54 protein-coding genes (2 of these 54 only partly in view) are annotated in these 55,416 nt (G+C 69.8%); 35 read left to right on the top strand and 19 right to left on the bottom strand.

Features of this window, described 5'->3' with window-relative positions:
* Positions 1 to 184 carry the beginning of an FAD-binding and (Fe-S)-binding domain-containing protein gene (locus tag B378_RS0113375; protein ID WP_017344278.1) on the bottom strand. 3,011 nt of this gene lie to the left of the window's left edge, so 184 of the gene's 3,195 nt are visible here — the first part of the coding sequence; its start codon is at positions 182 to 184; its stop codon lies off the left edge, out of view.
* A 120-nt stretch (positions 185 to 304) separates the two neighbouring features.
* On the opposite strand from B378_RS0113375, the gene B378_RS0113370 reads away from it, so the two are divergent.
* Together B378_RS0113370 and B378_RS0113365 are read left to right on the top strand one after the other, a co-directional pair.
* A complete protein-coding gene (locus B378_RS0113370) occupies positions 305 to 1,951 on the top strand; it encodes a lipopolysaccharide biosynthesis protein (RefSeq protein WP_017344277.1) in 1,647 nt (548 codons plus the stop codon).
* A 79-nt stretch (positions 1,952 to 2,030) separates the two neighbouring features.
* Complete coding sequence (locus B378_RS0113365; RefSeq protein ID WP_017344276.1) at positions 2,031 to 2,972, top strand: succinylglutamate desuccinylase/aspartoacylase family protein; 942 nt, start codon at positions 2,031 to 2,033, stop codon at positions 2,970 to 2,972.
* Here the strand turns inward: B378_RS0113365 and B378_RS0113360 are convergent, their stop codons facing one another.
* From B378_RS0113360 to B378_RS0113350, 3 genes are all read right to left on the bottom strand, one after another.
* Complete coding sequence (locus tag B378_RS0113360; protein ID WP_008441998.1) at positions 2,973 to 3,350, bottom strand: DUF5811 family protein; 378 nt, start codon at positions 3,348 to 3,350, stop codon at positions 2,973 to 2,975.
* 91 nt (positions 3,351 to 3,441) lie between these two features.
* Positions 3,442 to 3,987: a pyruvoyl-dependent arginine decarboxylase gene (locus B378_RS0113355; RefSeq protein ID WP_017344275.1), complete on the bottom strand. Its 546-nt coding sequence runs from the start codon at positions 3,985 to 3,987 to the stop codon at positions 3,442 to 3,444.
* A gap of 89 nt (positions 3,988 to 4,076) precedes the next feature.
* Positions 4,077 to 5,051, bottom strand: coding sequence for a DUF6293 family protein (locus B378_RS0113350; protein WP_017344274.1), 975 nt, complete (start codon positions 5,049 to 5,051; stop codon positions 4,077 to 4,079).
* Between the two features lie 453 nt (positions 5,052 to 5,504).
* Between B378_RS0113350 and B378_RS0113345 the strand changes: the two genes are divergently transcribed.
* Positions 5,505 to 9,032: a pentapeptide repeat-containing protein gene (locus B378_RS0113345; protein ID WP_017344273.1), complete on the top strand. Its 3,528-nt coding sequence runs from the start codon at positions 5,505 to 5,507 to the stop codon at positions 9,030 to 9,032.
* Positions 9,033 to 9,193: 161 nt separating this feature from the next.
* Entirely contained in the window at positions 9,194 to 10,501 is a 1,308-nt protein-coding gene (locus B378_RS0113340; RefSeq protein WP_017344272.1) for an acetamidase/formamidase family protein, read from the top strand.
* A gap of 547 nt (positions 10,502 to 11,048) precedes the next feature.
* Here the strand turns inward: B378_RS0113340 and B378_RS0113335 are convergent.
* Positions 11,049 to 12,035, bottom strand: a complete 987-nt coding sequence (locus B378_RS0113335; RefSeq protein ID WP_017344271.1) for a M48 family metallopeptidase — start codon at positions 12,033 to 12,035, stop codon at positions 11,049 to 11,051.
* 151 nt (positions 12,036 to 12,186) lie between these two features.
* Here B378_RS0113335 and B378_RS0113330 point away from each other — a divergent pair, with 151 nt between their 5' ends.
* The gene (locus tag B378_RS0113330) at positions 12,187 to 13,266 is read left to right on the top strand and encodes an aminopeptidase (RefSeq protein ID WP_017344270.1); all 1,080 of its coding nucleotides are present in this window, start codon (positions 12,187 to 12,189) and stop codon (positions 13,264 to 13,266) included.
* A gap of 31 nt (positions 13,267 to 13,297) precedes the next feature.
* Here the strand turns inward: B378_RS0113330 and B378_RS0113325 are convergent, their stop codons facing one another.
* Complete coding sequence (locus tag B378_RS0113325; RefSeq protein ID WP_017344269.1) at positions 13,298 to 13,693, bottom strand: hypothetical protein; 396 nt, start codon at positions 13,691 to 13,693, stop codon at positions 13,298 to 13,300.
* A gap of 94 nt (positions 13,694 to 13,787) precedes the next feature.
* On the opposite strand from B378_RS0113325, the gene B378_RS0113320 reads away from it, so the two are divergent.
* A complete protein-coding gene (locus tag B378_RS0113320) occupies positions 13,788 to 14,072 on the top strand; it encodes an amphi-Trp domain-containing protein (RefSeq protein ID WP_017344268.1) in 285 nt (94 codons plus the stop codon).
* A 23-nt stretch (positions 14,073 to 14,095) separates the two neighbouring features.
* Here B378_RS0113320 and B378_RS0113315 read toward each other — a convergent pair whose 3' ends face one another.
* Entirely contained in the window at positions 14,096 to 14,653 is a 558-nt protein-coding gene (locus B378_RS0113315; protein WP_017344267.1) for a response regulator, read from the bottom strand.
* Positions 14,654 to 14,917: 264 nt separating this feature from the next.
* Between B378_RS0113315 and B378_RS0113305 the strand changes: the two genes are divergently transcribed.
* Positions 14,918 to 16,141 (top strand): proteasome-activating nucleotidase, encoded by a 1,224-nt coding sequence (locus B378_RS0113305; protein ID WP_017344265.1) that lies wholly within the window; start codon positions 14,918 to 14,920, stop codon positions 16,139 to 16,141.
* Between the two features lie 251 nt (positions 16,142 to 16,392).
* On the opposite strand, the gene B378_RS16855 is transcribed toward B378_RS0113305, so the two are convergent.
* Positions 16,393 to 16,773: a hypothetical protein gene (locus B378_RS16855; RefSeq protein WP_155118220.1), complete on the bottom strand. Its 381-nt coding sequence runs from the start codon at positions 16,771 to 16,773 to the stop codon at positions 16,393 to 16,395.
* Between the two features lie 538 nt (positions 16,774 to 17,311).
* Between B378_RS16855 and cofH the strand changes: the two genes are divergently transcribed.
* A complete protein-coding gene (gene cofH, locus B378_RS0113300) occupies positions 17,312 to 18,769 on the top strand; it encodes a 7,8-didemethyl-8-hydroxy-5-deazariboflavin synthase subunit CofH (RefSeq protein WP_017344264.1) in 1,458 nt (485 codons plus the stop codon).
* Between the two features lie 125 nt (positions 18,770 to 18,894).
* The gene (locus B378_RS0113295) at positions 18,895 to 19,212 is read left to right on the top strand and encodes a DUF2250 domain-containing protein (RefSeq protein ID WP_017344263.1); all 318 of its coding nucleotides are present in this window, start codon (positions 18,895 to 18,897) and stop codon (positions 19,210 to 19,212) included.
* 35 nt (positions 19,213 to 19,247) lie between these two features.
* On the opposite strand, the gene hmgA is transcribed toward B378_RS0113295, so the two are convergent.
* On the bottom strand, positions 19,248 to 20,471 hold the full coding sequence (gene hmgA / locus B378_RS0113290; RefSeq protein WP_017344262.1) for a hydroxymethylglutaryl-CoA reductase (NADPH): 1,224 nt from the start codon (positions 20,469 to 20,471) through the stop codon (positions 19,248 to 19,250).
* A gap of 83 nt (positions 20,472 to 20,554) precedes the next feature.
* Positions 20,555 to 21,028, bottom strand: coding sequence for an N-acetyltransferase (locus tag B378_RS0113285; protein ID WP_017344261.1), 474 nt, complete (start codon positions 21,026 to 21,028; stop codon positions 20,555 to 20,557).
* 197 nt (positions 21,029 to 21,225) lie between these two features.
* Here B378_RS0113285 and B378_RS0113280 point away from each other — a divergent pair, with 197 nt between their 5' ends.
* The 5 genes from B378_RS0113280 (at position 21,226) to B378_RS0113260 (ending at position 25,453) form a co-directional block, all read left to right on the top strand.
* A complete protein-coding gene (locus tag B378_RS0113280; protein WP_017344260.1) occupies positions 21,226 to 22,038 on the top strand; it encodes a DUF502 domain-containing protein in 813 nt (270 codons plus the stop codon).
* On the top strand, positions 22,035 to 22,481 hold the full coding sequence (locus B378_RS0113275; RefSeq protein WP_017344259.1) for an archease: 447 nt from the start codon (positions 22,035 to 22,037) through the stop codon (positions 22,479 to 22,481). The genes B378_RS0113280 and B378_RS0113275 overlap by 4 nt, the downstream gene beginning before the upstream one ends.
* A gap of 67 nt (positions 22,482 to 22,548) precedes the next feature.
* Positions 22,549 to 23,091, top strand: coding sequence for a hypothetical protein (locus tag B378_RS0113270; protein WP_017344258.1), 543 nt, complete (start codon positions 22,549 to 22,551; stop codon positions 23,089 to 23,091).
* Positions 23,092 to 23,175: 84 nt separating this feature from the next.
* On the top strand, positions 23,176 to 24,684 hold the full coding sequence (locus B378_RS0113265) for an RtcB family protein (RefSeq protein WP_017344257.1): 1,509 nt from the start codon (positions 23,176 to 23,178) through the stop codon (positions 24,682 to 24,684).
* 67 nt (positions 24,685 to 24,751) lie between these two features.
* Positions 24,752 to 25,453 carry a hypothetical protein gene (locus B378_RS0113260; RefSeq protein WP_017344256.1) on the top strand — a complete coding sequence of 234 codons (702 nt, stop codon included), beginning with the start codon at positions 24,752 to 24,754 and terminating at the stop codon, positions 25,451 to 25,453.
* A gap of 77 nt (positions 25,454 to 25,530) precedes the next feature.
* Here the strand turns inward: B378_RS0113260 and B378_RS0113255 are convergent, their stop codons facing one another.
* The 3 genes from B378_RS0113255 to B378_RS0113245 all read right to left on the bottom strand — a co-directional run bounded on the left by B378_RS0113255 (position 25,531) and on the right by B378_RS0113245 (position 27,259).
* Positions 25,531 to 25,842 carry an MTH1187 family thiamine-binding protein gene (locus B378_RS0113255; protein ID WP_017344255.1) on the bottom strand — a complete coding sequence of 104 codons (312 nt, stop codon included), beginning with the start codon at positions 25,840 to 25,842 and terminating at the stop codon, positions 25,531 to 25,533.
* Between the two features lie 80 nt (positions 25,843 to 25,922).
* The gene (locus tag B378_RS0113250) at positions 25,923 to 26,858 is read right to left on the bottom strand and encodes an alpha/beta hydrolase (protein ID WP_017344254.1); all 936 of its coding nucleotides are present in this window, start codon (positions 26,856 to 26,858) and stop codon (positions 25,923 to 25,925) included.
* Complete coding sequence (locus tag B378_RS0113245; protein WP_017344253.1) at positions 26,855 to 27,259, bottom strand: hypothetical protein; 405 nt, start codon at positions 27,257 to 27,259, stop codon at positions 26,855 to 26,857. The genes B378_RS0113250 and B378_RS0113245 overlap by 4 nt, the downstream gene beginning before the upstream one ends.
* Positions 27,260 to 27,493: 234 nt before the next feature.
* On the opposite strand from B378_RS0113245, the gene B378_RS0113240 reads away from it, so the two are divergent.
* From B378_RS0113240 to B378_RS16850, 4 genes are all read left to right on the top strand, one after another.
* On the top strand, positions 27,494 to 28,663 hold the full coding sequence (locus tag B378_RS0113240) for a DUF4013 domain-containing protein (protein WP_017344252.1): 1,170 nt from the start codon (positions 27,494 to 27,496) through the stop codon (positions 28,661 to 28,663).
* Positions 28,664 to 28,688: 25 nt separating this feature from the next.
* Complete coding sequence (locus B378_RS0113235; RefSeq protein WP_017344251.1) at positions 28,689 to 29,756, top strand: mRNA surveillance protein pelota; 1,068 nt, start codon at positions 28,689 to 28,691, stop codon at positions 29,754 to 29,756.
* A 507-nt stretch (positions 29,757 to 30,263) separates the two neighbouring features.
* Positions 30,264 to 30,839 (top strand): hypothetical protein, encoded by a 576-nt coding sequence (locus tag B378_RS0113230; RefSeq protein WP_017344250.1) that lies wholly within the window; start codon positions 30,264 to 30,266, stop codon positions 30,837 to 30,839.
* 49 nt (positions 30,840 to 30,888) lie between these two features.
* Positions 30,889 to 31,032, top strand: a complete 144-nt coding sequence (locus B378_RS16850) for a hypothetical protein (protein ID WP_017344249.1) — start codon at positions 30,889 to 30,891, stop codon at positions 31,030 to 31,032.
* A gap of 36 nt (positions 31,033 to 31,068) precedes the next feature.
* Here B378_RS16850 and infB read toward each other — a convergent pair whose 3' ends face one another.
* On the bottom strand, positions 31,069 to 32,862 hold the full coding sequence (gene infB, locus B378_RS0113220) for a translation initiation factor IF-2 (protein WP_017344248.1): 1,794 nt from the start codon (positions 32,860 to 32,862) through the stop codon (positions 31,069 to 31,071).
* A 229-nt stretch (positions 32,863 to 33,091) separates the two neighbouring features.
* Between infB and B378_RS0113210 the strand changes: the two genes are divergently transcribed.
* The 3 genes from B378_RS0113210 to B378_RS0113200 all read left to right on the top strand — a co-directional run bounded on the left by B378_RS0113210 (position 33,092) and on the right by B378_RS0113200 (position 34,991).
* Positions 33,092 to 33,337: a PRC-barrel domain-containing protein gene (locus B378_RS0113210; protein ID WP_017344246.1), complete on the top strand. Its 246-nt coding sequence runs from the start codon at positions 33,092 to 33,094 to the stop codon at positions 33,335 to 33,337.
* Entirely contained in the window at positions 33,337 to 33,795 is a 459-nt protein-coding gene (locus tag B378_RS0113205) for an NOB1 family endonuclease (protein WP_017344245.1), read from the top strand. Before B378_RS0113210 ends, B378_RS0113205 begins: the two co-directional genes overlap by 1 nt.
* Positions 33,796 to 33,890: 95 nt before the next feature.
* Positions 33,891 to 34,991 (top strand): DUF2891 domain-containing protein, encoded by a 1,101-nt coding sequence (locus B378_RS0113200; protein ID WP_017344244.1) that lies wholly within the window; start codon positions 33,891 to 33,893, stop codon positions 34,989 to 34,991.
* A 22-nt stretch (positions 34,992 to 35,013) separates the two neighbouring features.
* Here B378_RS0113200 and uppS read toward each other — a convergent pair whose 3' ends face one another.
* The gene (gene uppS / locus B378_RS0113195; RefSeq protein WP_017344243.1) at positions 35,014 to 36,009 is read right to left on the bottom strand and encodes a polyprenyl diphosphate synthase; all 996 of its coding nucleotides are present in this window, start codon (positions 36,007 to 36,009) and stop codon (positions 35,014 to 35,016) included.
* A gap of 65 nt (positions 36,010 to 36,074) precedes the next feature.
* On the opposite strand from uppS, the gene lwrS reads away from it, so the two are divergent.
* From lwrS to B378_RS0113170, 5 genes are all read left to right on the top strand, one after another.
* Entirely contained in the window at positions 36,075 to 36,461 is a 387-nt protein-coding gene (gene lwrS / locus B378_RS0113190) for an LWR-salt protein (RefSeq protein ID WP_017344242.1), read from the top strand.
* A 135-nt stretch (positions 36,462 to 36,596) separates the two neighbouring features.
* Positions 36,597 to 37,319, top strand: coding sequence for a hypothetical protein (locus tag B378_RS0113185; RefSeq protein WP_017344241.1), 723 nt, complete (start codon positions 36,597 to 36,599; stop codon positions 37,317 to 37,319).
* Positions 37,320 to 37,492: 173 nt separating this feature from the next.
* Positions 37,493 to 38,209, top strand: coding sequence for an HAD family hydrolase (locus B378_RS0113180; protein WP_017344240.1), 717 nt, complete (start codon positions 37,493 to 37,495; stop codon positions 38,207 to 38,209).
* A 34-nt stretch (positions 38,210 to 38,243) separates the two neighbouring features.
* The gene (locus B378_RS0113175; protein ID WP_017344239.1) at positions 38,244 to 38,612 is read left to right on the top strand and encodes a PadR family transcriptional regulator; all 369 of its coding nucleotides are present in this window, start codon (positions 38,244 to 38,246) and stop codon (positions 38,610 to 38,612) included.
* A gap of 25 nt (positions 38,613 to 38,637) precedes the next feature.
* Positions 38,638 to 39,159: a CopG family ribbon-helix-helix protein gene (locus B378_RS0113170; protein WP_017344238.1), complete on the top strand. Its 522-nt coding sequence runs from the start codon at positions 38,638 to 38,640 to the stop codon at positions 39,157 to 39,159.
* Positions 39,160 to 39,202: 43 nt separating this feature from the next.
* On the opposite strand, the gene B378_RS0113165 is transcribed toward B378_RS0113170, so the two are convergent.
* On the bottom strand, positions 39,203 to 41,470 hold the full coding sequence (locus tag B378_RS0113165; RefSeq protein ID WP_017344237.1) for an AAA family ATPase: 2,268 nt from the start codon (positions 41,468 to 41,470) through the stop codon (positions 39,203 to 39,205).
* 654 nt (positions 41,471 to 42,124) lie between these two features.
* Between B378_RS0113165 and B378_RS0113160 the strand changes: the two genes are divergently transcribed.
* Complete coding sequence (locus B378_RS0113160) at positions 42,125 to 43,309, top strand: tRNA-intron lyase (protein ID WP_017344236.1); 1,185 nt, start codon at positions 42,125 to 42,127, stop codon at positions 43,307 to 43,309.
* Positions 43,310 to 43,336: 27 nt separating this feature from the next.
* On the opposite strand, the gene B378_RS0113155 is transcribed toward B378_RS0113160, so the two are convergent.
* Positions 43,337 to 45,178: a bacterio-opsin activator domain-containing protein gene (locus B378_RS0113155; protein WP_026046292.1), complete on the bottom strand. Its 1,842-nt coding sequence runs from the start codon at positions 45,176 to 45,178 to the stop codon at positions 43,337 to 43,339.
* A gap of 346 nt (positions 45,179 to 45,524) precedes the next feature.
* On the opposite strand from B378_RS0113155, the gene B378_RS0113150 reads away from it, so the two are divergent.
* Genes B378_RS0113150 through B378_RS0113130 form a run of 5 tightly spaced genes read left to right on the top strand, consistent with a single transcriptional unit; the run spans position 45,525 to position 52,925 of the window.
* Complete coding sequence (locus tag B378_RS0113150) at positions 45,525 to 46,568, top strand: 4Fe-4S dicluster domain-containing protein (protein WP_017344235.1); 1,044 nt, start codon at positions 45,525 to 45,527, stop codon at positions 46,566 to 46,568.
* Between the two features lie 4 nt (positions 46,569 to 46,572).
* Positions 46,573 to 47,844, top strand: coding sequence for an NrfD/PsrC family molybdoenzyme membrane anchor subunit (nrfD, locus tag B378_RS0113145; RefSeq protein ID WP_017344234.1), 1,272 nt, complete (start codon positions 46,573 to 46,575; stop codon positions 47,842 to 47,844).
* On the top strand, positions 47,841 to 51,098 hold the full coding sequence (locus B378_RS0113140; protein ID WP_017344233.1) for a molybdopterin-dependent oxidoreductase: 3,258 nt from the start codon (positions 47,841 to 47,843) through the stop codon (positions 51,096 to 51,098). The genes nrfD and B378_RS0113140 overlap by 4 nt, the downstream gene beginning before the upstream one ends.
* Positions 51,099 to 51,103: 5 nt before the next feature.
* Entirely contained in the window at positions 51,104 to 51,820 is a 717-nt protein-coding gene (locus B378_RS0113135; protein WP_017344232.1) for a molecular chaperone, read from the top strand.
* 25 nt (positions 51,821 to 51,845) lie between these two features.
* Entirely contained in the window at positions 51,846 to 52,925 is a 1,080-nt protein-coding gene (locus tag B378_RS0113130) for an Mrp/NBP35 family ATP-binding protein (RefSeq protein ID WP_017344231.1), read from the top strand.
* A 126-nt stretch (positions 52,926 to 53,051) separates the two neighbouring features.
* On the opposite strand, the gene B378_RS0113125 is transcribed toward B378_RS0113130, so the two are convergent.
* On the bottom strand, positions 53,052 to 53,552 hold the full coding sequence (locus tag B378_RS0113125; RefSeq protein WP_017344230.1) for a hypothetical protein: 501 nt from the start codon (positions 53,550 to 53,552) through the stop codon (positions 53,052 to 53,054).
* A gap of 129 nt (positions 53,553 to 53,681) precedes the next feature.
* Between B378_RS0113125 and B378_RS0113120 the strand changes: the two genes are divergently transcribed.
* From B378_RS0113120 to B378_RS0113110, 3 genes are all read left to right on the top strand, one after another.
* Positions 53,682 to 54,284 carry a hypothetical protein gene (locus B378_RS0113120; RefSeq protein WP_017344229.1) on the top strand — a complete coding sequence of 201 codons (603 nt, stop codon included), beginning with the start codon at positions 53,682 to 53,684 and terminating at the stop codon, positions 54,282 to 54,284.
* A 66-nt stretch (positions 54,285 to 54,350) separates the two neighbouring features.
* Positions 54,351 to 54,653, top strand: coding sequence for a ribbon-helix-helix protein, CopG family (locus B378_RS0113115; protein ID WP_017344228.1), 303 nt, complete (start codon positions 54,351 to 54,353; stop codon positions 54,651 to 54,653).
* Positions 54,654 to 55,148 carry a hypothetical protein gene (locus tag B378_RS0113110; protein WP_017344227.1) on the top strand — a complete coding sequence of 165 codons (495 nt, stop codon included), beginning with the start codon at positions 54,654 to 54,656 and terminating at the stop codon, positions 55,146 to 55,148.
* 49 nt (positions 55,149 to 55,197) lie between these two features.
* On the opposite strand, the gene B378_RS0113105 is transcribed toward B378_RS0113110, so the two are convergent.
* A protein-coding gene (locus B378_RS0113105) for an NmrA family NAD(P)-binding protein (RefSeq protein WP_017344226.1) crosses the window boundary here: on the bottom strand, positions 55,198 to 55,416 show its 3' end. It continues 678 nt past the right edge of the window; only the last 219 of its 897 coding nucleotides appear in the window; its start codon lies beyond the right edge, outside the window; it ends in the stop codon at positions 55,198 to 55,200.

The raw sequence follows: 55,416 nt of genomic DNA, 5'->3' as shown, positions 1-55,416 counted from the left end.
TCTCCGGGTCAGGCTCGGAAGCCCCGTTCGCCGTCGACCCGCCGCGCGCGGATCCCTCCGGCGCGGTCCGCGTCCCCTCCGCGGCGACCCCGCCGTCCGACGCTACCCGCCGCGTTCGGTCGCCGGAGCCGCTTTCGCGCGATTCGTCCGGGCCGCCGTCGCCGGCGAGTCCTCCTCCGTCCATGGGGAGAGTGGGCGGGATGAGGGTGATAAATCCATCGTGAACGATAATTATATTCATTTAGGGCGGCCGCGAAGCGGGTCGCTTTTTCCGCGGGACCCCGACCGACCGACGGAGACGACCGTGGAGCACGAACGCGACGAGGAGGCGGGCGACTCGGACGCCGAGAGCCGCGAGGGCGGCGAGCGCTGCGACGGCGAGGGCGGCGAGCGTCCCGAAGACGAGCGCGACGCGCGCTCCGGCGGAGAGGGCGACGCGATCCCGGACGACGAGCGCGAGGCGCTGGAGACGATCGCGCACGGCGCGGTGCTCACCTCGGGCGGGGTCGCCGGCCAGCGCGCGCTCATCGCGGCGACCGAGTTCGCGCTGACCCGCGGGCTCGGCCCGACCGCCTACGGCGTGTACGCGCTGGCGTGGCGGATCGCCCAGCTGCTGTCCAGACTCGTGACGTTCGGCAGCGTCCCAGCGATCCAGCGGTACCTCCCGGAGTACGGGGCGGACCCGGACCGACAGGGCGCGGTCGCCGGCCTCGCGTACGCGACGACGCTCGGGTTCGGGCTCGCGATCGCGGCCGGCGTCTGGCTCGCGGCGCCGGTGATAAACGCCCGCACCGTCACGGAGCCGGCGTTCGCGGGAACGATGCGCGCGTTCGGCGGACTCGTCGGCCTCCTCGGCGTCGTGATGGTCGCGTCCGCGCTCTTCCGCGCGGTCGGGTCGGCCCGCGGCGAGATCCTGTTCAACAAGCTGTTGCGGCCGGGCGTCAGGCTCGTCGGCGCCGTCGGCGCGCTGGCGCTCGGCTACTCCGTCGTCGGCGTCGCCGGCGCGATCGTCGCCGCGACCGGGGTCCTCGCGGCGGCCGCGGTCCCCCTCTCCGCGTCCGTCACCGGCGTTCGGCCGACGCTCCGGGGCGCCCGCGCGGAGGCGCGCCGCTTCTACGACCACGCGGCGCCCGTCGCGATGAGCAGCCTCGGGAAGGTGTTCCAGAACCGCGTCGACGTGCTGCTCGTCGGGGCGCTGCTGACGGCGACCGCGGCGGGCGTGTACAACGTCGTCCTCGTGGTGATCGCTGTCGCGTGGATCCCGCTCCTCTCTTTCAACCAACTCCTCCCGCCGGTCGCCTCGGAGCTGTACGCGAACGACCGGACGGCGACGCTCAACGCGGTGTACGGCTCCGTCACGCGACAGATCGTCACCGCCGTCGTCCCGATTCTCGCCGTGCTAGCGGTGTACGGCCGCGAGATACTGGGGCTGTTCGGCGAGGCGTACGTCGACGGCTACCTCCCCCTGGTCGTCTACCTCGGCGGCGTCTTCGTCGGGAGCGCGGTCGGCGCCACCGGCTGGCTCCTGATGATGACCGACCACCAGTACGCGCGGATGGCGCTCGACTGGCTGCTCGCGGTTCTCAACGTCGGGCTGACCTACGCGTTCGTGGTCCGGTACGGGCTCGTCGGCGCCGCGCTCGGCACGTCGCTCGCCATCGCGGTACAGAACGGGATCCAGGTCGTCCTCCTCCGGCACTTCGAGGGGCTGTGGCCGTTCGACCGGACCTTCCTCACCCCGCTCGCGGCGGGGGGCGTCGCCGCGGCCGTCATGTACGGCGTCCGCGCGGCCCTCGCCGGTCCGACGGCGGTCCTCGCGGGGAGCGCGGTCGGGCTCGCGGCGTACGCGGCCTCGCTCCGGCTCATCGGCGTGGACCCCCGCGACCGCTTCGTCGCGCGGCGGCTGGCGCGACGGTACCAGGCCGCGATCGCGGAGCGGTTCGATCGATGACGCCGCGCCTCGATCGGTGACGCTCCCCGCCGACCGCGGATCGCGACGATTTATGGGCGGACGGCGACGTAAAGACGGTATGCAAACGATCGACCGCGAGTCGGCGGGGTCGGCCCGCGTCGCGATCGTCGGCGGGATCCACGGCGACGAGCCCGCCGGCGTGCGGATCGTGGAACGGCTCGCGGCGGAACTCCCCCCGCTCGACCCGTCCGACGGAGGCGGGATCGACGGCGGCGCGGGGTCCGAGGGGCTCGTCCGGCTCATTCTCGCCAACGAGCCGGCGATCGAGGCCGAGACGCGCTACACGGACGCGGACCTGAACCGGTCGTTCCCGGGCGACGCCGACAGCGAGGAGTACGAGCGCGCGCTCGCGCCGCGGCTCGCCGCCGCGCTGGAGGGGTTCGACGCGGTCCTCGCGCTCCACACCTCGCACAGCGCGCCCCCGCCGTTCGCCATCTTCAGCGACCTCACGGCGTCGGTCCGGCGCACCGTCACCGGGCTCCCCGTCGACCACGTCGTCGACGCGAGCGGCCTGCGGTCGACGACGCTCGACTCCACGATCCCGCACACCGTCTCGATCGAGGTCGGCCGACAGGGAAGCGAGGAGGCCGTCGAATTCGGCTACGAGGCGTGTCTCGCCTTCCTCCGGGTCCACGGCGCGCTCGCGGACGAGCCGCCGACGTTCTCGGAGACGACCGTGGTGAAGGGCAGCGAGGAGGTGCCGAAGGGGGGCGGAGAGCCGCACGTCCACTTCGCGAACTTCGAGGCGATCCCGGCGGGCGCGGTGTTCGCCGAGGACGACGTGTACACCCATCGCGTCGAGGAGTCGGGCGTGGTCCCGATCCTCGCGAGCGAGAACGGGTACGACGACATCTTCGGCATGTACGGCCGCGTCACCGGCGTGCTGAAGCCGCCGGGCGAGGGCGACCTGCGAGTGTACTCGCGCGACGAGCGTCGGGGCGCTGACGAGAGCGGGGAGACCGGCGAGAACAGCGCGGACCGGTCGGAACGAGCGGAGTAACTACTTCGCGGTCGGCGTGATGTCGCCGACGGCGTCCATCACTTGGACCGCCGCGCTGGCGGCGAGGCCGCGGGCGACCTCGTCGGTGTCGGACTCGGCGATGCCGGCGTCCAAGTCCTCCGGGTCGGGGGTGAAGCCGGCCGAAACCGGGTGGCCGGCCGGGGGGTTCACCGCGACGGTCGCCTGCGGGCCCTCGGCGCCGACGGAGAGCTCGGAGCCGACGGCGTAGCTGTCGGGGAGATACGATTCCGTGCGCGATACGATTCCGGCGACCGCGCGCCGGAGCTGTTTTTCCTGGTCCGGAGAGAGGTCGACGGCGGCGGGCGAGCCCGCGTCCGTCACACCCGGCGCCCCGGCGTACGGGTTGTTGCCGTTCATTCGAAGCTACGTCTCGTACGCGGAGCCGAGTCAAAAAGGCGTCGGCGGCGGCGACCGGGGCTCCGGGGCGTCGCCGGACCGTCCGTCCCCGTTACAGGATCGGCTCAGACTCCCCGTATGCGGCGATCACGACCGCGGTCGCGTACCGGTCCGGCTCGGCCGCGACCCTCTCGACGTGCGTCTCGCGGGCCGGGAGCTCCCAGTCACGGAGGTCGGCGCCGCTGTCGAGCCCCGCCTCGATCCGCTCGCGGACGTCGTCGGCGTCCTCCCCGGTCACCTCGTAGAAGAGCCCCGGGCCCGGGCCGGTCGCCCACCCGAGCCCCGCGACCGCGTCAGGGTGTCGGCGGGGCGCGCGCTTCGACTCGGCGCCCTCGGCCCCCGAGCGCCCGCCCTCGCGGAAGTCGACCGCGTCGCCCGGGCCGATCGTCCGGCGCGCCTCGACGACGGTGAGCCGGTTGCCGGCGGGGCCCAGGTCCGGGACCTCCGACACCGCCTCGACGGTCGCCGCCGCGGGGACGACGGAGGAGACCGCGACGAGGTTGTAGTTGTGGAGGTTCGCGTCCGCGAGCGCGGCGTCGTAGGAGGCCATCGCCGTGTCGGCGACCCCGACGCCGCCGGCGACGTGGATGGTGTTCATTGACGGCGAATCGACGGCGAGCGCGGTAAGGGGTTACGAAGCCGATCGCCGGCGCGGATATGATAAACGACCGATTCGCCCCAGTGGACTCACGCCAGATCTCGGTAGTCTCGGTCCTCGTCGGCGTGCGCGCGGACCCACAACTGGCCGGTCCGCGAGAGGCTCGTCCGGTGGGACTTCCCGTGCTCCTCGCGCTCGATATCCCCCTTGCCGCCGGGTCCGAGCCGGTCGACGTTATAAATGACCTTCGAGCGGAACGAGTCCGTGTACTCCTCGTTGAGTTCGGCCGCGAGCGTCTCGGCCAGCTCCGACACTGACTCGAACTCGCCGTGTTCGCCGAGCGTGAACAGGACCAGCTCCTCGAACGGCTTGACGTTCTGGAAGGAGGCGACGGGGAGCTCGATCACGTGGCTGTCGCCGATTTTCTTCGCGCCGATGGTGGTGCCGCGCTCGTCGAACTCCGCGAGGAGGTCCGTGGTGCTCGCCAGCCGGTCGGCGACGCGGTCGGGTTCGACGCCCGCGTCGGTGACCGCTTCGTCCGGTGCGTCGGCGTCGCTCCCCTCGTCGAGGTCGCGCAGGAGATCGCGCGTCGCGCGCAGCTCCTCCGCGAGCTCTGTCTCCAAGTACTTCTCGGGGGCCGTGTAGTAGGTGTGGATGCGGTCGCGGTCCGCCTGCCGCTCCACCATGATCGAGTGGGCCGCGGTCGCGAACGCGAAGGAGACGGGCCGGGGCATCGAACAGAGGTTCACCCACACCTCGCGCTCGTCCGAATCGGCGACTCCGTCGTCCCGGTCCAACTCCGCGTTGATCAGGTCGAAGGCGCGCTCGAAGGCGGCGTCGTAGTCGTACACGTCGTCCAACTGCTCGCGTACCGTCTCGGCGCCGAGCAGGTTCGTGAAGTCCTGCTCCAGCTTGCGCGCGATGTTTCGCGAGTACTCGACGTTGGCCTCGCTGCCGACCGTCCCCTCCAGCAGAATCACCCGGTCGACGTCGAACTGGTCCCGGATGAGCGGGGCGATCATCCGGTCGTAGTCGAACCCGACGGGCACGACGTGGGTCTGCATACGCGGGACGTAACGGTGCTGTTTATAAAAAGAACCAGTTCCCTTATCGTTCAACAGAGCACCGATCACACCGCTGTCCAGTGGCTCGATGGGCTTCAGCAACGGGGGGTACCAGGCTACGATCGTCGTGAAATTCTCCTCTAGAAGACATCTCGTGTCCACAATCGCGGTGTGGCTCCAGCCATCGTGATCAGGTATTAATTCTGTTATAAATCGTGTTCCCGCAGTTGTCACACTGGTTCGGCTCATTTCGATACCGCTCACCACACCGATCGCATTCCCACCTTGCCCCGAGAATCTTACACAGGAGAGAATCGGTGACTCCCATTTGTCGGCTCGTAGTCTCTCTCTGTGGTGTATTTTGGGATGTTATCTCTGGATATCAGCCGGCAAACGTGCGGCCGAGTACCAAAATTAAAGTCACTGTCGTCACGATGACCTGTCAACCTATCGATGACGAGCCGGTGTACGTTTCGACTCGATCCCGAGGAGATCGGCGCGGCGACGGCGGACGCCACCGCGGAGATTGACGAGGAGTGGCGCTGCCCGCACGACGCCCACCCGGAGGCCGACCGCTGCGTGTTCCACCTGTCGAGCAACGCCCGCGACGACCTCGGCGTCGACGCAGACGCGGTCGCCGAGCGCCTCCGGGACGTGGCCGGCGAACGCGGGAAGGACGCGAAACGCCTGCTCGGCGCCACTCTCGACGACCTCTCGATCCGCCACGAGATCGTCGAGGCCGCCGACAAACATCTCCTCGATCTCAGGGGTGCGACGGTGACCGGCACGCTGGATCTGACCGCGTCGGAGTTCGAGGGGCGAATCGACCTCTCGGGCGCGGAGATCGGTGCCATCGACTGGACGGAGTCGGAGTTCGACGCGCCGGTCGACCTCTCCGGGGCCGTCGTCCGCGGCGAGACGACGCTCACCGGCGCCGTCTTCGAGGGCGACGTCGACCTCGCCGGCGCCACGTTCGAGGGGCCGGTCGACGTCCGGGAGGGCCGGTTCAACGGCGACACCTCGCTGCGCGAGGCGCGGTTCCGCGATTCGGCGGCGTTCGACGGCGCCGAGTTCCGCGGCGACGCGAACCTCTTGGACGACGATGCGTGCTTCGGGGACGTCCGCTTCGACGCGCCCGTCTCGTTCACGGAGGCCGCCTTCCGGTACGCGGACTTCGTCGGCTGCGAGTTCCGCGACGACGCGGCGTTCGACCGGGCGACGTTCGGCGGCGACGCCGAGTTCGCGGACGCGACGTTCGAGCGGGGCGCGACGTTCGCGTCCGCCGTCTTCGACGGGGACGCCGCCTTCGACCGGGCGACGTTGGGCGGCGACGCCGAGTTCGCGGAAGTCCGGTTCGACGGCGACACCGCGTTCTCGGGGGCGCTGTTCGAGGCGCCGGCGACGTTCGCGGGCGCGGAGTTCCGCGGCCGGGACAACCTCGAAGACGACGACCTCTCGTTCGCGGACGCGACGTTCGAGGCGGATGCGACGTTCCGGCGCGCGGTCGTCGGCTTCGCCGACTTCGCGCGGCTGACGGCGGCCGCCGACCTCGTCTTCGACGAGGCGCGTTTCACCGAGGAGGCCGGCTTCGAGGACGCGACGCTGGCGTCGCTCTCCTGTGACGAGGCGCGGTTCGAAAGCGACGCGAGCTTCGCTGGCGTCGCGGTCGACGGGGAGGCGACGTTCCGCGGCGCGGAGTTCGAGGGGGGCGACAACGTCGACGACGACGACCTCTCGTTCGCGGACGCGGTGTTCGGCGGCGAGGTCGACTTCCTCAGCGCCCGATTCGGCTACAGCGACTTCTCCGGCGCCGCGTTCGGCGGAGAGGCCGTCTTCGACGAGTCGCGCTTCGACGACGACCTCGCGTTCTCCGACGCGGCCTTCGACGACCGAGCGAGCTTCGACGAGTGCCGGTTCGACGACGACGCCGCCTTCGAGCGGGCGACGTTCGCCGGCGCGGCCAGCTTTCGCGGCGCGGAGTTCGACGGCGGCGACAACGTCCGCGACGACGACGTGACGTTCGCCGACGCCGCCTTCGCCGACGAGGCCGACTTCTACTGCGCGGAGTTCGAGTACGCCAACTTCGAGGGCGCGGCGTTCGAGCGCCCCGCGAACTTCGAGGCGACCCACTTCGCTGGCGAGGGTGACTTCCGCGACGCGGCGTTCCGCGGTGAGGCAACGTTCGCCGAGGCGCGGTTCGACGACGACGCGACGTTCGAGGACGCGGCGTTCCGCGACGCCGCCTCGTTCCTCGGCGTCGAGTTCGTCGGCGACTACCACGAGGACGACGACGCCGCGTTCTCTGGCGCCGTCTTCGACGGCGAGGCCGACTTCCGCGAGATCGAGTTCGGTCAGGCCGGCTTCGACGACGCGCGCTTCCGGGGACCGGTGTCGTTCCGGGAGTCGCTGTTCGGCCGCGCTCGCTTCGAAGACGCGGTCTGTGCGGAGTCGGTCGACCTGTCGTACACCCGGTTCACCGAGCCGGTCTCGTTCGACGGTATCGCGTTCGAGTCCGGCGTCACCGCCGACGAGGCGCGGTTCGAGAGCGACGCGAGCTTCGCCGAGTCGACGTTCGAGGAGGGGGCGACGTTTCGCGGCGTCGAGTTCCAGGGCGGTGCCCACACGGTCACCGACGCGAACTTCGAGGCCGCGACGTTCGCGGACAGCGCCGACTTCAAGCTCGCCGAGTTCCGCGTCGCGGACTTCTCCGGCGCGGAGTTCGAGGGGACGGCGCTGTTCGAGCGCACCGTCTTCGAGGACGACGGCACCTTCCGGAACGCTGAGTTCGGCGCCTCGGCCGTCTTCTCGCGCTCCCGGTTCCTCGAGGAGTCCGACTTCTCCAGCTGCCGCTTCGGCGGCGAGGCGCACTTTGACGAGCTCCGCTTCGAGAAGGACAGCACGTTCGCCGACGCCGAGTTCAACGGCGACGCGACGTTCCGGTCGGCGGAGTTCGAGGGGAGCGCGAACATGCACAACGACGACGCCAGCTTCGAGGCGGCGACGTTCCGAGGGAAGGCGGACTTCGACAAGGCGTCGTTCCTCTACGCGAACTTCACGCACACGACGTTCGCCCGCGACGCCGCGTTCACCGAGGCGGAGTTCGAGCATTCGGTCGCCTTCCGCCCGCGGCCCGCCGAGTCCGAGACGCTCGTCGACCTGAGCGGGGCTGTCGTCCGAGGCGGGACGCTCGGCCAACCGGAGCAGGGTGACGCCTTCTACGACTGTACGCACGCGGAGGTCCGGGAGGTCACGCTCGACGACGAACACTGTACGCACGGCCTCTTCAACCACTTCCGGTTCTGCAACACCGACTTCCACGGCTTCGACTTCACCGCCCACAAGACGTACCTCGCGCGCAACAACTGGGAGATCCACACCTTCGCCGCCACGGAGGCGGCCGACCGGTCGGAGACCGAGACGGAGTTCACGCCCGCGAGGCTGGAGAACACGTACCTGAAGGCGAAGAACTGCGCGAGCGACTTCGGCGACCGCAAGGCGGCGGCCGAGTTCTTCATCAAGGAGATGGTGTACCGCCGGCGGAAGAACTGGCGCGCCGCCTTCACCCGGGAGGAGGCGGTGTCGCCGGCCAACCGCACGAAGGCGCTCGGCAAGTGGATCGGGAACAAGGTGCTCCACCAGACGTGCGGGTACGGCGAGCGGCTCTGGCGGGTCGTGTACGTCTCCGCGGTGACGGTGTTCATCTGGGGCGTGTTGTACACCACGACGACGCAGGGCACGACCGGCAGCAGCGAGCTCACGACGCAGGGGATCGGCGGCCTCTCGAACCTCTTCTCGCCCGAGGGAGCGGTCGTCCTCGGGAAGAACATGTACTTCAGCATGGTGACGTTCACCACGCTCGGCTACGGCGACGTCCAGCCGGTCGGGTCGACGGCCCGCGCGCTCGCCGGGCTCGAGGCGTTCCTCGGCGCGCTCCTCGTCGCGCTCGTCGTCTTCGTGCTGGGCCGCCGGGTCGCGTGGTGAGGGGCGCGCGACGTCGGGTCGCGTGGTGAGCCGCGCACGGCGTCGAATCGACTCGGTCTCGCGGCCGCAACGGCGGCAACAGGGGCAACGGCCGCAACTACCCCCGCTCCTCCTCCGCGAGCAGTAGGGTTATTTCGGTCAGCGCATTACTCTGATACGGTATGTCACAGCAAGGCGTTCAAGAGGAGCTGTACGTCGACCAGTACACGCTCGGGCTGGTCGGGCCGGATCAGGAGTGGGCCGGCACGGTCGCGGACGGCGGCACGGTGAAGACGTACACCCCGCCGGGCTGTTGGGGGCCGATGGTGACGCCCTCGTTCCGGGGCGGCCACGAGGTGACGCGACCGATCCGCGTCGAGGGCGCCGAGGTCGGCGACGCCGTCGCGATCCACATCCGCGACGTCGAGGTGACGAGCATGGCCACCAGCACGGGGTCGATGGCGGAGCGCGAGGAGGCGTTCGGCGACGACCCCTTCGTCGACCACCGCTGTCCGGAGTGCGGGACGACGTGGCCGGACTCCGTCGTCGAGGGCACCGGCGAGGACGCGATCCGCTGTGCCGAGTGCGGCGCGAACGCCTCCTCGTTCGGCTTCGAGTACGGCTACACCGTCGCGTTCGACCACGAGAACGCGGTCGGGATCACGCTCGACAAGGACGGCGCTCACGAGCTCGCGCTCGACGCCGAGGAGGTGATGGACATCCCCGAGAACGCCCGGCAGCACCCGATCCTGCTGTACGAGCCCGACGGGATGCCCGGCACGCTCGGCCGGCTCCGCCCGTTCATCGGGAACATCGGGACGACGCCGCCGGTCACCATGCCGGACTCGCACAACGCGGGCGACTTCGGACAGAACCTCATCGGCGCCGACCACGACTACGGCGTCGAGACGGAGGAAGACTTGGAGCAGCGGACCGACGGCCACATGGACGTGCCGGAAGTCCGCGCGGGTGCGACGCTGATCTGCCCGGTCGTCGTCGACGGCGGCGGGATCTACGTCGGCGACCTCCACGCGAACCAGGGCGACGGCGAGCTCTCCCTCCACACCACCGACGTGAGCGGCACGGTCACGATGGACGTCGAGGTGATCGAGGACGTCGACCTCGACGGGCCCGTCCTGCTCCCGAACGAGGAGGACCTCCCGTTCATCAGCGCGCCGTACAGCGACGAGGAGGCCGCGGCGGGCGACGACCTCGGCGCCGAGCACGGCGTCGACGTCGACACCGACGCCGCCCCGATCCAGGTGATCGGCTCCGGCGCGACCGTCAACGACGCGACCCAGAACGCCTTCGACCGCGCCGGGACGCTGCTCGGCATGAGCGAGGGCGAGGTCCGCGGCCGGTGTACGTTCACCGGCGGCGTCCAGATCGGGCGGCTCCCCGGCGTCGTCCAGCTCGACATGCTCGTCCCGTCTGATGTGCTGGAGGAGTCCGGGCTCGACGATGTAACGCGCGAACAGTACGGGTTGTAAATCGTCGCTGGCGGATCGATGTCGGGGACAGCCGGATCTCCGAATTCTCGTTTATAAATGACTACCAATAGATCGACGACGGGCACCGCTAACGCCCCAGCCACTCAGTCATAAATACCTGCTGGCAGATCGGTGACGAACACTGCCAAAGCCCCAGCCGCTCGCTTATAAACGGTGACTGTAGATCGGCGGAGAACACCGCCAAAGCCCCAGCCGCGAGGACTCGCGCGGCTCGCTGCGCGCTTCAGTCGCTCGCTACGCTCGCTCCTTCCAGTGCTTGCGTCGCCGTGCTTCCTCCTCGCGGCTGCCCCTTTGAGTCCCACCCGACCGCGACCGCACGGCACCTCACGCCTCCCCAGCCTCGCGGTTCGGTCGGGACTCCCTGCGGTCATCCCTCACTCACCGCGTCCAGCGAGAATCGAAGATTCTCTGGCAGCCGGCGCTACGCGCCGGCGACCTCGCGCGGTGCTGCCTCGCGGCCGCCGAGGGCGGCCGCTCGCAGGCACGCGCCACCGCAGTATTGTCCGAATCCCGTGTCTCACAGCGTTCACCGCCGGGACCGCCCTCTCCCGACGGTCGCCCGCGACGGCCCCGCCGGAATCCGCCGCGTCGGGCCCTGCGACTCGGCCATCTCCCGCAGGCGCTCGACGCGCTCGTCGGTCGAGGGGTGCGTCGACAGCCAGCGCTCGGCTGGCTCGTCGGTTCGCCTGTGGGTCGAGAACGGCGCGAACGGCCACGTCGGCTCCGTCGCGCGCTCGATCCGCCGAAGCGCCCGCGCGAGCGCGGCGGGGTCGCCGGTTACCTCGGCCGCGCGGTCGTCGGCCGCGAACTCTCGCCTGCGCGACCGCGACCGGGAGACGAGCGTCGCGAGGACGAACCCGCCGAACAGCGCGCCGGCGAGCCCGCGGTGGAGTCGTGCGAACGGGCCGGACCGGTCACCCGGTCGACCGCGGATCCACGCCGAGGCGGCGGCGAGCCCCGACAGCGCGAGCAGCGCCGGCAGCGCAACCACGGTGGCGACCCCGACGAGGGCGCGCCCGACCCCGTCGGCCATCGCTATCGCGAACCCGTCGTTCCCTTCTAAATGCGCTAACTCGTGCGCGAGGATCGCCTCGATTTCACGGGGCGAGAGCAGCCGGAACAGCGACCGGTCGATCACCAGCGCGCCGCCGTCGCTCCCGCCCCCGACGGCGAAGGCGTTGGGCGCGCGGGCGTCGGTGACGTACAGATCGGGGCGCGCGACCGCCATCCGCGCCGCGAGCGAATCGATCCGACGGTGGAGGTCCGGCGCCCGCTTTCGCGGGACGCGGTCGCCCTCTAAGTTCGCGAGGATCTGCGCGGTGCCGAGCCGGTAGCTGAGGTACGCCGATCCGAGCGCGCCGGCGGCCAGCAGCGCGAGGAGGACCGGGAGGTCGGGCCGGGCAGCCCAGGCCGCGCGCAGCAGGTCGGCGACGAACAGCGCCGCGGTCAGGTAGACGGCGAGCAGGGCGACGCCGATGACCGCCGCGGCCGCGCGGAACGCGAGCCGAGACATGTCCGGAACTACGCGACGGCGGGGCAAACGCGTTGCGGCCGGGCTCGACTCCGGCAGTCGGCGCAGCGCTCCCGCGGTCCCCGCCCCTCGCTTCCCCACCCGGGCCGCCGGAAGGAAAAGCGGTAATTCCCCGGCCCCGAAACCGGTGCTCATGGACGCACGCGTACGCGAACACGCGGAGATCATCGCCGACCATGCCACCGGCATCGAGTCGGGCGACGACGTGGTCATCCAGATGCCCAAGGAGGCCGAGGACCTCGCCGTCGCGCTTCACGAGGTCTGCGGCGACCGCGGGGCGAACCCCGTCTACCTCAACTACTCGAAGCGCGCCCAGCGCGCGTTCAAGCGCTCCTCGGAGGAGTTCACCGAGCCGAGCCACCGGCGCGCGCTCTACGAGGAGGCCGATGTCTTCGTCATCGCGCGCGGCGGCGCGAACGCCACCGAGGACGCCGACGTCGACCCCGAGACCAACGCGGCCTACAACCGCGCGATGGAGGAGGTCAAGCGCACGCGCCTCTCGAAGACGTGGTGTCTCACGCAGTACCCGACCGCGAGCCACGCCCAGCTCGCCGGGATGAGCACCGAGGCGTACGAGAACTTCGTGTGGGACGCCGTCTCGCTGGACTGGGACGAACAGCGCGAGTTCCAGTCGAACATGGTCGAGATTCTCGACGACGCCGACGAGGTCCGGATCAAGTCGGGCGAGGAGACCGACCTCACGCTCGACGTGTCGGGCAACTCGACGCTCAACGACTACGGCGAGGCGAACCTCCCCGGCGGCGAGGTGTTCACGGCACCCACCCGAGACGGCGTCGACGGCGAGGTACACTTCGATCTCCCCCTCTACCGCTACGGCCGCGAGATCGACGGGGTCCGGCTCCGGTTCGAGGACGGCGAGGTCGTCTCTCACTCCGCCGAGCGCAACGAGGATCTCCTCTCCGGCATCCTCGACACCGACGAGGGCTCGCGGCACCTCGGCGAGCTGGGTATCGGGATGAACCGCCAGATCGACCGGTTCACCTACAACATGCTGTTCGACGAGAAGATGGGCGACACCGTTCACATGGCGGTCGGCTCCGCGTACCCGGAGACGGTCGGCGGGGACAACGAGGTCAACGAGTCCGCCGAGCACGTCGACATGATCGTCGACATGAGCGAGGACTCCGTCATCGAGGTCGACGGCGAGGTCGTCCAGCGGAACGGGACGTTCGTCTTCGAGGACGAGTTCTAGGGCGGTCGCGATTTCGGGTCGGCAGTCAGTTTCACGCCGGCTCGCCCGCGTCGCGCTCGGCGCTCCGACGGACGAACGCGCCGTACGCGGCGACGAGGACGGCAATCAGTCCGACCGTGCCGACCGCGGCGATTCCCGGGTAGTCCGCGAGCGGCGCGATCTCCCCCGCCGGCGGGGCGACGACGTCGACGACGCCGGTGCCGATCGACAGCGCCAGCACGGCGAGCCACATCGTTCCCACGGCGTAGCCGAGCGGAACCAGCCGATCGGTGCGCGCTGCGTGCGCGACGACCGCGCCGCCGCCGAGTATCGGGACCGCGACGAGCGGGCTCGTCGGGTCCGGGAGGAGGACGCTCCCGCCGAGCGCGATCGCCGTCCAGTACACGGCGACGGCGACGACCGTACGGAGCGAGTCGGGGAGTGGCACGGGGTGAACGTTCGGTCGGGCGGCACAAAACGATCGGGGGATCAGGGGACCGCCTGCGTCGGTCTTTAAGTTTCGAGGCGGCGTACGACCATGTATGCCCGAAGAAATCCTGTTCAAGTCGGAGAGCAGCCGGAGCCGAGAGGAGATCGCCGCGTACCTGCGGACGGTCGCGGACTCGCTGGACGACGGGAACGCGATCACGCTCACACGCGGCGACGAGTCGACGACGCTCGATCCGCCCGCGCGACCGACGTTCGAGGTGAAGGCCGAGCGCGAGGGGCCCGCGGACGGCCCGGGCGAGCTGAGCGTCGAGTTCGAACTGGAGTGGGACGAGGACGGCGGCGGGGAGGGCGCCGACGGCGAGTTGGAGATCGAGTAACCGGGGGGAGAGAACGGTTCCGTCTACGGCACTTCGCCCGGGACCTCGACGAACGCGTCCCGCGCGGAGAGGCGGTCGAGCGTGTCGTCGACCTCGAGCCGGACGGACTCCATCCGCTCGACGAGCTCCTCGTACTCCTCGGTGCCGGTCGTGCCCGCGGCCTCCAGCGCCGCCTTCTTCGAGGCGAGCGCGAAGAACTCCTGGCTCCGCTCGTCGAACGCGGCGCGGTGGAGCAGCACCTCGACGAGCGTGAGCAGGTCCTCCTTGGTGACCGGCTTCGTCTTGTAGTCGTCGAACGGCATGTCGACGATGTCGACGTCGGGCTCGACCGCGGTCAGCATCGCCACGCGGGCGTCGTACCCCTCGCCGCGGATCGCGTTCAGCACCTCGTGGCCGGACATGTCGGGCATCCGGCGGTCCAAGAGGACGACGTCGACATCGTCGTCCATCGCGTCGAGCGCCTCCTCGCCGCCGGTGGCGATCCGCACGTCGTAGGCCGGATCGAGGTACACCCGGTACAGTTCCGCGAGGTCCGGCTCGTCGTCGACCGCGAGGACGGTCGCGTCCGAGGTTCCGGTCATCGGCGGCGCCTCCCCGGCCGGGTCTCGCGGTTTGCGAGCGCCGGACCGGCGCGTCCGCCCGCCGTTCGTGCGTCCATACGAGCGGTTTCGTTCGCTCCGCGTTAAAACGTTGACATCCGGTTATCGATACTGATACCGATCGTCCAGGCGGGTCGACCGGGCGGAACTCCGGGCGTCGTCGGTCGCGCGCTCGTCGCGCCGATCCGACGCGCTCTCCGTGACCCAAAGGCACATTTACGCCCGCATCTTATCCGGGAACAACAAATGTCTCACAGCCCCTCACTGCCCGACCGCCCGCGGTTGGAGCTCGACCCCGAGATGAGCGACGCGGAGCGGCTGGAGGCGATCCGCCAGCACTACCGGCGGATCGTTCAGGTGAACGAGGAACTGGAAGACCGGCTCGCGGACGCCGAGGGGCGCCGCGGCGAGCTGAAAGACGACGTCGAGCAGCTGAAACGCGAGAACGAGGTGCTGAAGACCTCCTCGCTGTACATCGCGTCGGTCGAGGAGATCACCGACGACGGCGTCGTCATCAAACAGCACGGCAACAACCAGGAGGTGCTCACGCAGGCCGCCTCGCGGCTCGACGAGGACCTCCGCCCCGGCGACCGCGTCGCGATCAACGACTCCTTCGCGGTCCAGCAGGTGCTCGACGACGAGACCGACTCCCGGGCGCAGGCGATGGAGGTCACCGAGTCGCCGGACGTCGAGTACGCCGACATCGGCGGCATCGACGACCAGATCCGGGAGGTCCGCGAGGCCGTCGAGGACCCCCTCGAGAACCCCGAGCAGTTCGAGACGGTCGGCGTCGAGCCGCCGAGCGGCGTCCTGCTCCACGGCCCGCCGGGCACCGGAAAGACGATGCTCGCGAAGGCCGTCGCCAACGAGTCGGACGCGACGTTCATCAAGATGGCCGGCTCGGAGCTCGTCCGGAAGTTCATCGGCGAGGGCGCGCGGCTCGTCCGCGACCTGTTCGAGCTCGCCGCCGAGCGCGAGCCCGCCGTCATCTTCATCGACGAGATCGACGCCGTCGCCTCGAAGCGCACGGACTCGAAGACCTCGGGCGACGCCGAGGTCCAGCGGACGATGATGCAGCTGCTCTCCGAGATGGACGGCTTCGACGACCGCGGCGAGGTCCGGATCATGGCCGCGACCAACCGCTTCGACATGCTCGACGAGGCAATCTTACGCCCCGGTCGGTTCGACCGCCTCATCGAGGTGCCCGAGCCCGGCCCGGACGGCCGCGAGCGCATCCTGGAGATCCACACCGAGGAGATGAACGTCGCTGACGGCGTCGACCTCAGCGCCGTCGCCCGCGACCTCGACGGGTACAGCGGCGCCGACATCGCCTCGCTGGCGACCGAGGCCGGGATGTTCGCCATCCGCGACGGCCGTACCGAGGTCTCGCAGGCGGACTTCGAGCAGGCCCGCGACAAGCTTCAGGACGCGGACAAAGAGGACGAGCAGGTCATCAACTACCAGTACTGAGGCGACGACCGCGGGGTCGGCAGCCGGCCGTTTCGAGGCGGTGCCGGTTCGGAGATGTCACGCGGGGGGGTTCAGCGGTTCGTTTATACCTAATTGGCCCTGTTGAAATCCTTAGGAAGTGATATATTCTGACCGGGGTGTGGTCAGTACAGCGTACTCATATACCGCGCCCATTGGCTACTTTCAGAAGTCTAGTAGAAACGCCGTGTAAGATACAGAATGTGAATTTATCACACTTCACTTGGGGCAGGTCATCCATACGCTACGTTGTCATTCGGTTCGACATATTGAGGAAGCTCGGTTCTAAGTATGTCAGCAACTTTATCAAACACGAATTCTGAATCAACGGAATTTACCGTAATCTCGATCGCAAATGGATTTCTGTTCTCTATATTTGTAATTTCTGCTGATTCACTTGGGATCTTCAACATTGAGCAGTCATCAACTAACCTTACTTCTCTGTCACCGGACTCGGACTTTTTAACAAGGATTCCATTTACTACGATTGATATTTTTGATTTTCCATATACGTTCCCTCGTGAATATTTTCTGAAGGTGTTCGTCCACTTCTCGCTAATACAGACATCTATTGATTCGATATCATACCGAATTGGACCCTGTTTAATCTTCATATCAGATGATTTCTCAGCAAATCGTTCGCGTATACGTCGCTCTAGCTGATATTGAGAAGGCAGATTTTGACGACGTATAGCGATCAATGATAGTAAAATTGCAATCACAGATAATATGATAGATAATATATCTACCATACTGTTTCTAAGCCAACGGACGGTGTACATAAATAAACTTTCTTCAGACAAATCTTGTCAGCGTAGTTCAAATTCTGTTACATATGCGCCTTGTATTCAGCACGCCGTTATGAATATCAACGCAACTTGGTAGAAATATCAGCGGTACATTCGCACCATTCAGCGACCGGGTTTTTCATCCCAATTTATATTTGAAGAATAGGGTTTCAACAGAGCCAACTAATTCACAACTGACCGGTGGCGGCCGCTCGGAGGCGCGCGCCGCCGCAGTTGGTTATAAGTGAACGTCGCGGCGCTCGGCTCTGTTTATAAACGGACGTTCGCGATCGGCGTCGTCTGTCCGACTCGATCGGTGTCGCGACCCGCCCGTTTATCAGGGTGGAACCGGGAGCGTTAGGGGATGAGTTCGGGGGGGAGTTCCGGCGCGGACGGATCGAACGGCGGCGGGAACGGCGACAGCGGGGGCGGCGCGAACGAGTTCGACTTCGCGGCGCCCGCGACCGACCAGTCGTTCGAGAACGCGCTCGCGAAGGCCCGCGACGGCGCCCGGCTGACGGTCGACGACGCGACCGAACTGCTCGCCACCGGCACGGAGCGCGCGGGGATCGACTCGGTCCGCAAGGAGGCGGTGTTAGAGGCCGCGGACCGGCGCAGGGCCGAGGAGGTCGGAGACGAGGTCACCTTCGTCGCCAACCTGAACAACAACGTCACCACGGCCTGCAACACGGGCTGCCTGTTCTGTAACTTCAAGGACTCCGCGCACGCGTTCGAGGCCGACAGCGACGTCGAGCACGCCGGCTTCACCAAGACCCCGGCCGAGTCGCGCGCGGTCGTCGAAGACGCCCTCGATATGGGAATTTACGAGGTCTGCTCCGTCTCGGGGCTCCACCCAGCGTTCGCGCTGAACGAGGAACACCACGAGATCCTCGCGGCCCACGACGACCCCGCGAGCGAGGTGAACTACAAGCCGCCGGAGGCGTACGCGACCGACCCGGGCACGTACGTCGAGCAGATGGACGCGATGTCGGTCGGCGGCGTCCACCTCCACTCGATGACGCCGGAGGAGGCGTACCACGCCAAACGCGGCACCGACTGGGAGTACGAGGCCGTCTACCGCGAGCTTGCCGAGGCCGGGCTCGACTCCGCGCCGGGCACCGCCGCCGAGATTCTCGTCGACGAGGTCCGCGACGTGATCTGCCCGGGGAAGATCCGCACCGACGACTGGGTGGCGGCGATGGAGGGCGCGGCCGCCGCGGGCCTCGATGTCACCTCGACGATGATGTACGGCCACGTCGAGACGGTCGCCCACAGGGCCAAACACCTGAAGGTGATCCGCGACCTCCAGGACCGCACGGGCGCGATCACGGAGTTCGTCCCGCTCTCCTTCATCCACCAGAACACCCCGCTGTACCGCCGCGGCGTCGTCGACTCCGGCCCCTCGCGCGACGAGGACGAACTCGTAGTCGCGGTCGCGCGGCTCTTCTTGGACAACGTCGACCACGTCCAGGCCTCGTGGGTGAAGTCGGGCGACGCCCACGGGCTCAAGCTGCTCAACTGCGGCGCCGACGACTTCATGGGCACCATCCTCTCGGAGGAGATCACCAGCCGCGCGGGCGGCGAGTACGGCGAGTACCGCTCGTTCGGCGACTACGTCGAGATGATCACGGCGATCGGGCGGACGCCCGTCGAGCGCTCGACCGACTACCGCAAGCGGCGCCGGATCGACCCCGATGACGGCCCGCACGGCCCCCGGCTGGGCCCGCGCGCCGACGGGACGCCATTGCTCTCAGAGCGCTCCTCCGGCGAGGGAAGCCGCGGCGACGCGACCGCGACGCCCCCCGCCGACGCCGACGACTGAACCGGGAGGGGCAACGCGGAGCGGACCGATTGGATCCCGAACACGTTCCGCCGATCGACGGCGACTCCCAGCGGATGGGAACCGCCGGTGTCCCCTTTATCGTGGTACACGTCACCACGTGTGAGATGCCCGCACCAGACGCACAGCCGGCCGACCGTTCGGCGGAGCGTTCCGAGGCGGGCGACGGCGAGGCGCTCGACCCCGACCGTCCGTCGCTCACGCGCTCCGACGAGCGGCTGCTCTCCTACCTCGCCGACGTCGGCGCCGACTACCAGGCGTTCGTCGCCGGGAACACGGGGCTCTACGACGACCACGCGGAGTCCCGACTGACCGCGCTGGCGGACGCCGGGCTCGTCGAGCGCGTCTCCGGCGAGGCCGTCTATCGGATCACCGACAGGGGGCGCGAGGCGCTCCGCGAGGACTGCCCGCGCTGGTCGGACTGAGGGGGAGCGCGGGGGTTCCGCGCGGCGTCGGGTCTCTACCGTCCCAGCTCCTCGTGCGCCGACGAGAGGTGTCGCGACCCGAGCGCCGCGAGCAGCGAGAGTTCGCCGGCGAGCGCGCAGACCGCGATGGACTCCGCGAGCGCGTCGGCGTTGCTCCCGGCGGGGTCGCCGCCGCCGGCGACCCCGAGGATCTCTAAGCTCGCCTGCTGGGTCGGCAGCTTCGTCCCGCCGCCGACGGTCCCCACTTCGAGGCTCGCCAGCGAGACGGAGACGTAGAGGTCGCCGTCGGCGGTCGTCTCGGCGGTCGTGATCGCGTTCGCCCCCTCGACGACCTGCGCCTCGTCCTGTCCGGTGGCGAGGAACATCGCCGCGACCGCGTTGGCGACGTGGGCGTTGAAGCCGAGCGCGCCCGCCTTCGCGGAGCCGACGAGGTTCTTCCGCGTGTTGATCTCCGCGATCGCCTCCGGCGTCGTGTGGAGGCGGTCCTCGACGACCTCGCGCGGGACCGTCGCGTCCGCGACGACCGAGCGCCCGCGCCCTTCGACCGCGTTGATCGCGGCGGGCTTCTTGTCGGAACAGAGGTTCCCCGATAAGGCGACCAGCGAGGCGTCCGTCTCCGCCTCGATCACGTCGCAGGCCTCCCGCGTCGCGATGGTGGCCATGTTCATCCCCATCGCGTCCTTCGTGTCGTAGCGGAACCGGCAGAAGACGTTGTTCCCGACGACGTAGGGGGTCACGTCGAGCAGCTCGCCGTGGCTCGTCGTCGACTCCGCGGCCTCGGCGAGCGCGGGCTCGTGGTCGCGGACCCAGTCGACGAGCGCCTCGGCCTCGGCGACGCCCGCGACCCGGAAGACGGGCGCGCGGGTCATCCCGCTCTTCGTCACCCGAGCCGTCGCGCCCCCGGCGCCCTCGATCACGGAGCAGCCGCGGTTGATCGACGCGACAAGGGCGCCCTCGGTGGTCGCGAGTGGCAGGTACCGCTCGCCCGAGCCCGCGCCGCCGTCGATCGTCACCGGACCAGCGACGCCGACGGGGACTTGGACGCCGCCGAGCGTGTTCTCGATGTTCGAGCCGTGGACCGCGTCAGCGTCGAAGGCGTACTCGCCGAGCGGGTCGAGGTCGGCGTCGGTCGCCTCCGCGACGAGCAGCCGGCGCGCGGCGGCCGCGGCGTCGGCGTCGGCGTGGTCTTCCAGCTCGTGGAAGCGGAGGTCGCCGTCGCGGACCCGGGTCGCGAGGTCCGCGGGAGTCGGTTGCGACATGCCGCGTTCTCCTCGCGGCGGGCGCTAATTACTGTCGGTTCGATGGCTCCTGAGGCCGCGCACTGCGTGGGGAAAGCGACCGCCTACCCGCCGACGAACCCGGAGAGTCGCTCGCGGAGCGACTCGCCGCCGAGCTTGAGGTAGTAGGCGTCGCCGCCGTCCTCGTAGTAGTCGTCGATGCGGCGGATCACTTCGAAGCCGAGGTGTTCGTAGAACCCGAGCGCCTGCCGGTTCGTCGTGCGGGCGTGGCAGGTGACCGACCGGTGGTTCTCCGCGATGTCGGCGACCAGCCGCTCCGCGTGGCCGCGGCCGCGGTGATCGGGGTGAACGGCGAGAAAGAGGATGTAGCCGTCGCGCCGGACGGAGGCGAAGGCGACGAGCCGGTCGTTCTCGACGAGCAGGTGCGCGGTCGACCGGCGGTACGCGTCGACGAAGAAGCCGCGTCGCTGTCGGAGGACCCCCTCACCGGACCGAATTCGCTCTTTGAGCTCCCACGCGGCGGTCGCGTAGTCGGACTCGCCGGGCGGGTCGGTCCGCTTCTCGACGTTGACGCTCACTGGGGAGACCTAACACGCGGGCGGAATATAACTCCACCGCCAGCGGGGACCGTTGCGGGCGGCTGCGCCGCCAGCGAGAGCAGTCCGACCGATAAACCTGCTCTCGACGAGTCGGCGTCAGTCCGCGCCGCGACCGCGACGGAACGCCGCGACCGCGACGGAAACGATTTTGTCGCGGTCGCGTGTTAAAACGAGCAATGACCGACGAGTCGTCGGGAGTCGAGCTGCTCCGACGAGCCTTCCTGACCGGCATCGCCGTCATCGTTCCCGCCGTCATCACGCTGGCCGTCCTCGCGTTCGCGTTCAACGCGGTGTACGACTACCTCGACGCCTTCTCGTCTGCGATCATCGCCGTGTCGCCGGGGACCGGGCTGCCGGTGATTGGCGCCGTTTCCCGCGAACTCGCGATCGAGATCGCGACGCCGGTCGTGTTCGTGGCCGCGATCCTCCTCATCGGCGCGGCCGTCGAGTCCTCGCGGTACGGCGAGCGCGCCGTCGCGTACGTCGACTACGCCGTCGAACGCGTTCCCGGCGTCGGCTCCGTCTACCAAGGGTTCCGGCAGATGAGCGACGCCATGCTGGAGTCGGACGGCGGGAACTTCCGCGAGGTCGTCCTCGTGGAGTTCCCGACGGCGGAGGCGTACACGCTCGCGTTCGTCACCAGCGAGACGCCGGCCGCCATCGCGGACCACGCGGACAGCGAGGGCGAGGGGATGCGGACGCTGTTCATGCCGATGGCGCCGAACCCGGTGATGGGGGGCCACGTCGTCTTCGTCCCGGAGCGCCGGATCGTCGACGTCGAGCTGACCGTCGACGAGGGGATCCGCGCGCTCGTCACGAGCGGCGTCGCCTTGGAGGAGGTCGCCGCCGACCTCGACGACGTCGACTCGGAGGACCTGCGCGCGGAGGCCCCGGAGCGGACCATCGACGCCCGGTTCCAGACCGACGAGCGATCGGAGAGCGCGGAGGGGTCCCGCGACCGGACCCACGAGGGGACCGGCGAGCGATGAGCTACGAGCTCCGCGACCACACGGCCGACGTCGCCGTCGAGGCGACGGCCGACACCCTCTCGGCGCTGTTCGCGGCGGTCGCGAACGGACTCGCGGCCGCCAGCGCGGAGTCGGTGCCGGAGACGGGGGGCGACCGGTTCGAACTCGAGGTCGCCGCCGAGAGCCGCGAGGCCCTGCTGTTCGACTACCTCGACCGCCTGATCTACGAGCGCGACGTGCGGCTCGTTCTCCCGGCCGACCACCGGTGTACGGTCGTCGAACCGGGCGACGACGGCGGCGGAACGGGGGACGCGAACCCGGACGAGTGGCGGCTCACCGCCAGCGCGCGCGGCGTCCCGCTGGACGCGGTGGCCGCTCGGGAGGTCAAGGCGGTCACGTACTCGGAGATGGCGCTCGAACGGAGGGGAGACGAGTGGTACGCGTACGTCGTCTTCGACGTGTGAGGCCGCGACGGCCGTCCGAACGGCGTTTATGATAAACCGTTATATTTATCGAGTGCGTTGGTAGCGTATGTCACACTCAGATCGGAGCGAGGGGAGCGAACCGGCGGGCGCGGGTCGGCGCTGGGGCGCGGGGGCGGGCTCGGGACTCGTCGCGGGCGCGGCGATGGGCACCGTGTTACACTTCGGCCTCGGGCTCATGCCGACGATCGGCGCGCTGATCGGCGTCGAGACGGCCCTCGTCGGGTGGCTCGTCCACCTGTTCAACAGCACCCTGTTCGGCGGGCTGTTCGTCGCCGTCTTCGACCGCCCGTTCTTCGCGGAGCTCCGGGGGGACGTCGGCGGCTGCCTCTCGCTCGGCGTCATCCACTCCGCGCTGCTGGGCGTGATCACCGGCGGGCTCCTGTTGCCGGCCGCGATCGCGATCGAGGGCGCCACCTCGCTGCCCGTGCCGACGCTTCCGGTGCCGGGGCTCACCGCCAGCTTCGAGTTTGGCGTCGTCATCGCGGTCGCGCACCTCGTCTACGGCGTCGTCCTCGGCCGCGCCTTCGCCGCGTTCACCCTCGCTGAGGGCGCGGTCGGCTGGCTCCCGATCGACCCGGTCGACCGATAGGGCGCGGCCGGGGGGTCTCGGAGGAGCCTCGGGCCGCCGACCGCTGACGCAACGCCCTTCCCCTCCCGCGTCGAACCCCGACGCATGACCACGCGCGAGTTCGACGGGATCCGGTTGGAGAAGGTGCGCGAGCACGTCTGGGAGATCCCCCGCGAGGGCGACATGAACGTCCCCGCGCGGGTCCTCGCCAGCGAGAACCTACTGGAAGAGATCGGCGACGACGACTCGCTCCAGCAGCTGAAGAACGCGACCCACCTCCCCGGCATCGTCGAGCCCGCGCTCTGTATGCCCGACGGCCACCAGGGGTACGGCTTCCCGGTCGGCGGCGTCGGCGCGATTGACGCCCGAACCGGCTGTATTTCGCCCGGAGCGGTTGGTTACGACATAAATTGTGGCGTAAGAATGTTAAGAACGAACCTCGCCTACGACGACGTGCGCGGCCGCGAGGAGGAGCTGGTCGACGCGCTGTTCGAGGCCGTCCCCTCCGGGCTGGGCGGCGGCGGCGTGATCGACGGCGACGCCGACGCGATCGAGGGCGCCCTCGAACGCGGCGTCGAGTGGGCGGTCGAGGAGGGGTACGGGGTCGAGAGCGACCTCGCGCGCTGCGAGGACGAGGGGCGGCGCCCCGACGCGCGCCCGGAGTACGTGAGCCAGAAGGCGATGGACCGCGGGCGCAACCAGATGGGGTCACTCGGCTCGGGGAACCACTTCCTCGAAGTCCAGCGCGTCACCGACGTGTTCCGCAAGGACGTGGCGGAGGCGTACGGCTTAGAAGAGGACGGGATCGTCGTCCTGATTCACTGCGGAAGCCGCGGGCTCGGCCACCAGACCTGTAACGACTACCTCCGGCGGATCGAGAAGGAACACGGCGACCTGCTCGACGAGCTGCCCGACAAGGAGCTGGCGGCCGCGCCCGCCGGCTCCGAGTTAGCCGAGGAGTACTACGGCGCGATGGGCGCGTGCATCAACTTCGCGTGGGTGAACCGCCAGCTGATCACCCACCAGGCCCGCGAGACGTTCGGCGAGGTGTTCGACGCCGACCCGATCGACAACCTCGGGATGGAACTGCTGTACGACGTGGCGCACAACATCGCGAAGAAGGAGACCCACGAGGTCGGCGTCGACGCCGAGGGGCGCCCCGCCGTCGGCGACGAGGCGGTCGACCGCGCGGAGCGCGAGCTGTACGTCCACCGCAAGGGCGCGACGCGCGCGTTCCCCGCCGGCAACGCGGACGTGCCCGAGACCTACCGCGACGTCGGCCAACCCGTCATCATCCCCGGCAGCATGGGCGCCGGCTCGTACGTCCTCCGCGGCGGCGAGGAGTCGATGTCGGTGTCGTTCGGCTCGACCGCCCACGGCGCCGGCCGCCTGATGAGCCGGACGCAGGCGAAACAGGAGTTCTGGGGCGGCGACGTTCAGGACGACCTCGAGGACGGCCAGCGGATCTACGTGAAGGCCCAGTCCGGCGCCACCATCGCAGAGGAGGCCCCCGGCGTCTACAAGGACATCGACGAGGTGATCCGCGTCAGCGACGAGCTGGGCATCGGAGACAAGGTCGCCCGGACGTTCCCCGTCTGTAACATCAAGGGGTAGCTCGAGTCGCCCGCCGGGAGCGTTCTCCACATCCTTATCACCCATACCGCGGCCACTCCGCGCCGAGATGTCGAGCCACTCGCGGGACGGCGACGCGCACGGAGGGCCGACCAGACGAACGCTTCTCGGCGGAACCGCGGCCGTCGCGGTCGGCGGCCTCACCGGCCTCGGCCTCCTCACCGCGTCCAGCCGGCCGGCGGCCGCCGTCGACGGCGACCCCGCGGCCTTCGAGGCGGGCGACGCGCCGACGGTCACGAGCAACGACGGGCGGATCGAGTCCGTCTACCTCTCGCCGGCCCTCGAAGTTTCGTGGACCGACTTCTCTGAGGGCGTCGAGCGCGTGACGCTTACGCTCGCCGTCGGGAGCGACGCCGGCGTCGACGAGGTGTATCGGGAGACCCTGACGGCCGCCGACCCGGACGCGACGCCCGGGGACGTCGCGTCGGTCGGGAGGCCGGAGAGCGACCGATCTGAATCCAAGCCCGACGCGCCGCCCGACTTCGACGCCGTCGACGGCGCTCTCACCGCGCGGTTCGAGCGCGCGGACGCGACGGAGCACGGCGACGCCGTGACGAGCGAGTCGCTGAGCGCGCCCGATATCGGCGGCGGTGAGACGGCGACGACGACGCTCGACGTCGTGTTCCGCGCGGACATCGCCGGCGGCGGCGAGGAGGTGGCCGTCGTGCGGACGACGACCGTCGACGTCGCGGTCGAGAACCCCGACGGCGACGCGACTGCGGGCGGGTCGGTCGGGATCGACACCGCGTAGCGGGGAGCGTCGAGGCGGTGCCGCGCCGCTCCGTCAGCGCCACCTCGCCGCCCCGTCAGCGCCCCCTCACCGCTCCGTCACCGCTCTCGTTTCGCCTCTCGACCGAGGTGTTCCTCGACGGCGTCGACCTTCTCCGCGGCGGTCCCGTCGCTCGTCCGCTTGTCGTCGATTTTTAAGACCGTCGAGACCCGGTCGCCGTCGACGGCCTCGTGGGCGGCCGCCGCGGCCGCGAACAGCGTCTCCGCGTCCTCGGCCTCGATGACGGTCCCCATCGGGTTCGTCTCGTAGCTCACGTCGAAGTCGTCGAGCGCGGCGACGGCCGTCGCCACCTCCTCGGCCATGCTCCCCTCGATCACCGGCGCGACGCTCAGCATCGCGATGGCTGTCATGCTCGCGAGTGCGAGGCGAACTCACTTAAGCGGTCGCGCGGTCGACCGCTCCGCGGCCGAGAGCGACTCCGAGCGGCCGCCTAGTCGAGCGCGTCGCGGAGGAACGAGAGCTGGTGGCCGACCGCGCCCTCGAAGTCCTCGCCGAACACCGAGAAGTGGTCCGCGGGCATGGTGACGACGGTCCCCCGGGAGAGCCGCTCGCCGGCGGCCGCGACCGAGTCGGCGTCGACGATCTCGTCGTCGGTGCCGGCCAACAGCAGCGTCGGCGCGTCGATCTCGTCGAGCCGCGTCACGGGCCGGTAGCCGACGAGTCCCAGCAGCGACCGCGCCGGCGTCTCGTTGCGCCACGCCGACTCGCGGTCGACGAGGTCGATATACTCCCGCTTCGTCCCCGGCTCGGTGATCGCCGCGCATTCCTCGGTCCCGCCGACGATGGGGACGGTGCGGCCGCGACCGATCCGGTGGCCGAACAGGTCGCGGAGCCCCGTCACGCCGGAGCGAAGGAGGTACCGCCCGCCGCGTCGCAGGGCGATCGCTCGGCCGTCGAGCATCGGGACGAGCCCGACGACCGCGTCGACGTCGCGGCGCTCCGCGGCGAGCGTGAGGACGTGCCCGGCCGACAGCGACGCCCCCCACAACACGAGGTCGTCGCCGACATCGTCGACGCGGTCCGCGCGATCGATCGCGCCCTCGTACGCCGCGCGCTGGCGGTCGAGGTCGACCGCCTGCGAGTCGCCGTCGGAGGCGCCGAACTCCGGGTGATCGAAGAGGAGGGCGGCGTAGCCGGCGTCGGCGAACCGCTCCGCGACGGCGGGGTAGCCGAAGGTCCGCTCCGCGCCGAGCCCGGGCGCCATCACGACGACCGGGGGGTCGTCCGCGTCGCCGCCGGGTAGGTACAGCGTCCCGCGGCAGGTCGCGCCGTCGACATCGAACGCGACCGCGCGGGTGGCGAACCGCTCGCGGGCCGGGCGCGAGAGCCGGCGCTGCGCGCGGTTGACCGGATCGCGGCGGGTCACCGGTCGGCCTCCGCGTCGGTGTCGGATCTGTCGTCGTCCTCGTCGCCGCCCTCGGTCTCGTGGCTGACGGTGTCCAGCACGCGGGTCGAGAACTCCGTCTCGGAGATCTCGTAGCTCGCGAGCGCCTCGAACCACTCGGCCTCGGCGCGCCACGTGCCGAGGACGTCGCCGGGGGCCCGCACGACCGTCCCTTCGACGCGGACGGGGTCCCACTCGTCGGCCTCGGCCTGCTCGATGAGCGCGTTGAGCGCGCGCCCGATCTCGCCGCGGTGGATCTCGCGGCCGGGGAACGCGGTCATGTACGTCAGCTCCAGCGGGTCGCCCCCGTCGATGGACTCGACGCTGACGCCGTAGCTCCTGAGTTCCGGCTCCAGATCGGCCGTCCGCTCGTCGCCGGTCATACCCGATCCGTCGGCGGGGCGGGATAAATCGGTACCGGCACGCGACCGAGCGGTCGCTGGAAGGGTAATCGATCGAAAGCCGCGGACGGGGGGCGACCGCCGAGTGGCGGCCGCGGTTGGGTTGTCAGAGGCACACGATTGTCCCGCGCGGCCGACTGGCAATAATCCGTGGAGTGATATAAACGCTCGGGCCCGGGTATCATTTATGCGGCTCCCGTCCCTGTGTCGAGTCACATGCTCACCGCGGCCGCGACGGCGCTGACGCGAACCGACGACACCGCGGGCGTCGTCCTCGTCGGCGGGTCCGTGACCCTGCTGGGGTGGATCCTCACGGCGCTGTGGCTCGTCGGCGTCCTCTTCGTCAGCCCGGCCATCGCCGTCGCGGCCCCGGTCGCGTTCGCGCCGTCGCTCGTCGCGCGCGGCTACTTTGTCCGCGTGACGCGGAGCGCGATCCAGTCCGGAGACGGAGCCGGCGCGCCGTCGCTCGTCGCCTGGGGAGAGCTGGTCAGGGACGGCCTCAAGTCGGCGCTGCTGTCGGCGGCGCTGCTCGCCCCGCTCGCGGGCGGTCTCGCGGTCGCCGGCGGCGCCGTCGCCGCGCTCGTCGCCGGCCCCGTCGATCCGGGGTCGACCGCGACCGCCGTCGAGTCGGCGCTCGGTCCGAACAGCCCGGTCGCCGTCGCGGTCGTCGCCGTCGGTCTCGTCGCCGCGCTCGTCGGCGCGTACCTCCTCGCCTTTGCGTACGTCCGCCCCGCAGCCCTCGCAGCGTTCGCCGCGTCCGGGCGGCTCAGGGACGGCCTGAACCCGCGGACGGTGGCCGGCGTCGCCGCGACGGGCTCGTACGCCACCGGGTGGACGCTCGCGGTCGGGGCGCTCGCGGTCGGCTACGCCGTCGCGGCGCCGACGGTGCCCCTGATCGTCGGCGTCGCGCTCGCCTTCCTCGCCCGCGTCGTCGCGCACGGGCTCTACGGACGGGGAGCGGCGGCCGCGCTGCGTGAGGGTTTGAATCGGGACGCCGCGGCGCGGCCGGCGGTCCGGACGCACCGCGACGCCGCGCATACCGAGAGCCGAACGGGTCGCCGCGCGGACGCGACTCCCCGTGAGGGCTCGAATCGCGGCGCGGGCGTGGGCCGTGCCGCCGACCGTGACCGGGAGATCGGTCGCGCGCGCAACGACCCTCCGGCCCCCGTCGTGTCGGGCGACGGCGGGCGGCCGATGCGGAGCGAGCCGCCGGCCGCGGTTCAGGTCGGTCGCGGCGTTCCCGTCGACGAGGCTGGCGCCGCCGGCGGAGACGACGCGGGCGATGCGGACGACGCGGACGATGCCGGCGGCGCCGAATCGGACGGCGACCCGGCCGGCGGCTTCGAGTGGGGGCCGTCGCTCGCCGACGCGGAAGGCAAGCGTTGATACGGCCGCGAGCGAACGCCCGGGCATGCGAATCTCCGAGCGGGGGTACGGCGAGGAGGGCCGGGAACGGCTCACGCTGGTCCCCGAGAACGTCGACGACCTCTGGCACCTCGCGCACGTCCTCGAGCCCGGGGACCTCGTCGAGGGCGACACCACCCGACGGATTCAGCGGAACGACGACCAGATGCGGGACACCGGCGGGCAGCGCGAGCACATCTTCGTCACGCTGGAGGTCGAGGACGTCGAGTTCGCGCGGTTCGCCAACCGCCTCCGCGTCTCCGGGATAATCGTCGGCTGCTCGCGGGAGGACCAGCTCAACGCCCACCACACGCTCAACGTCGAGGAGCACGACGAGATAACCGTCGAGAAACACTTCAAGCCGGACCAGACCGAGCGGTTGGAGGAGGCGACCGAGGCCGCGGAGAACCCCGACGTGGCCATCGCGACCGTCGAGGAGGGCGCGGCGTACGTCCACACGGTCCAGCAGTACGGCACCGAGGAGTACGCATCGTTCACGAAGCCGACCGGCAAAGGCGAGTTCTCGCGGCCGCGCGAGGAGCTGTTCGCGGAGCTGGGCGAGGCGCTCGCGCACCTCGACGCCGACGCGGTGATCCTGGCCGGGCCGGGGTTCACCAAGCAGGACGCGCGCGATTACATCGACGAGGAGTACCGGGACCTCTCGGACCGGATCACCACGGTCGACACCTCCGCCGCGGGCGACCGCGGCGTCCACGAGGTGCTGAAGCGCGGCGCAGTCGACGAGGTTCAAAAAGAGACCCGCATCTCGAAGGAGGCGAGCCTCATCGACGAGCTGACGGAGAACATCGCCAAGGAAGAGAAGGCGACGTACGGCCCGGACGACACCGCCGAGGCCGCCGAGTTCGGCGCGGTCGAGACGCTGCTCGTCGTCGACGAGCGCCTCCGCACGGAGCGCCAGGGCGACGGCGACTGGGAGATCGACGTCAACGAGGTGATCGAGTCGGTCGAACAACAGGGCGGCGACGTGGTCGTCTTCTCCTCGGAGTTCGCCCCCGGCGAGCAGCTCTCGAACCTCGGCGGCATCGCCGCGATCCTCCGCTACCGACTCCAGTGAACGGCTGACTAGTCGAAATGCGGTGGCGCGTGCCCGTGAGCGGCCGCCTGCGGCGGCCGCGAACGGCACCGCGCGAGGGAGTCGGTGGCGGTCGAGCGAAGCGAAGACCGCCAGCGACGAGGCTGGGGAGGCGTGAGGCGCGGGGCTGTGCGGGGTGGGACTCGAAGGGGCAGCCGGGAGGGCGGCGCAGGCGACGTAAGCACTGGAAGGAGCGAACGTAGTGAGCGACTGAAGCGCGCAGCGAGCGTGCGCCGCCCTCCCGGCTGGGGCTTCGGCGGTCGTGTTCGTGTCGATCGCTGGTTTATAGGGAACGTTGTCATACAGCCGAGCGGCTGGGGCTTCGGCGGCGTTCGTGTCGATCGCCGATTTATAAGGCCCACCTTCGTACGGCCGAGCGGCTGGGGCTCCGCCAAGCGCGGTCGTAAAGTCGTTCGCAGCGCCACCGGTCACGTATGGCGTTCGGGGAGGGCCATGACCTTATCAGAGCGCGTCGCCAACCTCGGATCGATGGCGGACCGATCCGGCGGCGACGAGCGCGTCTCGACGACCGCCGACCGCGAAAGCGCCGACGACGTCGACGCTGACTCGTCCCCCGGCGACGCCGAAGCTCTCCCCGACGACCTCGACGCCGGCGTCGACGAGGAGGTGAAGCGCCGCCTCCGCGAGGCGTATCTCAACGACGAGGAGAACGCGCTGATCGTCACCCGGGTGCGCTCCGTCGGCGACCGCGTCGCCGTCGAGATGCGCCCGCCGCACGGCGACGCCACCCACACCGAGCGGTTCGACGCGCCCCGGGACGGGTCGCTTCAGGAGTCCGAGGAGTTCCTCGAGTTCTTAGAGGCCGCGGGCGTCTCGCCGCTCGACGTCGACGAGCTCGTCGGGACCCGCGTGCCAGCGACGTACGACCCGGAAACGGGCTGGCGGGTCGACGCGGCGTACGGGGGCGAGTCGGCGGCGGCCGGCGAGAACCGGTTCGCGGACGCTCGCGACTGGCTGTGGACCTACCGAACGTGGCTGCTCGCCGCGCTGCTCGTCGGCGGCGAGTTAGCGTTCGTCGCCGTGGTCATTCTGTTGTACGGGTGACCGCCGACGTCGGCTGATCTTGAAGTGACGGGGGACGCTATCGAACCGCATGGTCCGACGCTCCGAGACCTGTCCGAACTGCGGGCACAGCTTCAGCTACAACGCGGCGACCGGCACCGGCCCGACGGAGTTCTTAAACGAGGGGCAGTGTCCGAACTGCGGCCACCACGTCAGGACGCCGCCGGGGACGTGAACGACGCGGAGAGTCGGTTCGCGGCGAACGCGGTCGTCACTTGCCCCAGAACGGGTCCCGCTTGCGTCGCGTCTCCAAGTAGCCTTGGAGCGCCTCGCGCTCGTCGGCGGTGATCTCCTCTTTTAACTCCTGTTCGAGGATCTTCGCGTGCTTCTCGGGCACCTCGGTCCAGAGCGTGTCGCCCTCCTCGATGTCGCGGCCGACCGTCGGCCCGTCGATGGCGATGCTGACGCGCTCGCCGGAGCGCGCCTCGTCGACGTCGTCGCCCTGCTTTTGAATCCCCGAGAGGCCGCCGACGCGCTCGAACTCGTTGCCCTCGAAGAAGCCGACGTTGCGGTTGTTCTGAAGCGTGCCGGAGATGACCTCGACGCCGACGACGGCGGGGTCGTTCTGCCGGAACGTGTGGTCGGGGAGGATACGGAAGCGGGCGGGGCGGACCACCTTGTCCAGCACCGTCTCCTGTTGCGCGCGCTGCTTCTCCTCGACGTAGCGCTCGTAGTCCTCGACCAGCTGGTAGATGACCTCGTTCTTGAACAGCTTCACGTCCGCGTTCTCGAGGTCCGACTCCGCGTTCTGGAGGAGGTCGACGTTGAAACCCAAAATCGCCTTGTGTTCGTCTTGGTTCGCGGTCTCCGCGACCGCGATGTCGCGCGGCGCGATGTCGCCGACCTCGGCGCGGAGGATCGGGACCTCGGCCTCGCGGAGCGCGTTCGCCATCGCCTCTAAGGAGCCGAGGGTGTCCGCCTTGACGACGACGCCGTTGTCGGCCGTCTCGACCTCGATCTCGGCGAGCTCGGCTTTTACCTCCTCGACGACCCGGTCGACGGTACGGTCGCGGACGACGCGGACCGGCGCGCCCGCCATCGCCTGGTCGAGGTCGGGCGCGGCGATCTTCACGCCGGCCGCGGCCCCGATCTCGCCGACCTTCTCGAACTCCTTCTCGGTCCGGATCTCCGCGAGCGGCCGCGGGCGGAGCAGCGCGCGGATCTCGGTGACGATCGGCTCGTCCTGCCCGCCGACGACGACGGTGTCGCCGTTGCGGATCACGCCGTCGTAGACGACGGTGTCGACGGTGGCGCCGAAGCCGCGCTCGTCTTTCACTTCGAGGACCGTCCCCTCGCCGGGCCCCGTGACGTCGATCGCCATCTCCTCTTTCATGAACCGCTGGGAGAGACCCATCAGGACGGTGAGGAGGTCCGGCACGCCTTCGCCGGTGAGCGCCGACAGCGGGACGACGCCGATGTTCTTCTGGAAGTCCTGGACCCGCCAGTAGAGGTCCGCGGAGAAGCCCGCGTCCGACAGCTGGCCGATGATCTCGTAGAGGTTCTCGTCGAGCATCGACTTCGCGCGCTCGGACTGCGCCTCCATGCTCCGCTGGATCGGTTCGCCGTCCTGCGGGTTCCAGCCCGGCGTCGTGTCCACCTTGTTGGCCGCGACGACGAAGGGGGTGCCCGTCCGCCGGAGGATGTCGATCGCCTCCTCCGTCTGCGGCTGGAAGCCGTCGTTCACGTCGACGACCAGCACCGCGATGTCGGCGAGGGCGCCGCCGCGGGCGCGCAGCGTCGAGAAGGAGTGGTGCCCCGGCGTGTCAATAAAGAGGAGTCCGGGTAAATCGAAGTCCGACGGGTCGATCAGCTCGCCCGCCATCCCGGAGATGGTGTCGAGCGGGATGTCCGTCGCCCCGATGTGTTGGGTGATCGCGCCGGCCTCGCCCTCGCTGACGGCGGAGCCGCGGATCGTGTCGAGCAGGCTCGTCTTGCCGTGGTCGACGTGGCCCAGCACGGCGACGATGGGGGTTCGCAGGGTGTCCGCGTGTGTGTGGTCGGTCATATGTGATCGCCCCGAGAAGGTTATATCGACTGTTCCGCCCGGGCGTCAGTTAAGCCTTTCAAAATGCTGCGACGAACCGGAACGTCGAGAGCGCGCCCGTGTCCGTCGCCCGTCCGGTGACGAAGGCGCGCCCGCGTCCGTCGTCCATCCGGTGACGAACGCGCGGCCGCGTCCGTCACCCGTCCGACGCCCCGTGGCGTTTAATACCGTCGCCCGGGACCGTGAGGGTATGGTCGACATCCTCGCGGAGAACCTGTCCGGGAAGGCGGTGATGAGCTCCGACGGCACGGAGCTCGGGGACCTGTACAACATCACGATGAACCTCGAGTCCGGGGAGCTGAACCACCTCCTCGTCAGCCCGCACGAGCAACTCAGGCCCGAACGCGTCGACTTCGACGTCGACGAGATGGGGCGGCTCCGCGTCCCGGTCGCGAACGTCCAGGCGGTGAAAGACTACATCGTCGTCGCCCGCTGATGCAAGTCCTCGACTCGTCCGCGTTCATCCACGAGTACACGACCGACGAGGACGTGGTCTCCATCCCGGCGGTCCACGACGAACTCACCGGCGAGGTGGCGCTCCGCTTCGACGCGATGGAGGGCTCCGGGATGACCGTCCACGTGCCGGCGCCGGAGGCGGTCGACCGGGTCCGCCGCGCCGCGAAGGGGTCGGGCGACGCCGCGGAGCTTTCCGACACCGACATCCGGCTCATCGCGACCGCCTTGGAGCTCCACGCGACGCTCGTCACCGACGACTACGCGATGCAGAACGTCGCCGAGCGGCTCGACCTCCCGGTCGAGGCCATCGCTCGCGACGGCATCTCCGAGGAGCGCGAGTGGCGCTTCCAGTGCGTCGGCTGTAACCGCACCTTCGACGAGAACAAAGAGCGGTGTCCGATCTGCGGCAGCGACCTGACGCGGAAGAACCCTGCCTGACCGCGCCCTCGACGCTTCCTGCGAACCGCGAACCCGCATGCGGGCAATTCGCACGCTACCGACCGATTGAACAGGCGCCCCGCAGACCCTCCGACATGAACGCCTTCGAGGAGCTGTCGCCGGATGTGCTCCGGGCCGGACGGGCCGACGCGCTCGACGACGCCGTCGCGACGACCCTGGCCGCCCACCCGCTCGACGGGGTCGAGACCGAGTACCCGCACTACCAGGGGACCGTTGAGGGGCCGGAGGCACCGCCGCGCCCCTCTGAGACCCATCCCGTGTTCTACGGCTGCTTCGACTGGCACTCGGCGGTCCACAGCCACTGGGCGCTCGTCCGCGCGCTACGACTCGCCCCGGATCACCCGGACGAGGCCGCGATCGTAACCGGCATCGACGAGCGACTGATCCCCGAGAACGTCGCTCGCGAGGTCGACTACCTCGACGAGAACCCCGGCTTCGAGGAGCCGTACGGCTGGTCGTGGCTGCTGCGCCTCGCCGCCGAACTCGCCCTCTGGGACGACCCGCGCGCCGACGCGTGGCGCGAGACCCTCCGCCCGCTGGAGGAGCGAGTCCGCCGCGGGACCCGCGAGTCGTTCCTCGGCATCGACCGGGCGCACCGCGTCGGCACGCACGGCAATACCGCGTTCGCGCTCGCGGGCGTCCTCGACTACGCCCGGGTCGTCGGCGACGCCGATCTGGAATCGGAGACGGAAGCGACCGCTCGCCGCCTCTACGCGAACGACACCGCCGCGGTCGTCGGCGCGGAGCCGGTCGGCTGGGACTTCCTCTCGCCCGCCCTGACGGAGGCGGACCTCATGCGCCGCGTCCTCGACCCCGACCCGTTCGCGGCGTGGCTCGACGACTTCCTCCCCGTCCTCACCAAACCCCCGCACAACGCGCTGCTCGCGCCCGTCGACGTCGAGCCCGACGAGGGCGACGGCGCCGCGATGCACATGATCGGGCTCAACGTCTCCCGCGCGTGGTGTCTCGCCGGACTGGCAGACGCGCTGGACGGGCGAGACGGGCCGGCTGCGACCCGGCTTCGCGAGCCCCTCAACGCCGCGGCGCGCCGGCACGCCGAGGCGGGGGCCGCGGACGTTCTCACCGACGACTACGCGGGGTCGCACTGGCTCTCGTCGTTCGCGCTGTACCTGTTGACGCGGAACGAGGACGGGATCGCGCCGGGAGCGTGCTAGTCGGCTCCCGGTCGGAATCAGTTCAGTCGGCGTCCGGCGGAGCCGGGTCGGTCGCGCTTGCCGGCTCCGGGGTGTCCTCCTCGTTCGTTCCGACCGAGTCCTGGTCTGCGATGCCGAGGGCGTCGTCGGAGAGGTCGCTGCCGTCGAGCCGCGGGACGCGCTCGCGGAGCCGGGCGGCCGCGGCCCGGGCCTCCGCGAACTCCACCTCGGCGAGCGCGCGCACCAGCGCGGCGGCCCGCTCCGCCCGGGCGCGCTGCCACGACTCCTCTCGCGACTCGTAAGTGCGGATCGCGCGCAGGAAGTCGGCCTCGGAGAACTCCGGCCAGTAGGGCGCACAGAAGTAGACGGCGGCCTCGTTGCCGTTGGCGTGCCACGGGAGGAAGTTCGAGGTCCGCTCGTCGCCGCCGGTCCGGACGATGAGGTCCACGTCGCGGATCGGGCGGTCGTAGAGGCGCTCCTCGACCGTCTCGACGTCGACGTCGTCGGGGGCCATCTCGCCGGCGTCGACGTCGCGCGCGATGGCGCGCGCGGCGTCGAGCAGTTCGGTTCGGCCGCCGTACGCCAGCGCGACGTTGAGCGTGAAGCGGTCGTTGCCGGCGGTGCGCCGCTCGGCGTAGTCGACCGCGTCGCGGACGCGCGGGGGGAGCCGGGGCACGTCGCCGATCGCCCGGACGCGGACGCCCTGCTCGTGGACGCGGTCGGCGTCGGCGAACTCGCGCAGCTTGCGCTCCAGCAGGTCGAAGAGGGGCTCCAGCTCCTCGTCGGGGCGCTCGAAGTTCTCGGTGGAGAAGGCGTAGAGCGTGAGCTCAGAGACCCCGAGGTCCGCACACCAGTCGAGGACGCGCTCGGTGGTGTCCGCGCCGGCGCGGTGGCCCTCGGGCGCGTCGTCGCCCTGCTCGCGGGCGTACCGACGGTTCCCGTCCTGGATGACGGCGACGTGGTCGGGAACGTCGTCGATCTCGCGGCGGAGGTGTCGTCGGTACGCGCGTCCGACGAGGCCGCGGAGTCGGTTCAGCATCTTCCCTGACTCAGGCGGCCGAGCGGTATGTACTTTTATGCTCCGGCCGGTCCTCCGGCCCGCAGATGGAGGCCGCGTACGTCTTCCGCGTCGCCGTCCGGCTCGACCCGCCGGACGCTACCGTCGACCCGGACCGCTTCGAGACGACGATGGAACTCGCGGCGAGCGAGCCCGGGACCGACGGCTGGCTCTTCTTCCGCGAGCGCCTGTGGCGCGGCGAGATCGGCGACGACCCGTCGTTCCGAAAGCTGGCGGAAGAGCGACTGGGCGTCGCTCCCGCCGCGAGCGTCGAGGTCGTCGCCGCCGACTTCCGGGAACTCCGCACCAACCAAGCCTATCTCGACGCGCTGACGGACGCGATCGCCGCGGATCTGACTCGTTTCAACGCCGACTCCGTCGACGAGGTCCTCCACAAGTACCTCGGGTCGTCGGTCCACGTCCGAGGGGAGTAACCGTCTCACGGTCGGATGCGCCCGTACTCGGGACGGAGTTATACTCGAACGCGTCGCTCGCGCCGGCACCAAAACGTCGTTCGTCCCGGCACGGCGGCCACAGGCATTTTCCCGGCCGCCGTTTTTTCCCCCGGTATGGTCGACCCGCTTCGAGACGCCCTCCCCGCGGTAACGCTGGTCGTCGTCGTCCTCCTGGCCGGCTGTTCCGGATTGCCTGCCACGGACCGACAGGAACCGACTCCCGAACCGACGGTCGAGAGCTTCTCGTATCCGTCAGGGTGGTCACAGGACGGAATTGCGGATCTCTCGGTCGCACTGGAAACGCACGACGCGACGGTGAGCGACACCTCCCGTCGGAGTCGGTTGCGCATCACGGACGAGGACAGCAACCGCACAATAGTGAGAACGGTAGACGCCGACGCCGGCACCGTCTCAGTCCGGTGGGTCGACACGGAGTTCGGCGGGGACATCCACGCGTACTACAGCGCCGAGGGCGTGTTCGAGTACGACCGAACGACGGGAGAGATACACCGGAATCCCGACGAAAACTGGACGCAGGCCCGCGTCGGCTCGCACGAGGGGGTACGACGGCCCCTGTCGGAGCTCGACGTGAACGCGACCGAGACCGTCACCGTCGAGGGGGAGACGGCGGTCAGGTACAACGTGACCGGCATCGAAGACCCCGTCAGCGTTCCGGCCGATAGCGCGACCGGGCACGTCGTCGTTACCGAGAAGGGGTACATCGCGGAGTACGACGTCACGAGGGGAAACGACGGGTTCACCCGGCAGACGAGATACGAGGTCTCCGAGTTCGGAACCGCGACGGCGACCCGACCGGAATGGATGCCCGACGAGTAGCCGTGTTCGGCCGTCGGCTCCGCGTCGTGTCGACCGACCGTCCGAGGCGCGAATGAGCGCGGTCGCGCCGCTGCCGTCGGCCGATCGGTGGCCCTCGTCCGATCCGTCCTCCGTGGCACCCGGTCGCCCGGCCCCAAAACGCACTTACCGACCGGCGGCCTACGGTCGTTCCCATGACCGTCGCCGACTACGATTTCCACCTGTTCGACCTCGACGGGACGCTCGTCGACGCCGAGTGGGAGTACACCCGCGCGGTGTTCGACCGCGTCGGCGACCGGTTAGGCCGCGAGTTCTCGGACCGGGAGGCGCGCGTCCTCTGGCACGGGCTCGGCGGCTCTCGCGCCGAGACCCTCCGCGGGATGGGCGTCGACCCCGACGCGTTCTGGCCGGCGTTCCACGCCGTGGAGGACCCCGTCGCCCGCGCGGAGGCGACGTACCTCCACGACGACGCCGCGCGCCTGCTCGACCGCGTGAGCGAAGTCGGCGGGCCGACCGGGCTCGTTACCCACTGCCAGGAGTTCCTTGCGGAGCCGGTCCTCGATCACGTCGACCTCGACGACCGGTTCGACGCGGTCGTCTGCTGTACCGACGAGACGGGGTGGAAGCCGGCGCCCGACCCGATCGAGGCCGCGATGGGCGTGCTCGGCGTCGACCCGAACCGAGGCCGCGGCTACTACGTCGGTGACGGCGAGAGCGACGTGGCGGCCGCCTGGAACGCCGGCCTCGACGCGGTCCACGTCGAGCGCGTCGGCCACGACGAGCGCGGGCGGTGCGTCCTCGGCGACCGACGCGTGAGCCGCCTCGACGAACTGGTCGGCGGCAACGGTAGCGATGCCGGCCGCCGCGGCGGCGTGCGCGTCGATTCCGACGGCGCGGTCGACGCGTCGTGAGCAATTTATCAGCCCGCGGGGCGAGGCGCCGACCATGACCAAGTGGTTCCACAGCGGCCGTCGTCGCGACCTCTGCGCGCTGCTGTACGACCACGGGGAGCTGCGCGCGCAGTCGGCGAAGAGCCGGCTCGAATCCCACTACGACGAGCGGATCGACCCCGGCTCCTTCTACGGCACCCTCTCCGCGCTCGTCGAGGCCGGGTACCTCGACCGACGGACCGAGGGAATCGCCGACGTGTACGCGCTCACCGACGCGGGCGAGGCGGCGCTGCTCGACCACTACGCGTGGCTCGGCGAGCGGATCGAGGGCGGCGGCGGAAGAGAGAACGTCGTCGACGGTTCGGAGGGTGGCGACGAGCCCGAACGGGAAGCGGAACGCGACCGCTCGGACCTCAAGGATTAACAACTTTGCCGGCGTGAGTTAATACATGACAGTCGTCAGCGTCTCCATGCCGGAGGAGTTACTCGAACGGATCGACAGCTTCGCGGACGAACACGGGTACACCGGGCGCAGCGAGGTCGTCCGCGAGGCCTCGCGGAACCTCCTCGGCGAGTTCGAGGACGCGAAGCTGGAGGACCGCGCGCTGATGGCCGTGGTGACGGTCCTGTTCAACTACGAGACGACGAACGTCGAAGAGCGGATGATGCGGCTGCGACACGAGGACGAGGGGATCGTCGCCTCGAACTTCCACAGCCACGTCGGCTCGCAGTACTGTATGGAGCTGTTCGTACTGGAGGGCGGGTTAGAGGAGATATCGGCGTTCGTGGGGAAGGTCCGCGCGACGAAGGACACGCTCACGGTCGATTACAGCGTCACGCCCGTCGACGAGTTCGGCGCCGGCGCGCTCGGCGACGCCCACGCGCACGGCGGTCACGGGAGCGGAGAGGCCGGCGAGGGCGCGTCCGAGGAAGACGAAACGGAAGCGGGCGCGACCGCTGAAGACGACTGAGAGCGGGTCGAACGGGGTCGTGCGACAATCCGTTTCCCCGCCCTCAGGCGGTCTCGGGGCGGACCGATTCGAGCGCGGCGTCGAAGTCCTCGCCGGTGACCCCGACCTCGTCGGCGTGGTCGTTGGCGGCCTCGCCGTGCTCGTCGGCGACGCGCTCGATGGCGCGCATCGCGGCCGCTCGGGTCAGTGAGGCGATCTCCGCGCCGGAGTACCCCTCCGTCTCGTCTGCGACCCGTTCCAAGTCGACCTCGTCGGTCAGCGGCTTCTCGCGGGTGTGGACCTCCAGGATCTTGCGGCGCGCCTCGCGGTCCGGTTCGGGGACCTCGACGTGGGTCTCCAAGCGCCCGGGGCGGAGCAGCGCGGGGTCGAGCGCGTCCCGCCGGTTGGTCGCCGCGAGGACGACGAGGTTCGGGTTGTCGCTGGCGCGGTCGAGCTCGGTCAACAGCTGGGAGACGACGCGCTCGCTCACGCCGGAGCCGTCGCCGCCGGCCGCGTCGCGGTCGGTCGCGACCGCGTCGATCTCGTCGAAGAAGATGATCGCGGGCGCCGCCTGCCGGGCGCGGTCGAACAGCTCGCGCACCGCCTTCTCCGACTCGCCGACGTACCGGTCGAGGAGCTCGGGGCCGGCGACCTGGATGTAGTTGACGCCGCTCTCGCCGGCGATGGCGCGCGCGAGCAGCGTCTTCCCGGTCCCGGGCGGGCCGTACAGCAGGACGCCGGTCGGGGGGTCGGCGCCCGCCGCGTCGAAGAGGGGCCCGTACGAGAGCGGCCACGTCACGGCGCGTTCGAGCTCCTCCTTGGCGTCGTCGAGGCCGCCGACGTCGGCGAAGTCGGTGGTCGGCTGCTCGGCGACGTACTCGCGCATCGCGCTCGGCTCGACGCTCGCGTGAGCGGCCTCGAAGTCGGCCTTGCTGACGGTCACGTCGTTGAGCGCGCGCGAGTCCGACTCGCGGGCGCGGCGGAGCGCCGTCATCGCCGCCTCCTGCGCGAGCCCCTCGATGTCGGCCCCGACGAACCCGTGCGTCCGGCTCGCGATCCGATCGAGGTCGACGTCGTCCGCCAGCGGCATCCGGCGCGTGTGGACGTCGAGGATCTGCCGGCGGCCCGCCTCGCCGGGGACGCCGATCTCGATCTCGCGGTCGAACCGGCCGCCGCGGCGGAGCGCGGGGTCGATGGTGTCGACGCGGTTCGTCGCGCCGATGACGATCACGTCGCCGCGGGCGTCAAGCCCGTCCATCAGCGAGAGCAGCTGGCCGACGACCCGGTTCTCCACGTCGCCGCCGTCGTCGCGTTTCCCCGCGATCGAGTCGATCTCGTCGAAGAAGATTATCGCCGGGGCGTCGTCGCTCGCGCGCTCGAACACCTCGCGGAGCCGCTCCTCCGACTCCCCCTTGTACTTCGACATGATCTCCGGGCCGTCCACCGTGATGAACGTCGCGTCGACCTCGTTGGCGACGGCGCGGGCGATGAGCGTCTTCCCGGTCCCCGGCGGCCCGTGGAGGAGGACCCCCTTCGGCGGGTCGATGCCGAGCCGGGTGAACACCTCCGGCTCGGAGAGCGGGAGTTCGATCGTCTCCCGGACCAGCTCGAGCTCCTCGTCGAGCCCACCGATGTCCTCGTAGGTCGCGCCCGCGGTGTGTTCGGCGGGCGGGGCGTCGCCGGTCTTCGGCCGGGCGTCGTCGCCGGGGAGGTCGGTCCCCGAGCCCGAGGCGGTCCCAGATCCTCCGGCTCGGTCACTTCCCGCGTCCGTCGGCGCGTCGGCGCGGTCGCCCGCGGACCCAGCGTCGCTCGTCGGTTCGGCGTCGCCCTCGTACTCGACGGACACGTCGGTCGACGCCGTGATCCGGACGGTCCCCGCGGGCGCGGTCCGGGCGACCACGAACCGGAGGCCGCCGAGCCGCTCGACGTGGACGGCCTCGCCCTCGGTGACGGGACGGTCGCGGAGCTCGCGGGAGAGCGCGCGCTCGACCACCTCGCGGCTCACGTCCACCTCGGCGAGGCGGCCGGGCGCCGAAAGCGTCACACGGTCGGCGTCGGAAACGTCGACGGGCGCGATGGTCACGGTGTCGCCGACCTTCACGCCGGCGTTCGCACGGGTGTCGGCGTCGATGAGGACGGAGCCGTCGGGGGCGTCGGGGCCGCCCGGCCACACCTTCGCGACCGCGGTGCGCTCGCCGCGCACCTCGACCGTGTCGCCGCTGAGGAGGGCGAGCCGCTTGCGGGCCGACTCGGGGAGCCTGGCGATGCCCCGGCCCGCGTCCCGCTTCTCGGCGGCACGCACCGTGAGCCGGAGCCCTGCGGTGTCGTTCATACACACCCTTCCGGCCCGCGGCTCTTTATCCTTGTCCGACGCCGTCGCGAGCGGGTTCCCGGCCGCGGATATCGATCCAAAACGGTCGGGAGGGTAGTGACAGTTGCTTATAAATAGCGGCCGCGGTGGCGTGCGCCTGCGAGCGGCCGCCCTCGGCGGCCGCGAGCCAGCACGCGCGAGGGACGCGGCGAACGCGAGCGGCGAAGCCGCGAGCCGTGAGCCGCGAGGCTGGGGAGGCGTGAGGCGCGGTTGCGGTGCGGTCGGGTGGGACTCAAAGGGGCAGCCGGGAGGCGGGCGCAGGCGTTCACGAGAGCGAAGCTCTCGTGAGCCAATCAGAACGCGGGGCGTTCTGATGACGACGCAAGGACCACAGGGAGCGAGCAGCGCGAGCGACCGAGGACCGCAGCGAGCGTGCGCCCGCCTCCCGGCTGGGGCTTTGGAGGTATCCGTCGTCGATCCGCAGTCGATTATTTATAAGTGAGCGGCTGGGGATTTGGCGGTGTTCGCCGCCGATATGCTGCTAATCACATATAAACAGCCGTCGGCAATGCTTGAAACTCGCATTTATAAACGACTTCCGTCCCGATCGGACAGACCACAGTCAAGCGCGTATCGACCGCAACCCCCTTCCCTCGGCCGGCCGCGGTGACTGATATGCAACCGACGGGACACCTGCGGGGCGACGCGGTCCGCGTCGGCGGGGACGCCCGCCAGCGCTTCTACGACGCCCGGGGGTACGGGCGGCCGCTCGACGGGAACGAGATCGCGCTCTCGCGGGTCGAGGCCGCCCACCTGCTGTTCCGCGGCGACCTCTCCGGGATAACGCTGAGCGATGATTCAGATCCCGTCGGCTTCGAGCGCTTCTTCGTCGCGAGCGCGGCCGCGGCCGACCGCTTTGCGGTGCGCTTCCTCGTCTACTCCGACCTCCGCGACCGGGGCTTCTACCTCTCGCCCGCCCGCGAGCCGTGGCCGGGCGGGGATGACGCCCCGAGCGACGCGGTCGACTTCGTCGCCTACGAGCGCGGCGAAACGCCCGACACGGGCAACGTGAAGTACCCGATACAGGTCGTCGGCGAACGCGAGTCCGTCGCGGCCGCGGAACTGGCCGGGCGCACCCTCGCGGTCGTCGACGAGGAGTCCGACATCACCTACTTCGCGGCCGAAGCGGGCGGCATCGAGGGCGCGACCGACTACGAGCCGCCGAGCGACCTGACCGGCGTCCTCCTCGCCGACCGCGTCGTCGTCTGGGACGCCCCCGAGGACCTCTACGAGCGCGGCTTCTACGGCCGGCCGCTCACGGGGCGCGCGGCCGACGTGGAGGGCGCGCTCCAGCTCTCGCTCGTCGAGGCCGCATCGCTCGCGGCAGACGGCCGGCTGTCGCTGTCGGCGTCGGTCGGAGACGACGGGGAGGACGACGCGGACGACGGGACCGCGACCGCACTCGACGCCGCCGCTCTGGTCGTCGCCCGCGGCCGCGACGTGGAGGGCGAGCGGTTCGACCGCCGGCTCGCGGTTTATAGGCGCCTCCGGGCGGCGGACGCGGTGCCGAAGACCGGGTTCAAGTTCGGCGCCGACTTCCGGACGTACCTCGACGTGGAGACGGTCGAGGACCTCCCGCACTCCGAGCACCTCGTGCGCGTGGTGGGACCGGACCACGAGTTCTCGCCCCGGGAGCTCTCGCTCGACGTCCGGCTCGCGGGCGGCGTCCGCAAGGAGATGGCCTTCGCGCTGACGGCAGTCGGCGACGGGCGCCCGGCGGAGAGCGGGGGTGACGACGGCGACGACGCTCCGATCGACGCCGACGTGGCGTGGCTCTCGGTCGACCGGCTGACGCCGTAGCCGACCGGAGCCGGTCCCCGCGGACAGCTACGACACCGTGACGGCGTCGTCGAACAGCGCGGCGAACAGCTTGTTCTCGGCCGCCCGGAGGTGCTGTGTGAACGTCGTCTGTGAGATGTCCATCATCGACGCAACCTCCTCGCCCGTGTGCTCGCGGGGCCACTCGAAGAACCCGGCGTAGTGCGCGGTGCGCGCCGCCTCGCGCTGTCGGTCCGTCAGCGCCCCCGCTAACTGCTTCCGGAACCCGGCCTCGGTCTGGACGTCCCGCTCGCGCTCGCGCTGCGCGACGAGCGTCAGCCCGTCGTACGCCGTCTGAAGTGCGTCGACGACGGAGCGGATGTCGTTCGAGCTGGCGACGTGCGCGACCAGCGTCCCGCTCGTCCCGGCGACCGAGAGCGACTCGACGCCCGCGCCGTACTGCGCCAGCGTCGCGACGATCGACCGCTCGCCGAGCGAGAACCGGAACAGCGAGCGTCCCTCGTGGGTGTAGACGTGCTGTGCCGCGTCGACGCCGTCGGCGCCGGCGGCGTACTCGGAGACGGCATCCGGTTCGGCGTCCGCGACCGTGACGTACTGGACGCGGTCGTCTTCGCCGCCGCCGACGTGCTCGACGTCGACCGTACAGTCCAGCTCCGCCGCCATGGTCGCCAGCGGCTCGTCGATCCCGGTCAGCTGGAACTCCAGCTCGGTGACGCTGTCCGCGGCGAGCGTCCGCTTGCTCTCGACGGCGCTGATCGCGTCGGCGACGGTGCGGCCCAGTTCTGCGAAGATGTCGCGCTCGATCAGGTCGAACGCGTCGGCGTTGCGGGTCATCACGACGAGTACGCCGTATTCCGCGCCGCGGTACGCGAGCGGCACCACGACGCAGTGCGACTCACCGGGACATCCGGCGAGGTCGTCGTCGTCGACCTCGGTGAACACCGGACGGGAGGCGTCGAGCGCCGCCTCGATCGGCGTCGGGTCGGTGGCGCACAGCGTCTCGATGTGGCCGTCGAGCGCGTCGACGTCGGCCCCCGAACACGAGCGCGGACTGACGGTGCCGTCGACGAGCCCGCGTCCGCCGGTCCAGGCCACGTCGAAGAGCTCGGCGGAGGCGAACTGCTCGCAGACGGCGGCCTCGATCTCGGCTCTCGTCGACGCGGCGACGAGCTCCCGGTTGACGTCTCGCAGCACCTCATTCGTGTTGTTCAGGAGGGCCAACCGCTCGTTCTGGTCCTCGATGCGCAGCTCGCGTTCCTTCCGTTCGGTGACGTCGCGTTCGATCGCGACGTAGCGGTCCACCTCGCCGTCCTCGGTGATCGGCGCGATCGTCGCGTCGATCCAGCAGAGCTCCCCCGACTTCCGGCGGTTCGTCAGCTCTCCCTCCCACACCGACCCCGACTCGATCTGCTCCCAGAGCCCCTCGTAAAACTCGTCGTCGTGTTTCCCCGACTGCCAGAGTCGGGGATTCTCGCCGACCACCTCGTCCGGTCCGTACCCCGTGACCGTTTCGACGGCCGGGTTCGCGTACTCGATGGTGCCCTCCGGGTCCGTGAGGAAGATCGCGTGCCCGGCGTGTTCGATGGCCTTCCGGAAGCCCCGAAGCCGCTCGTTCGCCCGCTCTAGCCGCGCTTTGACGGCGTCCTCCTCGTCGACGTACTCGGAGAGGTAGTACACCGTCAGGAGGGTGAGCCCGCTCACGACGAGCCCGGGGAGCTCCTCGACCCCCGTGGTCGCCGTCCGGACGGTGAGCAGCTGCCGGAGCGTCATGAAGGTCAAAAGCAGCGTCAGGAAGCCGAACCGCCGATCGCGGGTGCTCGCGAGCAGCAGGACCGAGTAGCCGACGCCGAGCAGCCGAAGCCCGATCGAGAGCGCGATGATCCAGTTCATCCGCTCCGTTCCCTCCCTCGGCGGACCGTCGTCTCTGCCCCGCCGGTCGTTCGTCCGCTTCGGTACGGTGCGTTCATGTCCGGGGGGTGTCCGTTCTCGGTGATAATATCGGCGGTCGCCGTCGCGGGGCGCGAAACGGTCGATCCGGCCGACCGATCCCCCCGATCCAAACAGTATTGGTACCCGGAATATGGGGTGTTCCCTCGGAGAGCGGCCGGGGCAAACTGTATTGGTATCACCCTTTCCACCGGGGTCTGCGTACGTTCACGCGTATGACCTCCAGGACTAACCGGCCGGCGCGGAACCGAGCGCCCGTCGGCGAGACGACCGGCGACGGGTGGTGGCGATGAGCACCGCTGACGACGGGGACACCCTCCCCGGCATCCCGAACGTCGGGAAAGCCGACCTCGACGCGATGGTGGAAGCGGAGCGGCCCGACCCGCGGGAGGAGCTCGCGGACGTCGAGGCGGACACCGACCTCGGCGTCGCGATGGCCGAGGACGCGCAGCGCGTCGCTCGCGGCGAGATCACCGGCGACGATTACTGGGAGAAGTACGACGAGGCCGCCGCCGCGGAGTTCGGCGAGGCGTACCGCGAGACGCCGAACCCGGCGGTCGACTCGGGCGACCAGACGGTCTCGACCGAGACGGCCGAGTCGCTCAGCTGTGCCGTCGGGTCAATGGACACGTTCTCGACGGAGACGGCGCAGGTCGAGGACGAGGCGGGAGACGAGTCGGACGGGGGGATCGGCGCGGGCGACGAGAAGTGGGGGATGGTGATCGACCTCCAGAAGTGCGTCGGCTGCGACTCGTGTACGGTCGCGTGCAAGTCCGAGAACCGAACCCCGCCCGGGGTCTCGTACAACGTCGTGATGGAGGAGGAACACGGCGAGTTCCCGAACGTCACGCGGACGAACGTGCCGCGCCCGTGCATGCAGTGCGACAACCCGCCGTGCGTTCAGGTGTGTCCCGTCTCGGCGACGTACAAGATGGACGACGGCGTGGTCAACATCGACTACGACCGCTGTATCGGCTGTCGGTACTGCAACATCGCCTGCCCGTACGGCGCGCGGTACTTCGACTTCGGCGAGAACTACGACGACGAGGTCGAGGGGGCGGGCGAGGTCACGAGCCCGGAGTACGGCGTTGACCGCGGCCCGCGCGAGGAGGGCGAGTCGCCGATCGGCAACATCCGCAAGTGTAGCTTCTGTACGCACCGCCTCGAACGCGGCGAGGAGCCGGCCTGCGTCGAGACGTGCGTCGGCGACGCCCGGAACATGGGCGACCTCGAGAACCCCGACAGCGAGGTCGCGAAGATGGCCGACTCGTCGCGCGCGTTCCAACTGAAAGAAGACGAAGGGACCGACCCCAACGTCTACTACCTCAAATAGACCCATGGCGACACAGAGTCCACACGTCGAGTTCGACCCGGGGTTCGAGGACGACCGGCTGCGCGTCGCCTGGTACGCGGTCATCGGCGTCCTCGTCGCCGTCGGCGCGTACGCGACGTACTTCCGGCTCACGGAGGGGATGGCGAGCACGAACCTCACGAGCATCGTCCCGTGGGGCGCGTGGGTCGCGTTCTACATCTACTTCGTCGGCCTCTCGGCCGGCGCCTTCCTCGTGAGCACGATGGCCAACGTCTTCGAGGTCGAGGGGATGCACCGGATCGACCGCGACGCGCTGTTCGCGGCCGTCATCAGCATGGCGGTGGCGCTGCTGTTCGTCTGGATCGACCTCGGGCGGATGGACCGGATGTACTTCCCGTTCCTCTGGCGCCAGCTGACCTCGGCGCTCTCGTGGGAGGTCCACGCCTACGTGGCCTACATCGGGATCTTGATCACGGAGCTGTACTTCTCGATGCGGATCGACCTCGCGCGGGTCGCCGAGCGCACGTCGGGGCTCAAAAGGCGGTTCTACGCCGCGCTCGCGCTCGGCCGGCTCGACACGAGCGAGGCGTCGCAGGCGTTCGACCGACGCTGGCTCAAGCGGGCCGGCGTCGTCGGGATCCCGCTGGCGATCTTCATGGTCCACGGCGGCACCGGCGTGCTGTTCGCCGTCTCGAAGGCCCGTCCGTACTGGAACAGCGGACTGTTCCCGGTGATATTCGTCGTCTCGGCGCTGCTCAGCGGGACCGCCTTGGTGATGCTGATCTACGTGCTTCGGACCCGGCTGTTCGACGGCGAGTCGGTCGACCCGGACCTGCTGGATCGACTCGCACAGCTCGTGATCGGCTTCATCGTCATCGACGCCGCGCTGACCGCCATCGAGACGTTCATCGCGATCGCCAGCCTCCACCCCCACGAGATCGAGACCTGGCAGGTGATCATGTACGGCCCGATGTCGTGGTCGTTCTGGTGGTTCATGGTCGGCTTCAGCTGGGTGTTCCCCATGGTGTTGCTGAGCAAGCGGTCATGGCGGCGCTCGCCCTCGGTGATGGTTCTGGCCGGGCTGAGCGTCGTCGTCGGAATCGTCGCGGTGCGGTTCAACATCGTCGTTCCGGCGCAGGTCATGCCCGTGATGGAGGGGCTCCCTCACGGGTCGTACTTCCCGACCCTCGTCGAGTGGGGAACGAGCGTCGGCATGATCGGCGTCGGGCTGCTGTTGTACACGCTGGGCGCGGAGACGCTTCCGTTGACCCCGCTTTCCGGAGGTGACCACGAATGAGTTCCGACGATTCGGGCGAGGGCGGCGCGGGGGTTTCGCGTCGCGACTTCGTCAAGGCGGCCGGGAGTATCGGAGTTATCGCGGCGGCGAGCAACGCCGCGGTCGACGTGGACGTCGACGACCTGTGGACCGACGACGAACACCACTACGTCGGCGACGAGTACGGCGAGTACGGCGCGAGCGACGTGATACACACAACCTGCGGCCAGTGTAACACGTTCTGTCCGATCAAGGTCAGGCTCGCGGACGGGAGCGGCACCGGCGAGTACAGCTCGCTCGTCCGGAAGCTCGCCGGAAACCCGTACTCGTTCCTCACCACGCAACCGTTCTCGCAGGTCCCCTACGACAGCGACCCGGAGGACGTGGCGATGGGCGACGTCGATGGGAGCGGCGACGTCGACACCGACCGCTGGTCGCTTTCGGGCGGCCGGATCTGCCTGAAGGGACAGGCGGGCATCCAGACGGCCTTCGACAGCTACCGCGTCCGGCAGCCGATGAAGCGGGTCGGCCCGCGGGGCTCGGGCGAGTGGAAGACCGTCTCATGGGACGAGGCGATCCGGGACATCGTCGAGGGCGACGACGAGCTCGGCCACCCCGGGCTCGAAGACATCTGGGGGTACGCCCCGCAGGAGGCGGTGATGAGCGACTGGGAGGCCGTTCAGAGCGGCGAGCTGTCCAAGTCAGCGTTCGACGAGAAGTACGCGGACGACCTCATCGACACCGACCACCCCGACCTCGGCCCGAAGTCCAACCAGATCGTCGACGTCGGCGGGTTCCGGCGGAACTTCATCCGCAACCGGCTCTGGCATCAGGGGCTCGGGTCGATCAACAGCATCCACCACGCGGGGACCTGCGGCGTCTCGAGCGTGATGGGCAACGTTCGGTCGCACGCCGCCCAGAAGAAGCGGCAGTACCCGGACGTCGAGAACTGCGAGTACCTCATCGCGTGGGGGACCAACCCGATGGTCGCCAACAAGGGCCCGACGTGGCTCGCGCCGAAGCTGACGAACGCCATCGAGGACGGGATGCGGATGGACGTCGTCGACCCGCGCCTGTCGAAGACGGCCGAGAAGGCCGACACGTGGGTGCCCGTCGAACCCGGCGCGGACGGGGCGCTCGCGCTCGGGATGGCGCGGTGGATCATCGAGAACGACCGCCACGACCTGACGTACCTCCAGAACCCCTCGCGGTCGGCCGCGAGCGACGACGACGAGCCGACGTGGAGCGACGCGACACACCTCGTCCTCGTCGACGAGCCGGCGGGGCCGAAGGCGCACGCCGCCGACCTAGGACTCGTCGACGAGGACGACGAGGCCGCCGACGACTTCGTCGCCGTCGACGCGGCGACGGGCGAGCCGCGCCCCGCGAGCGAGGTCGACACGGCGGTCCTCGACGTCGACGTGACAATCGACGGGACGGCGGTCCGGAGCGTCTGGAGCCAGTACCGCGAGCGCGTCTTCGAACACACCGTCGAGGAGTACGCCGAGATGGCCGGCGTACCGGCCGAGCAGATCGCCGAGATCGCCGACGAGTTCACCAGCCACGGCAAGCGGGCGGCGATCATGGCCTACCGCGGGCCGGCGAAGCACACCAACGGCTTCTACAACACGCGGGCGATCGCCACCCTCCAGCACCTCATCGGGAACTACGACTGGAAGGGCGGCCAGATCACGCCGTACGCCGGCTACGACACCATGTCGGGCCGGTACGAGCTCGGTTCGGTCCCGGACGGCCACTCGCCGTGGGGGATCCCCCTGCTCCGCGGCGGCGTCAACTACGAGGACACCTCGCTTTTCGACCGCGACGACGGCTACCCGGCGAAGCGGCCGTGGTTCCCCGTCGCGCCGCCGCAGGCGACCCAGGAGCTCTACGGCAGCGCCGCCGACGAGTACCCGTACGGCGTCGAGGCGCTGTTCATCCGGCCGTACTCGAACAACCACGTGATGGCGGTCGCCGGCGGCGACGAGATCCCGGCGATACTGAAGGACACCGACACGATCCCGCTGATCGTCGCCTCGGACACGGTCATCGGCGAGACGAGCCAGTACGCCGACTACATCCTGCCGGAGCCGACCTACCTCGAACGGTGGGAGAACTTCGGGACGTACCCGAACAAGCGGCTGGCCGACGAGAAGATCAGCCAGCCGGCGGTGTCGGTCGTCCCGAACGCGCGTCCGTTCGAGGACGTCCTCGTCGAGCTGTGGTCGGAGCTCGACCTCCCGGGAGTCGGCGAGGACGCCGTCCCCGACGCCGACGGAGACCTGTGGCCCCTCGAACGGGCCGAGGACTTCTACCTGAAGCTCGCCGCCAACATCGCCTACAGCCGCGACCCGGTCGCGGACGCGAGCGAGGACGAGCGGCGGGTGTTCCGCGAGAGCCACGAGAACGGCCTCGGCGAGGCGTTCGACCTCGACCGCTGGAAGGCTGCGGTCACCGACGAGGAGTGGCCGAAGGTCGTCACCGTGTTGAACCGGGGCGGCCGCTTCGAGGAGCCGACCGAGGGGTACGACGAGGCGTTCGCCGAGCACGGTCACGACTACGACTACGCCGAGCGCGCGGACGACTCGAACGCCTACGACGGCGAGCACATGCGGTACAAGCTCGAGTCCCGCGTCGACTTCTACAGCGAGGTCGTCCCGAACGGGAAACACTCCTTCACCGGCGAACGCTTCGACCCGCTGCCGCGGGTCGACGACGTCGAACACTACGACGGCACCGTCCAGGCCGCGGTGAGCGGCGACGATGACCGGGAGCGCCCGCTCCGGCTGATCAACTGGAAGCCGCGGACGCAGGGCATGCACCGCACCCAGAACAGCCCGTGGCTCCGCGAGACGCGCCCCGAGAACCCGCTGTGGATCAACCCCCGAGACGCCGAGGAGCGGGGCATCGAGAACGGCGACGAGATCGCTATCGACGCCGGTCGCGAGACCGTCGACGGGGTCGCGATGGTCACGAGCGGCATCCGGCCGGGCGTCGTCGGGGCGATGTGGGGCTGGGGTCGGACCGGCGACGGGGCGACGGCCCAGACAGTTGACGGCGAGACGCGGCCGGCGGTCGAGGCCGACGGCCACAGCGACTACCAGTTCGACGAGCCGATGAGCGAGGAGGCCGGGTACGCGAAGGGCCGCGACGCCGGCTTCGCGATCAACCACGTCCAGCCGTTAGACGCGCGACTCGGCGACACCGGTCTCTCGGACCTGGTCGGCGGGAGCAACGCGCAGTACGACGCCTTCGTCGACGTGGAGCGGCGGTGATCAGCATGTCCGAAACCGCTCACGAGGACTTCGACGAGACGGCGACCGCAACGGCCCGCGCGCGGCTGTACGGGCTGCTGGCGGCGACCTTCGACGGCGAGGCCGAGACGACCGCGGCCGCGATCGACGAGGGAGCCTTCGCCGCCGTCGCCGAGGCGTTCCCGATCGACATCGAGACGGCGCCCCTGCGCGGCGACGAGTACGACGCGGACGCGCTGAAGATCGGGTACGACAACCTGTTCGTCGTGCCCGGGAGCCACTACGTCCCGCCGTTCGCGTCCGCCCACGCGGTCGACCCGAGCGAGGAGTTCGAGTCTGACTCGCGGTACCACACCGCCGGGGAGGCCGGCGAGCTGCTCGGAGACCCGGCCGCCGACATGGCTGAACTGTACGCCGTCGGCGGGTTCTCGCCCGAGCGGGGCGACGACATCCCCGATCACGTCGCCGCCTGCTTCGAGTTCATGCGCGCCCTCTGCGAGCGGGAGGCGGCGCTCCGCGACGGCGACGGAACCGAGTCGGACCTCGACGCGGTCCGCGAACTCCAGGCCCGGACGCTCTCGCGGCTGGGCTGGATCGACCGGTTCGAGGAGGCCGTCGCGAGCCGCGACACCGCGGAGGGCGTCTTCGCCGCGATCGCCCGGCTCGCGCGGACGTTCACCGCGTGGGACGCGCGAGAAGTCGTCGACGCCGACGCGCAGCCGTCCGAGAACATGACCGCGTAACCACGCCACCGTAACCACACCACCGATGACAACTACCACCATCTCAGACGCAGACTTCCGTGATCGCCTCCGCGCCGTCGACGACCCGGCGCTCGGGACGGACATCGTCAGCGCCGGCCTCGTCACCGACGTGACCGTCGACGACGGGACCGCCGCCGTCGAGCTCGCGCTCGGTGCGCCCCACGCGCCGGACGAGGCCGCCATCGCGGACCGCGTCCGCGAGGTCGCCGCCGACGCGGGGATCGACGTCGAGCTCTCGGCGAACGTGCCGCTGTTCGACGCCGCCGAGTCGTCGGTCCTGCCGGGCGTCAAGAACGTGATCGCCGTCGCCTCCGGGAAGGGCGGCGTCGGGAAGAGCACCGTCGCCGTCAACCTCGCCGCCGGCCTCGCGGACCGCGGGGCGAACGTCGGGCTGTTCGACGCCGACGTGTACGGCCCGAACGTCCCGCAGATGCTCGGCGCCGACGCCGAGCCGGACGTGGCGACCGTCGACGGCGAGGAGCGGATCGAGCCGCCGACCGCGCACGGGCTCGAACTGATGAGCGTCGGCCTGCTGATCGACGAGGACGACCCGGTCGTCTGGCGCGGCCCGGTCGCACAGAACACGCTCACCGACCTCTTCGACGACGTGTCGTGGGGGTCGCTCGACTACCTCGTCGTCGATCTGCCGCCGGGGACCGGCGACGTCCAACTGACGGTGCTTCAAAATCTCCCCGTCACTGGGACGGTCGTCGTCACGACCCCCCAGTCCGTCGCGGTGGGAGACACCCGCCGGGGCGTCCAGATGTTCGGGGAGTACCGGACCAACGTGTTGGGCGTCGTCGAGAACATGAGCGGGTTCGTCTGCCCCAGCTGCGGGGACACGCACGAGATCTTCGGCGAGGACGGCGGCCGGACGCTGGCCGACGCGGTCGACGTCCCGTACCTCGGATCGCTGCCGCTGGACCCGGCCGTCCGCGCGGGGGCCGACGACGGCGAGCCGATCGTGTTCGGTGACGACGGCGACACCGCGGCGGCGTTCCGGGAGTTGGCGGCGACGGTCGCGAACAAGGTCGGCGTCCTCCGGCGTCACCACCGACAGCGGGAGAGCGAGGGGCCGACCTGAAGCGGGAGGCGCCGCCGGCGCCGACGACGACGAAGCGTTCGCGTGGGCGGTATAGCGCGAAGCCGGCCCTGAGACGCCGCCGAGCGGAGATGAATCGGCCCGCCATCGGCCGGCTGACGCCGTCGTTCACGCCTCCGCTATCCGGAAGGAGACGACGTAGGTCCGACCGTCCGCCCCGAGCGAGAAGACGTACTCGCCCGGTCGGTCGAGCACCGCGTCGCGGCGGTCCGACGCGTCCGGCGCGGTCGGGTCGTAGCGGACCTCCCACGTCTCCGTCTCGCCCGGGGGCAGCTCCCGCACGGTCAGGTTGTGGGTGCCCGCCGGGGCGTTCGCGGCCGTCTCCCACTCGGGGGCGTCCGCTCCCCGCTCCGCGGCGTTCCGGAAGACGACCCATTGGTCCGGGTTGACCGGCACCGTTCCGTCCCCGACGTTCGTGGCGGTGACGCGGACGGTCTCGGCGTCTCGTTCGAGGGACAGCGAGAGCCCGCCCGCCCGTTCGTCCGGACACACCGGGTCGTCGACCCGCTCGCCGTCCGGTCCGATCGCGGGACAGGCGGGCGAGCCGGCGGACAGGCAGCCGGCGAGGACGACGAGGCAAGCGACCGCGACGAGTGCGAACCGAGACATACCCGGGACGACCGCTCGCCGTTCAAAAGGGGTGCCGGAGGCTACGACGATCGCTTGAGCCACCGCGTCCGGGCGCGAGCGCCGTCAGAGAGCGGGAGCTTTTTCCGGCGGTGACGCCCTTCGCAACCCATGGACGATCCCTCCATGTTCCCGTCCGAGTCGGACGAGTACGACATCTCGACCGTCGACCTCAGCGACGACCGCTACGAGGTCAAACAGTCGCTGGTCCGGAACAAGTACACCGTCCGCGACAGCGCCGGAAACGTGGTCCTCCGCGGGAAACAGAAGATGTTCAAGCTGAAAGAGGAGTTCCCGTTCGTCACCGGCGACGACGAGGACGCCTTCTCGGTGAAGGCGGGCGGCATTATCGACGTCGGCGGCAACTACGCCATCGTCGACGCGGGCACCGGCGAGGAGGTCGTCGTCTTGGACGAGGACTACTCGCTGTTCGTCGAGAACTGGACGATCCGCGACCCCGACACGGGCGAGGCGCTGGCGACGATCGAATCGAAGAACAAGCTGCTCTCGGGGCTCCGCCACCTCGTCGGGGCCGCGAACCTGATCCCGAACAAGTACGAGATATTCGACGCGGACGGCGGCCACGTCGGCGACATCGAGGGACAGTTCTCGATGCGCGACGCCTACACGGTCACCGTCGACGACGCGAGCGACGTGCCGAAGGAGGCGGTCGTCGCCGCGGCGTGCATCCTCGACGCTCTAGAGAACCAGTAGCGGCGGTCGGGGCAGCCGGTCGGTAGCGGCGACACGATTTTTACTGCGTACATACAACGTGTGTACATGAGCACGAAGCGCGTCAACTTCCGGCTCCCCGAGGAGCTGGTGGAGCAAGCGGACGTCGCCGCGGAGGTGACGCACAAGGACCGGACGGAGATACTCATCGAGGCCCTCCGGCGGTACTTAGCCGAGATAGAAGACGACGAGGAGTTCCGCGAGGCGGTCGTCGAACTGTACCTCGACGGCACCGTCGGATTCGATACGCTCGCCGAAATCGTCGGACGGCAGGATGCGGAGGCGGTCCGCGCCTCGAAGGAACTCCTCGACGACGGCGAGACGCTCGCCGACGACCTCGCGGACCTGTGAATGCTGGTCGCAGACACGAGCGCGTTCGTCTCGCTCGCGGTCGGCGAGGTCCTCGGCGTCGTGGTCCGCGAGTTCGAGGTCGTCACCACGGAGACCGTTCTCGGCGAGCTCCGAGAGACCGCCGAGTACGACGACAGACACGGTGACGCCGCCGGCCGGGCATTGGAACTGATCGAGGATATCGACGTGCGCTCCGTCGTCGACGAGAGCGAGGGGATCATCACGAGCCGAATCGACGAGGGCGAGGCGAGCTGCGTCGCCATCGCCCGCGAGACGGGCGCAGAATTCCTGATCACCGACGACTACAGGGCGCTCCCGGAGCTGCGGGCGGCGGTCGACGCTCGGGTCGCGCTGTCGCCGATCGTGCTCCGCGCGTTGGTCAAACGCGACGCGCTCAGCGAAGACGAGGCACGGGCGGCGTTCGAGACGATCGCAGAGCAGCGGGACTGGCTTGAGGCACCGATCCACCGGTACACGCGCGAGCTGTTCGAATGAGACTCGCCGACCGCGCGTCGGATTCGGTGGACCGTCACCCCGGCCCGCGCTACGCGCGGAACTCGTCGGCGTAGTCCGCGACGAACTCGCGGACCGTTCTCGGCGGTCGCCCCAGCAGCGTCTCGATGTCGTCGGTCGTCCGTCCGGAGAATCCTAGTCGAACGACCGAATACTCCGCGACCATGAACACGACGAATCCCGGAGAGAACCCGCGTCGATACATCTGCCGCGCGAACGTCAGCCGGGACGGGTCGGCGTACTCGATCGG

It is taken from the genome of Halorubrum sp. T3 (genome assembly GCF_000296615.1).
Lineage (GTDB): Archaea > Halobacteriota > Halobacteria > Halobacteriales > Haloferacaceae > Halorubrum > Halorubrum ruber.
Note: the sequence above shows the minus strand (reverse complement) of the source record. Positions and strands in the feature narration are given on the sequence as shown.

What these genes read in the sequence shown, in the direction of transcription:
- B378_RS0113365 (WP_017344276.1), top strand. Translation starts at nt 2,031, where the DNA reads ATGCAAACGATCGACCGCGAGTCGGCGGGGTCGGCCCGCGTCGCGATC.
- B378_RS0113360 (WP_008441998.1), bottom strand. Translation starts at nt 3,350, where the DNA reads ATGAACGGCAACAACCCGTACGCCGGGGCGCCGGGTGTGACGGACGCG.
- B378_RS0113355 (WP_017344275.1), bottom strand. Translation starts at nt 3,987, where the DNA reads ATGAACACCATCCACGTCGCCGGCGGCGTCGGGGTCGCCGACACGGCG.
- B378_RS0113350 (WP_017344274.1), bottom strand. Translation starts at nt 5,051, where the DNA reads ATGCAGACCCACGTCGTGCCCGTCGGGTTCGACTACGACCGGATGATC.
- B378_RS0113345 (WP_017344273.1), top strand. Translation starts at nt 5,505, where the DNA reads ATGACGAGCCGGTGTACGTTTCGACTCGATCCCGAGGAGATCGGCGCG.
- B378_RS0113340 (WP_017344272.1), top strand. Translation starts at nt 9,194, where the DNA reads ATGTCACAGCAAGGCGTTCAAGAGGAGCTGTACGTCGACCAGTACACG.
- B378_RS0113335 (WP_017344271.1), bottom strand. Translation starts at nt 12,035, where the DNA reads ATGTCTCGGCTCGCGTTCCGCGCGGCCGCGGCGGTCATCGGCGTCGCC.
- B378_RS0113330 (WP_017344270.1), top strand. Translation starts at nt 12,187, where the DNA reads ATGGACGCACGCGTACGCGAACACGCGGAGATCATCGCCGACCATGCC.
- B378_RS0113320 (WP_017344268.1), top strand. Translation starts at nt 13,788, where the DNA reads ATGCCCGAAGAAATCCTGTTCAAGTCGGAGAGCAGCCGGAGCCGAGAG.
- B378_RS0113315 (WP_017344267.1), bottom strand. Translation starts at nt 14,653, where the DNA reads ATGACCGGAACCTCGGACGCGACCGTCCTCGCGGTCGACGACGAGCCG.
- B378_RS0113305 (WP_017344265.1), top strand. Translation starts at nt 14,918, where the DNA reads ATGTCTCACAGCCCCTCACTGCCCGACCGCCCGCGGTTGGAGCTCGAC.
- B378_RS16855 (WP_155118220.1), bottom strand. Translation starts at nt 16,773, where the DNA reads ATGAAGATTAAACAGGGTCCAATTCGGTATGATATCGAATCAATAGAT.
- cofH (WP_017344264.1), top strand. Translation starts at nt 17,312, where the DNA reads ATGAGTTCGGGGGGGAGTTCCGGCGCGGACGGATCGAACGGCGGCGGG.
- B378_RS0113295 (WP_017344263.1), top strand. Translation starts at nt 18,895, where the DNA reads ATGCCCGCACCAGACGCACAGCCGGCCGACCGTTCGGCGGAGCGTTCC.
- hmgA (WP_017344262.1), bottom strand. Translation starts at nt 20,471, where the DNA reads ATGTCGCAACCGACTCCCGCGGACCTCGCGACCCGGGTCCGCGACGGC.
- B378_RS0113280 (WP_017344260.1), top strand. Translation starts at nt 21,226, where the DNA reads ATGACCGACGAGTCGTCGGGAGTCGAGCTGCTCCGACGAGCCTTCCTG.
- B378_RS0113275 (WP_017344259.1), top strand. Translation starts at nt 22,035, where the DNA reads ATGAGCTACGAGCTCCGCGACCACACGGCCGACGTCGCCGTCGAGGCG.
- B378_RS0113270 (WP_017344258.1), top strand. Translation starts at nt 22,549, where the DNA reads ATGTCACACTCAGATCGGAGCGAGGGGAGCGAACCGGCGGGCGCGGGT.
- B378_RS0113265 (WP_017344257.1), top strand. Translation starts at nt 23,176, where the DNA reads ATGACCACGCGCGAGTTCGACGGGATCCGGTTGGAGAAGGTGCGCGAG.
- B378_RS0113260 (WP_017344256.1), top strand. Translation starts at nt 24,752, where the DNA reads ATGTCGAGCCACTCGCGGGACGGCGACGCGCACGGAGGGCCGACCAGA.
- B378_RS0113255 (WP_017344255.1), bottom strand. Translation starts at nt 25,842, where the DNA reads ATGACAGCCATCGCGATGCTGAGCGTCGCGCCGGTGATCGAGGGGAGC.
- B378_RS0113245 (WP_017344253.1), bottom strand. Translation starts at nt 27,259, where the DNA reads ATGACCGGCGACGAGCGGACGGCCGATCTGGAGCCGGAACTCAGGAGC.
- B378_RS0113240 (WP_017344252.1), top strand. Translation starts at nt 27,494, where the DNA reads ATGCTCACCGCGGCCGCGACGGCGCTGACGCGAACCGACGACACCGCG.
- B378_RS0113235 (WP_017344251.1), top strand. Translation starts at nt 28,689, where the DNA reads ATGCGAATCTCCGAGCGGGGGTACGGCGAGGAGGGCCGGGAACGGCTC.
- B378_RS0113230 (WP_017344250.1), top strand. Translation starts at nt 30,264, where the DNA reads ATGGCGGACCGATCCGGCGGCGACGAGCGCGTCTCGACGACCGCCGAC.
- B378_RS16850 (WP_017344249.1), top strand. Translation starts at nt 30,889, where the DNA reads ATGGTCCGACGCTCCGAGACCTGTCCGAACTGCGGGCACAGCTTCAGC.
- infB (WP_017344248.1), bottom strand. Translation starts at nt 32,862, where the DNA reads ATGACCGACCACACACACGCGGACACCCTGCGAACCCCCATCGTCGCC.
- B378_RS0113210 (WP_017344246.1), top strand. Translation starts at nt 33,092, where the DNA reads ATGGTCGACATCCTCGCGGAGAACCTGTCCGGGAAGGCGGTGATGAGC.
- B378_RS0113205 (WP_017344245.1), top strand. Translation starts at nt 33,337, where the DNA reads ATGCAAGTCCTCGACTCGTCCGCGTTCATCCACGAGTACACGACCGAC.
- B378_RS0113200 (WP_017344244.1), top strand. Translation starts at nt 33,891, where the DNA reads ATGAACGCCTTCGAGGAGCTGTCGCCGGATGTGCTCCGGGCCGGACGG.
- uppS (WP_017344243.1), bottom strand. Translation starts at nt 36,009, where the DNA reads ATGCTGAACCGACTCCGCGGCCTCGTCGGACGCGCGTACCGACGACAC.
- lwrS (WP_017344242.1), top strand. Translation starts at nt 36,075, where the DNA reads ATGGAGGCCGCGTACGTCTTCCGCGTCGCCGTCCGGCTCGACCCGCCG.
- B378_RS0113185 (WP_017344241.1), top strand. Translation starts at nt 36,597, where the DNA reads ATGGTCGACCCGCTTCGAGACGCCCTCCCCGCGGTAACGCTGGTCGTC.
- B378_RS0113180 (WP_017344240.1), top strand. Translation starts at nt 37,493, where the DNA reads ATGACCGTCGCCGACTACGATTTCCACCTGTTCGACCTCGACGGGACG.
- B378_RS0113175 (WP_017344239.1), top strand. Translation starts at nt 38,244, where the DNA reads ATGACCAAGTGGTTCCACAGCGGCCGTCGTCGCGACCTCTGCGCGCTG.
- B378_RS0113170 (WP_017344238.1), top strand. Translation starts at nt 38,638, where the DNA reads ATGACAGTCGTCAGCGTCTCCATGCCGGAGGAGTTACTCGAACGGATC.
- B378_RS0113165 (WP_017344237.1), bottom strand. Translation starts at nt 41,470, where the DNA reads ATGAACGACACCGCAGGGCTCCGGCTCACGGTGCGTGCCGCCGAGAAG.
- B378_RS0113160 (WP_017344236.1), top strand. Translation starts at nt 42,125, where the DNA reads ATGCAACCGACGGGACACCTGCGGGGCGACGCGGTCCGCGTCGGCGGG.
- B378_RS0113155 (WP_026046292.1), bottom strand. Translation starts at nt 45,178, where the DNA reads ATGAACTGGATCATCGCGCTCTCGATCGGGCTTCGGCTGCTCGGCGTC.
- B378_RS0113150 (WP_017344235.1), top strand. Translation starts at nt 45,525, where the DNA reads ATGAGCACCGCTGACGACGGGGACACCCTCCCCGGCATCCCGAACGTC.
- nrfD (WP_017344234.1), top strand. Translation starts at nt 46,573, where the DNA reads ATGGCGACACAGAGTCCACACGTCGAGTTCGACCCGGGGTTCGAGGAC.
- B378_RS0113140 (WP_017344233.1), top strand. Translation starts at nt 47,841, where the DNA reads ATGAGTTCCGACGATTCGGGCGAGGGCGGCGCGGGGGTTTCGCGTCGC.
- B378_RS0113135 (WP_017344232.1), top strand. Translation starts at nt 51,104, where the DNA reads ATGTCCGAAACCGCTCACGAGGACTTCGACGAGACGGCGACCGCAACG.
- B378_RS0113130 (WP_017344231.1), top strand. Translation starts at nt 51,846, where the DNA reads ATGACAACTACCACCATCTCAGACGCAGACTTCCGTGATCGCCTCCGC.
- B378_RS0113125 (WP_017344230.1), bottom strand. Translation starts at nt 53,552, where the DNA reads ATGTCTCGGTTCGCACTCGTCGCGGTCGCTTGCCTCGTCGTCCTCGCC.
- B378_RS0113120 (WP_017344229.1), top strand. Translation starts at nt 53,682, where the DNA reads ATGGACGATCCCTCCATGTTCCCGTCCGAGTCGGACGAGTACGACATC.
- B378_RS0113115 (WP_017344228.1), top strand. Translation starts at nt 54,351, where the DNA reads ATGAGCACGAAGCGCGTCAACTTCCGGCTCCCCGAGGAGCTGGTGGAG.
- B378_RS0113110 (WP_017344227.1), top strand. Translation starts at nt 54,654, where the DNA reads ATGCTGGTCGCAGACACGAGCGCGTTCGTCTCGCTCGCGGTCGGCGAG.